Genomic DNA, 57,671 nt, shown 5'->3' on the forward strand with positions numbered 1-57,671 from the left:
CCCTCACCCCAGCCGCCTAGCCTTGTGCCACATCACCCAAGACCCACCAGCGACAAACCAACCGAGACACGACAACCGGGTTACCCGGTCGAAGGTGCCCTTCACTCCTCACCTGAATGGGGTCGTGAGTGCGTGGCCGGGTTGGAGCCCGGTTGTGCACTCACGACTTAGCGGAGTAGGGGTGGGAGGACTCGGTGGGTCCAGTCGGTGGCGCGTTCGTAGGCGTGGGCCAGTTGCAGCAGGGGCCATTCGGCGTGGTTCCGGCCGATCAGCTGGACGCCCATCGGCAGCCCCGCGTCGTTGAAACCGACCGGTAGGTTGACGATCGGCAGTCCGGACAGCGTCCACGGGGCGACCGTCTCCATCCACCGGTGGTAGGTGTCCATCGACCGGCCGTCGATCTGCCGCGGCCAGCGCTGATCCGCGTCGAACGGGAACACCTGCGCGCTTGGCGCGAGCAGGAAGTCGTAGTCGTCGAACAGCTGGTACGCCGCGGCGTACCACTCGTCGCGGCCGTCGAGGGCGCGCGAGATGTCCGCCGCGGTGAGCCGCTGGTAGCCCTCGATCTCGAAGATCAGCTCGGGTTTGAGCAGTTCGCGGGCGGCCGGGTCGGCGTACTGGTCGACGTGGTTGCGCCCGACCATCCAGGACCGCCACAGCAGGAAGGTCTCCCACGCCTGCTCGATGGGCAGCCGCTGGGACACCGGCTCGACCGTGCAGCCGATGTCGGCGAAGGCGCCGAAGGAGTCGGCGCACTGGTCCAGCACGCCCGCTTCGGTGGCCAGGTATCCGTCGAAGTCGCCGATCCAACCGATTCGGGTGCCTTCGAAGTTGCGTTCCAGGCGACCGGTGAACAGCTCCGGGTCCTGCTCGATGCTCAGCGGCGCGCCCGCATCCGGACCGGCCATGGTGGACAGCAGCATCGCCACGTCGCGCACCGTCCGCCCCATCGGGCCGACCACGGAAGGCTTGCTCACGAAACCTTCGGACGGGACGCGCCCGAAACTCGGCCGCAGCGAGACGAGATTGCCCCAGGCGGCCGGATTGCGCAGCGACCCCATGAAGTCGCTGCCATCGGCGACCGGAAGCATCCGCAAGGCCAGCGCGGATCCGGCGCCGCCGCTGCTGCCGCCCGCGCTGCGGGTGGTGTCGTAGGCGTTGAGCGTGGTGCCGAACACCGAGTTGAAGGTGTGCGAGCCCAGGCCGAACTCGGGGACGTTGGTCTTGCCGATGACGATCGCACCGGCCGCCCGCATCCGCCGCACGTGCAGTTCGTCGGTCGTCGCGATCGATTCGGCGTGGATCGGCGAGCCCTTGGTGGTGGGGAATCCGCAGACGTCGGAGAGGTCCTTGACCGCGATCGGGAATCCGTGCATCCACCCGGCGTGGTCGCCGCGGTCGAGCTCCCGGTCGCGCTGCCGGGCCTGGTCGATGAGCGCGGCCTCGTCGGCGCGGGAGATGATCGCGTTCACCGCCGGGTTGAACCGGTCGATGTGCCCGAGATAGGTCTCCAGCACCTCGACGCAGGAGATCTCCCGGCGGCGGATCAGCCAGGACAGCTCCACCGCGTCCAGCAGCACCAGGTCGGGGATCTGCGATGCGGGAAGTCCGGCACCCGGTGCCACGGCCACGCTGTCCTCCTGTTGTCGATCAACTTCTGTTGACCATTGCTCCTCCGTGGGCCCGACGTCAACCCGCAGTACGACAGCGGGTGGAGTTGTGCGGAGCGGGCAGAGGCGTACGTCACGTTAGCGTTGCTAAAAACTATCCGGCTTCCCACGCTGGTAAGACCACCACACCGATAGGAGGGGCGGATGCCCGCAGTGGCAGTTGCCGGGCAACGTCCGCGGACCATCGGGGTTCCGCGGGTGCTGTCGTCGGTTGCTGCGGTTGTCACGGTCGGGGTGTTCCCGGTCTTCCTCGTCGGTGGCCTCGGCGTGCAGTTGCAGCAGGACCTCGGCTTCGGTGCTGCGCTGCTGGGCGTGGCGGCGGCTGGTTTCTTCGGCGTCGCGTCCGCCTCGTCCCGGACGATGGGCTGGCTGGTCGAGCGGATCGGCGCGCGGGCGGGTATGCGGATCGGCGTGCTGGGCAGTTCGCTTTGCCTTTTCGGTCTGGCCGTCGCGCCGAACGCTGCCTGGTTGCTGGGTCTGCTGTGGGTGGCCGGACTGCCCAACTCGCTGGCTCAGCCCGCATCGAATCTGCTCATCGCGCAAGGCATTCCGGCGGACCGCCGGGGCATGGGCTTCGGTGTCAAGCAGTCCTCGATCCCGGCCGCGACCCTGCTGGCGGGGGTCGCGGTGCCCGCTGTGGCGCTGACCGTCGGCTGGCGCTGGGTGTTCGTGATCGCCGGGGCGCTGGGCCTGGTTGCCGCCTTCTCGGTGCCGCGACTGCCCGCGGCCGAGCGGTCCGCGACCAGCCGCACCGAGACGAGCGGTCGGAACGCGGGTCGGGGTGCGCTGTTGCTGTTGGCGATCTCCGGCGGCTTGGGCTCGGCCGCGGCCAACGCGTTGGGCGCTTTCGTCACCACCACCGCTGTCGAGGTCGGGTTCAGCCCGTCGGCGGCCGGGTTGGTGCTGTCGCTGGGTTCGGCGACGGGGCTGGTGATCCGGTTGTGCGCGGGTGTGCTGGCCGATCGCAAGAACCCGAACCTGGTGCGGATGATCACCGCGATGCTGCTGATCGGTTCGATCGGCTTCGGGCTGATGGCAGTGGACTCACCGGCGGTGTTCCTGATCGGGGTGTCCGTCGGGTTCGGTGCGGGCTGGGCCTGGCCGGGACTGCTGAACTTCGCGGTCGCCAAGCTCGCGCCCGACCGGGTCGCGAGCGCCACTTCGTTCACGCAGACCGGTATCTACCTGGGCGGCAGCCTCGGGCCGCTGCTGTTCGGCGTCTTCGCCGAGCACGCGGGCCTGGCGGGTGCCTGGCTGGCCGCCGGAATCGCGGCGATCATCGCGGGCATCCTCCTGCTGTTCATCCGCCGCTGAGTCCCGTCGCCGCCACGCCGAGCGCCGTGGCGGCGTCCCAAATTTCTAAGAGTCATACGTAAGTCGGGGATCCCGGAGTCGAGAAAGCCTCTGGGGTTCCGCTACCCGCACCGCCACGCAACCCAATCCGCGCGCTCTTAAATTTGGGAACCGGAATCCGGCGAGGTCAGTGCTTGCGGGCCACCCCGCCGTAGAGCAGGTGGTAGTCGCGGTCCGTGCCGACTTGGCCGGGTTCGGGGCGCCAGTCCGCCAGGTAGGCCGCGCCCGGTGGCAGGATCTCGAAGTCGCCGAACAGTTCCTCGATCCAACCGGTCTCCCGCGGATGGATCGGGTCGGAGGTCTCGGCGTAGCGCTGCGCGAGGATGCGCATCGCGCCCGGATCATGGCTGCCGGTCAGGTGCGAGACCACCAGGTGGCTACCCGGCACCACCGCGTCCCGATAGGTCTCGACCAGCGCGAGCGGTTCGTCGGAGTCGGGGACGAAGTGCAGCACCGCTGCCAGCAGCGTGTCGACCATCCTCGTCCTCCCCCGTCGTACCGGAATCGTACAGTAGTCATTTGGTAACTCTCCGTGCTTGTGAAATGATCGGCGCTGCTCTTGCTGATGGTCATGCGCGCATATGACGATGGTGTCCTCAACTAACAATCTGCTGGAGGTGCTCGTGGCCGACGTTCGCGCGGTGGTGGCGACCGGGAAGGGAAAACCGGTCGAGGTGGTGACCATCAACGTCCCGGATCCGGGACCAGGTGAGGCCGTGGTGCAGGTGCAGGCGTGCGGGGTGTGCCACACGGATCTGCACTACCGCGAGGGCGGCATCAGCGATGAGTACCCGTTCCTGCTCGGCCACGAGGCCGCCGGGGTGGTCGAAGCGGTCGGTGAGGGCGTGCAGGACGTGCAGCCCGGCGACTTCGTGATCCTCAACTGGCGCGCGGTGTGCGGGGTGTGCCGGGCCTGCAAACGAGGTCGGCCGCAGTACTGCTTCAACACGCACAACGCGAAGCAGCCGATGACGCTCGAAGGCACGCCGCTGTCGCCCGCCCTGGGCATCGGCGCGTTCGCGGAGAAGACGCTGGTGCACGCGGGGCAGTGCACCAAGGTGGACCCCTCGGCGAGCCCGGCGGTCGCCGGGTTGCTGGGTTGCGGTGTGATGGCCGGGATCGGTGCCGCGGTCAACACGGGCAACGCCGGGCCGGGCGACACCGTCGCGGTGCTCGGCTGCGGTGGCGTCGGCGACGGCGCGATCGCCGGGGCGAGCATGGCCGGTGCGCGCCGGATCATCGCGGTCGACACCGACCCGAAGAAGCTGCAGTGGGCCCGGCAGTTCGGCGCCACGCACACCGTCAATGCCAGCGAGACCGACAGCGTCGAGGCGATCCGCGAGCTCACCGGCGGCTTCGGCGCCGATCTGGTGGTGGACGCGGTCGGTCGGCCCGAGACGTTCAAGCAGGCGTTCTACGCGCGTGATCTCGCGGGCACCGTGGTGCTGGTCGGGGTCCCCACCCCGGAGATGAAGCTGGAACTGCCGCTGCTGGACGTCTTCGGTCGCGGTGGCGCGGTGAAGTCCAGCTGGTACGGCGACTGCCTGCCGGAACGCGACTTCCCGATGCTGATCGAGCTCTACCAGCAGGGCCGCCTGCCGTTGGAGAAGTTCGTCAGCGAGGAGATCGCGCTGGACCAGGTGGAGCAGGCGTTCGAGAAGATGCACCGCGGCGAGGTGCTGCGTTCGGTGGTGATCTTCGGATGACGCTGCGCATCGACCACGCGACCACGTCGGGCACGTTCTCGCTGGACGGCCAGACCTTCGACGTGGACAACAACGCGTGGGTGGTCGGCGACGACCAGGAGTGCGTGGTCATCGACGCGCCGCACGACGTCGACGCGATCCGCGGGTTGGTCGGGGACCGCCGGGTGCTGGCGGTGCTGTGCACCCACGCCCACGACGACCACGTGCGCAAAGCGCCGGAATTGGCCGATGCCGTCGGGGCGCCGCTGTTCCTGCACCCCGACGACATGGTGCTGTGGAACCTGACCCACCCGGACCGCAAGCCCGACCGGGAACTTGCCGACGGCCAAGTGGTCGAGGTCGGCGGCACCGGCCTGCGGGTGCTGCACACCCCCGGCCACGCGCCGGGTGCCGTCTGCTTCTACTCGCCGGAGCTGGGCGTGGTGTTCACCGGGGACACGTTGTTCGCCGGCGGGCCGGGTGCCACCGGCCGGTCCTATTCGGACTTCGACGTGATCGTGGCGTCGATCCGGGACCGGCTGCTGCCGCTGCCGGAGGCCACCGAAGTCCGGCCCGGACACGGCGAGAGCACCACGATCGGCGCGGTCCGCCCGCAGTTCGACGAGTGGGTCGCCCGCGGATATTGACCGTTCCCGGCCCGGCGTCGGTGGTGGACAGGTAGGTTCGCCGCTACGACTTTCGCCGGATGAAGTGCGTCGGCGGCGGGTACATGATCTCCGCTGCCCGTCGTCGACGACGCGCCGGTGACGGGTGGTTGGCGCGCTGCGGACATCGGTCACCCCGAAACCGGTGTCCGCGGCGCCGGTTCGCGGGTGGTGCTCCTGGGCGACCCGCGCAAGCCCGTTGGGACACGCTCTAGGCAGGTTCGATGGTCGATCACGCACTTGGTCGTGCCGCTGTCCCGCAGTCGCGGACGGGCTTGCTGGCTCGGGTCACCATGCACCGCGCCGTGCTCGGCGATCTCACCTTCGTAGTGGTGCTTTCGGTGCTGCACGGCTTCGCCCTGTCCATCGGCGAGCATCCGCCGTGGATCGACTGGTGGTGGCCGTTGCTGGTGAGCGTGCCAGCCACCGCGCTGTTGATGCTGCGGCGGTGGGCCCCGTGGCTGGTGCTGTTCGCACAGCTGGCGGTCACCGTCGGTCTCACCGTGTTCAAACTGGACATCGGTGGGCTCAACCTGGTGATCCTGGTCGCGATCTACTCGGTCTGCGTGCGCGGCTCGCTGAAGGCGGCGGTGGTCGCCGCGACGATCGCGATGGTTTACCCGGTCAGCGAGATGATCGTTTACGACATGTCGCCGGTGGAGGGCCTGCTGCGGATCTCCGGCGCGGTGGTGAACCTGGTGATGGTGGTCGGCTGGGCGCGCGCGATGCAGATCGGCCGCCGACGCGCCGCGCAGCTGGAACAGACCATGACCATGCTCGACGAGGCGCGCGATCAACTCGCCGCGGACGCGGCGGCCATCGAACGAGCCCGCATCGCTCGCGAGTTCCACGACATCGTGTCGCACAACTTGTCCGTGGTGGCGTTGCGCGCGGGCGTTGCGCGGGCGCTGATCGACCGCGATCAGGACCACGCCCGGCAGACCTTGCAGGAGCTCGAACAGAGTTCCAGGAGCGCGCTGGGGGAGATGCGCAACCTGCTCAACGCGCTGCGCGATCACAGCACGGCGGGCCGGGACCCGATGGACTGGCAACCGACGCCCAGCCTGGACGGGGTGGATGCGCTGGTCGCTTCGGTGCGCGGTCCGCACGTGGAGTGGAAGCTCGACCGGCGGGGTCAGGTCCGCGAGCTCAGTTCCGGGGTCGAGATGACGGCGTACCGGATCGTGCAGGAGGCCATGACCAACGTGCTCAAGCACGCGGGCGCGGGGCGGGCGCGGGTGCTGCTGGACTACGGACCTGCCGCGCTGCGGATCGAGGTGACCAATCGGATCAGCGGGGTGGACGCGGTGGGAGGCCGAGCGGTCTCCCAACCGTCGGGACATGGGCTGATCGGGCTGCGGGAACGCGTTGCGCTGCTAGGCGGAACCTTGACGGCACACCCAATCATGAACGGTTTTCATCTTGAAGCCGTGCTACCGTGCGCGGAAAATTCGGACCTGGCCTGAATCGAAATTCGGGCCACCCGGATCGAGGAGGCCCGGCCGCGTGGAAACTGCTGACACGACCGTCCTGGTAGCCGACGACCAAGCGATGATCCGCGCGGGACTGGTGGCCCTGCTGTCCAACGAACCGGGGCTGCGGGTGCTGGCCGAAGCCGCCGATGGCGACGCGGCAGTGGCCGCGGTGCGCCGCCGTCGTCCCGACGTGGTCCTGATGGACGTGCGGATGCCGGGCAAGGACGGCATCGCGGCGGCCCGCGAGATCGTCGCGGAGACCGACGGCGAGACCGCGGTGATCATGCTTACCGTGCACGACCTCGACGAGTACGTCTACGCCGCGTTGCGCGCCGGTGCCAGCGGTTTCCTGCTCAAGGACGCCACCCCGGAAGACCTGGTCAAGGCCGTGCACACGGTCGCCGACGGGGATGCCCTGATCGCGCCGCGGGTCACCAAGCGGCTGTTGCAGCGCTTCGCCGCGCTCGGCGTCCGGGATGCGCGCAGCGAGCTCAGCGCCCTGACCGAGCGGGAGTTGGACGTGCTGCTGGAAGTCGCCCGCGGCGGTTCGAACGCCGAGATCGCCCGCAACCTCGGGTTGGCGGAGCTGACCGTCAAGTCGCACCTCTACCACGTGATGCAGAAGCTGCACCTCAACTCGCGCACCCAGTTGGTGATCACCGCCTACGAGACCGGGCTGGTCTCGCCGGGCCAAACCGGCAGGCGACCGCGCCGCGCCTCGGCGTAGTGGGCGATTTCGCGCGAAATCGCCCCGGTACCGGTGACGCCAAGGCGGGTGCCGGTCGTCGGACGAGCTCTAATGGGGACATGAGTTCTGCACTGCGAGTCGGACTTGTCGGCTATGGCGTTGGTGGCGCCTTCTTCCACGCACCGCTGATCGCTGCCCACCCATCGCTGCGGTTGGCTGCGGTCGTCACCGCGAATCCCGAGCGGCAGCAGCAGGTGCGCGCCGCCCATCCCGAGACCGCGGTGCTCGACGACGTGGACGCCCTGCTGGACCGCGAGCTCGATCTCGCGGTGATCGCCAGCCCGAACCGCACCCACGTCGAGTTGGCGACCGCCGCACTGGACGCTGGCCTGCCGGTCGTGGTGGACAAGCCGTTCACGCCCACGGCGGTGGAGGGTCGGCGGCTGATCGAGCACGCCGCGGCCAAGGATCTGATGCTGACGGTGTTCCAGAACCGGCGGTGGGACAGCGACATGCGCACGGTGCGCAGTCTGCTGGACGCCGGTGAACTGGGCCGGGTGCACCGCTTCGAATCGCGGTTCGAGCGGTGGTCGCCGACGCCGAAGCCGACCTGGCGGGATTCCGGCGGCGCCGAGGACGTCGCGGGAGTGCTCTACGACCTGGGCAGCCACTTGATCGACCAGGCTCTGCAGCTGTTCGGGCCGGTTGCGGCGGTCTACGCCGAGATCGACTGCCGACGACCGGAGGTGCGGGCCGACGACGATTCGTTCGTCGCGCTCACCCACGCCAACGGAGTGCGCTCGCACCTGTGGATGAGCAAGCTCGCCGCGCAGCAGGGACCGCGCTTCCGCGTGCTCGGGGATGCCGCCACGTTCACCAAGTACGGCCTCGACCCGCAGGAAGCAGAGTTGCGCGCCGGTCGCCGACCTACCGACGACACCTGGGGCCGGGAGCCGGAGGAGTCGTGGGGAGTCCTGGGCGTCGGCGACGAACTCCGCCGGGTGCCCAGCGAAGCGGGCAACTACCTGGCGTTCTACGACGGAGTCGTCGCAGCGCTGCGCGACGGCGCTCCGCCCCCGGTCGACCCCGCGGACGCCGTGGCAGCGCTGGACGTGATCTCGGCGGCCAGCCGCTCCGCCGCCGAGATCACGGTGGACCGCCTGCTGTAGGCAGCACCGATCTGGACATACATAAGTCGGGGATCCCGCAGTCGAGAAAGCCTCTGAGGTTCCGCTACCCGCACCGCCACGCAAGCCAATCCGCGCACCCTCTTACTCGGTCAAAGGTGCCCTTCACTCCTGGATCCCGTGCCGAGTTGCGAAGCGGCTGTTGCCGCCCACGCTGAAGGGCGAGGTGACGAGGTTGGGGAGCCGGGATGACCAGTGAGACGAGTGCGACCACCGGGGTTAGGTGGACCACTACACCAGCGGTGTCCGAGCACTTGGGCGCGCGGGAACTGGACAGCCTGCAACTGTGGTGGCGGGCCGCGAACTACCTGTCGGTCGGGCAGATCTACCTGATGGACAACCCGTTGCTGCGCGAGCCGCTGCGCCCCGAGCACGTCAAGCCCCGGCTGCTCGGGCACTGGGGCACCACACCGGGGCTGAACTTCATCTACGCGCACCTGAACCGGGCGATCCGGGTGCGGGATCTGGACATGATGTACGTGATCGGACCGGGGCACGGCGGGCCGGGCCTGGTCGCGGCGGCCTGGCTGGAAGGCACCTACAGCGAGATCTACCCGGACGTGGCGCAGGATTACGACGGGCTGCGCCGCCTGGTCACCCAGTTCTCCTTCCCGGGCGGGATTCCCAGCCACGTGGCGCCGGAGACACCGGGTTCGATCCACGAAGGCGGGGAGCTCGGGTACTCGCTGTCGCACGCCTTCGGCGCCGCCTTCGACAATCCGGACCTGATCGTGTCCTGCGTCGTCGGTGACGGCGAGGCCGAGACCGGGCCGCTGGCCACCAGTTGGCACTCCAACAAGTTCCTGGATCCGGCCACCGACGGCGCGGTGCTGCCGATCCTGCACCTCAACGGCTACAAGATCGCCAATCCCACGGTCTTGGCCCGCATCCCGGAAGAGGAACTGCTGGGCATGCTGCGCGGGTTCGGCTACGAGCCGTACCTGGTGTCCGGCTCGGATCCGGGGCCGATGCACCACCTCTTCGCCGCGACGCTGGACCGCTGCCTGGACGAGATCTCCGCGATTCAGCGTCGGGCCCGTCGCGACGGCTGGGTGCAGCGACCGCGGTGGCCGATGATCGTGCTGCGCACCCCGAAGGGCTGGACCGGGCCGGTCGAGGTCGACGGCAAGCAGGTGGAGGGCTCCTGGCGGTCGCACCAGGTGCCGATCTCCGATCCCCGCAACGACCCGGCGCACCTGCGCCAACTGGAGTCCTGGCTGGCCAGCTACGCACCCGGCGAGTTGTTCGAGGCCGACGGCGCGCCGGTGCGGCAGATCAAGGAGCACAACCCCGCGGGCACCCGGCGGATGAGCGACAACCCGCATGCCAACGGCGGGCATCTGCTGCGCGCGTTGCGGTTGCCGGATTTCCGGGACTACGCGGTACGGGTGGACGAGCCGGGTGCCTCGCTCGGCGAGGCCACCAAGGTGCTCGGCGGTTTCCTGCGCGATGCGATGCGCCGCAACGCCGACGAGCGCAACTTCCGGGTCTTCGCGCCGGATGAGAACAACTCCAACCGGCTCAACGCGGTCCTGGAGGCGACGTCGCGGACGTGGGACGCCGAGATCCAACCGGGCGACGACTCGCTGGCCCCGGACGGCCGGGTGATGGAGATCCTCTCCGAGCACACCTGCCAGGGCTGGCTGGAGGGCTACCTGCTCACCGGTCGTCACGGGTTCTTCTCCTGCTACGAGGCGTTCGCGCACATCGTGGACTCGATGGTCAACCAGCACGCCAAGTGGTTGAAGGTCAGCACCCAGCTGGCTTGGCGGCAGCCGATCGCGTCGCTGAACTACCTGTTGACCTCGCACGTCTGGCGGCAGGACCACAACGGTTTCTCGCACCAGGATCCGGGGTTCATCGACCACGTGATGAACAAGAAGGCCGAGGTCGTGCGGATCTACTTGCCGCCCGACGCGAACACGCTGCTCTCGGTGGTCGACCACTGCCTGCGCAGCCGCGACTACATCAACGTGGTGGTGGCCGGTAAGCAGCCCGCGCCGCAGTACCTGGACATGGACTCCGCGATCGTGCACTGCACCAAGGGCATCGGGATCTGGGACTGGGCCAGCAGCGATCAGGACGGCGAGCCGGACGTGGTGATGGCCTGCGCCGGGGACGTGCCGACGATGGAGACGCTGGCCGCGGTCGACCTGCTCCGCCAGCAGTTCCCCGACCTGCGCATCAGGGTGATCAACGTGGTGGACCTGATGCGGTTGCAGGACGAGCGCGAGCACCCGCACGGGCTGTCCGACGCCGAGTTCGACAGCCTCTTCACCCGCGACCGGCCGGTGATCTTCAACTACCACGGCTATCCCTGGCTGATCCACCGGCTGACCTACCGGCGGCACAACCACGACAACATCCACGCCCGCGGCTACAAGGAGGAGGGCACCACGACCACTCCGTTCGACATGTGCGTGCTCAACCAGATCGACCGGTTCAACCTGGCGATCGACGTGATCGACCGGGTGCCGCGGCTGGGCCCGCGCGCGGCCTACGCGCGGGAGGCGTTGAAGTCCAAGCTGATCGAGCACCGGCACTACGTGTCGACGCACGGCGAGGACATGCCGGAGATCCGGGACTGGACCTGGTCGGGGCAATGAGGGTGCTGACGGTGAACGCGGGCTCCAGCAGCCTGAAGCTCGGCCTGCTGGACGACGACGGGGCAGTCGCCGAGCAAACCCTGGAGCGCTGGGAGGGCGGGGCGGAGCCGATCCGCGGGTTCCTCGACGAGCACGGGGCGGACGCCATCGGGCACCGGGTGGTGCACGGCGGCATCCGGATCGTCGCGGCGACAGTGGTCGACGACGAGGTGCTGGCCTACCTCTCGTCGTTGACCGAGCTCGCCCCGCTGCACCAACCGCGCGCCATCGCCGGACTGCGCGCAGCGCGCGACGCCGCGCCGGACACTCCGTCGGTGGCATGCGTGGACACCGCCTTCCACGCTGGGCTTCCGATCGCGGCGGCCACCTACGCGCTGCCTCGGGAGTGGAACCGGAAATGGTCGTTGCGCCGCTACGGGTTCCACGGCCTGTCGCATTCATACGCGGTGGTTCGCGGCGCCGAGCTGGCGGGTGTGCCGCCCCGGCAGGGGCGCGTGCTGTGCTGCCACCTCGGCGCCGGGGCGTCGATGGCGGCGGTGCGCGATGGGCGGTGCGTGGACACGACGATGGGGTTCACCCCGGAAGAGGGCCTGGTGATGAACACCCGCAGCGGCTCGGTCGATCCAGGCCTGCTCGGCTGGTTGCAGACCACGAAAGGCGTTGCGCCACAAGAGTTGTTCGAGGTGTTGGCGAAGCGCTCTGGCCTGGCCGGGCTGTCCGGTACCGGCGGTGACCTGCGCGATGTGCTGGCGGCGCGGGAGAGCGGTGACGTGGACGCGGCGGTGGCCTACGACGTGTACCGGCACAGCCTGGTGCGGCACGCCGGAGCGATGGTCGCGGTGCTCGGTGGCCTGGACCTGCTGGTGTTCACCGGCGGAATCGGGGAACACCAGCCGCTGGTGCGAGCGGCGGTCTGCGGAGCCCTGCGGTTCGCCGGAGCGGCGGTGGATCCGACGCGGAATGCGGAGGCGTCGCAGGACGCCGACATCAGCGCGGTGGGCGCGGCGGTGCGCACGGTGGTGGTGCAGGCCCGCGAAGACCTGGAGATCGCCCACCAAACCCGCGCAGTCCTGGCACCAACCTCCTAGCCCCGCCTCACCTGGGTAGGCCGCTTCCGCGCAGGACTGTGCACTGTGGACGGCCCGCTTAGAGAGGTTGGTCGAGCCGGGTGCGGACGGTGGATTTCGCCGGATCGGAGCTAGGCGGGTTGGGGGGCTGCGGTGTGCCGCTTGGTGCGTTTGCGCTGGTGGTTCGGCAGCTTGCGGGTTTTCGTACCGCTGGGTGGGCCAATCTGGGAGTTACACATTGTCAACAATCTTTGCATTGACAGGCTCAACCGGGCGACCTACCGTCTCTCCCCAATGCATCACTCGAATGGGCGATGCGCGCTAGGGAGGCTTGAACCGATGCGCAGGACCGAAATCTCCCGACGACAGCTGCTCCGCGGCGGCGGTGCGGCCGCGGTGGCCTTACCGGTGGCGGGTTTCCTCGCTGGATGCAGCTTCACCCAGCCCGGTGGCGGACAACCCGCCGGATCCACTTTGGACCAGATCAAGAAGCAGGGCTTCGCCCGCATCGCCATCGCCAACGAACCGCCGTACACGCAGATCAAGCCGGATGGCACGGTGACCGGCGCGGAGCCGGACGTGGTCGCCGCGGTGCTGAAGCGGATGGGAATTCCGGAGATCCAGGGCGTGGTCACGCCGTACGAGTCGATGATCCCCGGTCTCAACGCGAACCGGTGGGACATCATCGCCGCCGGACTGTTCATGAAGCAGTCCCGGTGCAGCCAAATCCTCTACTCCGAACCGGAAATCGTCTCGACGGAGTCGTTCGCGGTACCCGCGGGCAACCCGAAGAACCTGACCAGCGTCGCCGCCGTCAAGGCCGATCCGGCGGTGAAAGTCGCAGTGCTGCCAGGCGGTTTCGAGGACGGCGCGTTGAAGACGCAGAACGTACCGGCCGCCCAGATCGTCAACATCCCCGACGGCCGCAGCGGAATCGAGGCGGTGCAGGCGGGCCGGGCCGACGCGTTCTTCCTGCCGACGCTGTCGCTGAACTCGCTGAAGACCGACGGCATCGACATCACCCCGCCGATCCAGGACGTCCAGCAGACCGGTTCCGGCGCCGGTTTCCGCAAGGCCGACACCGATCTGGTCAACGCCTACGACGAGCAGTTGCGCGCCCTGAAGGCGAGCCCCGAATTCGACCAGATCCTTTCGAAGTGGGGCTTCTCCGCGGACGCGGCCAGGGGAGTGACCCGCGACCAGCTCTGCGCCGTGGCTGGCTGAGCCGGGCGGACGGAGTCCTCACGCATGTCCGAAATCCTGCCGTTCCTGCCGCTGCTGCTCAACGGTCTGCTGATCACCCTCGCGCTCACCGCGGTCGGCATCGTGGTCACCGTCGTGGTGGCCTTCACCGCCGGTCTGTGCCGGATGTCGCGGCACCGCTGGCTGCGTTGGCCAGCCGGGGTGTTCATCGAGGTCTTCCGCGGTACGTCGATGCTGGTCCAGCTGTTCTGGCTGTTCTTCGCGCTGCCGTTCTTCGGTGTGCAACTGGTGCCGTTCGCCGCCGCGGTGCTGGCGCTCGGGCTCAACGAAGGCGCTTACGGCGCGGAGATCGTGCGCGGCGCGATCACCGCTTTGCCGCGCGGTCAGCGGGAAGGCGCGATCGCGCTGAGCCTGACCCCGTACCAGCGGATGCGGTACGTGATCCTGCCGCAGGCGATTCCGGCGATGATCCCGCCGTTCGGCAACGTCTTCGTCGACCTGCTGAAGAACACCTCGCTGGTGTCCCTGGTGACCGTCGCGGATCTGACCTTCCGCGCGCAGATGGTGCGCGCGACCACCGGCGCCACCGCGGCGGTGTTCGGCACCATCCTGGTGCTCTACTTCGTTGCGGCGTACGTGCTTTCGCTGGGATCCAACTGGCTTGAACGGCGGATGGATCCGGTGCGGCCCGAGCTGCGCGAAACCCTGTTGCAGCGGATGTTCCGGTCGGGGCGGGTGGCTGGCTCATGATCTGGGACTGGTCCTTCGCGATCAGCATCATCCCGTCCCTTTTGGACGGACTGTGGGTGACGGTCCAAGTCACGCTCATCGGCATGGCGATCGCGCTGGTGCTCGGCCTGGTGCTGGCCGTGGTGCGGTTCTCCGACGTGCCGGTGCTGAGTCGGCTCTTCGGCTTCTTCATCCTGTTCGTCCGGGGCACGCCGTTGCTCGTGCAGGCGTACTTCGCCTTCTACGTGCTGCCCAACTTCGGCGTGCAGTTCTCGCCGCTGGTCACCGGGATCATCGTCATCGGCATCAACTACAGCACCTACACCGCCGAGGTCTACCGCGCGGGCATCCAGAGCGTGCCCGCGGGGCAGTGGGAGGCATCCACCGCGCTGAGCCTTTCCAGTTGGCAGCGCTGGCGATTCGTGGTGCTGCCGCAGGCGGTCCGCGACGTCATCCCGGCGCTGGGCAACTACGTGGTGCAGATGTTCAAGGACTCCGCGATCCTGTCCGCGATCACGGTCTTCGAACTGCTCAGCCACGCGACCGCGATCGGCTCCAGCAGCTACCGCTACCTGGAGCCGCTGACCATCGCCGGGCTGCTGTTCCTGGCGGTCAGCTTGCCCGCCGCGAAGCTGATCAAACGATTGGAGCTGCGCCTTGCGCACCCGAGATGACGACCAGCCGATGATCTCGTTCTCCGGCGTGGGGAAGTCCTTCGGCAGCAACCACGTGCTGCGCGAACTCGATCTCAGCGTCGCCGCCGGGGAGAAGGTCTCCATCATCGGCCCCAGCGGCTCCGGGAAGACCACCATCCTGCGGCTGCTCATGACGCTGGAGCAGCCGGACAGCGGACTCGTCGAGGTCGACGGCGAGCCGCTGTGGGACTGCCGGGCTGGCACGCCCGCGGCCGACACCAGGCAGCAGGCGGCGGTGCGTCGCAAGATCGGCATGGTCTTCCAGCACTTCAACCTGTTCCCGCACATGACCGTGCTGAACAACGTGACGCTGTCGCCGATCCAGGTGCTGGGGATGAACCGGCAGGAGGCGGAGCAACGCGCCGTGGACCTGCTGCAGATGGTGGGGCTCGACAAGCACCTCGGGCACAAACCGGGGCAGCTCTCCGGCGGCCAGCAGCAGCGCGTGGCGATCGCCCGCGCCCTGGCGATGCGGCCGAAGGTGATGCTCTTCGACGAGGTCACCTCGGCTCTCGACCCCGAGCTGATCGGCGAGGTGCTCAGCGTCATCCGCGACCTGGCGCACACCACGGCCATGACGATGCTGCTGGTTACCCACGAAATGCGCTTCGCCGAGGAGATCTCCGACCGGGTCCTGATGTTCGACTCCGGTGCCGTGGTCGAATCGGGACCTCCGTCGACGATCTTCCAGGACCCGCAGCACGAACGAACCCAACGCTTCCTGAAGGCAGTCCTGGAACGCAAGTAGCGGCCCCCGGCCACAGCACCCGGTCGGGTGGTGCCGCGCAATTTCTCGCGAAATCGCGCCGGGTCGCCTCGGGCCGCGGGCCGGGCGATGATCTCGGGTGTGACCGCGGAAAGCCGCCTAGCCTGGGGTTATGGCTTCCGCGGTGGAGGTGTTCAAGCGGTTGGTGCTGGGGCGTCCGGTCCGCAGCGACCGGCTGGGGGAGACGCTGCTGCCGAAGCGGCTCGCACTGCCGATCTTCGCCAGTGACCCGCTGTCCTCGGTCACCTATGCGACCCAGGAGATCCTGCTGATCCTGTCGCTCGGCGGGCTGGCGGTGCTGCACCTGACGCCGTGGGTGGCGCTGGCCGTCGTGGTGCTGCTCGCCGTGGTGGTGGCGTCGTACTGGCAGGTCGTGCACGCCTATCCCAGCGGCGGCGGTTCCTACGAGGTGGTGGCGCGCAACCTGGGCCGCGACCCGAGCTTGGTGGTGGCCGCCGCGCTGATGGTGGACTACGTGATGACGGTGTCGGTGTCGGTCGCGGCAGGTGTCGACAACCTCGTGTCCGCGGTGCCGCAGCTGTACCCGGAACGGGTGTGGATCGGCATCGCCGTCGTGGTGCTGCTGATGGCGATGAACCTGCGCGGCACGCGCGAGTCCGGCCGGGCGTTCGCGGTACCGACCTACCTGTTCGTCGCAGCGATCGGGCTGACCACCGTGGTCGGGCTGGCGCAGACCGCCGCCGGGAATCCGCCGATCGCGGAGAGCGCGGGCTGGGGCATCCGACCCGAGGAGGTCGACCTGACCGGACTGGCCCTGGTCTTCCTGCTGCTGCGCGCGTTCTCCTCCGGCTGCACGGCGTTGACCGGCGTCGAGGCGATCTCCAACGGGGTGCCCGCGTTCCGGCGGCCGAAGGACGTCAACGCCGGTCGCACCATGATCATCATGGGCGCGCTGGCGATCTTCCTGTTCAGCGGGGTGACCGCGCTGGCGTTGATCTCCGGGGTGCACGTCGCCAACAGCCCCTGCGATCTGATCGGCTTCCCGGCGGACTGCCACAGCACCGGGCAGCGCACCGTCATCGCGCAGGTCGCGGGCGCGGTGTTCGGCACGAACAGCGTGCTGTTCTTCGTCGTGCAGGCCGGTGCGGCGCTGATCCTGCTGCTGGCCGCGAACACCGCCTTCAACGGTTTCCCGATGCTCGGGTCGCTGCTCGCGCAGCGCCGGTACCTGCCGCGCCAGCTGCACACCCGCGGCGACCGGCTGGCGCACTCGAACGGCATCGTGTTGCTCGGGTTGGTCGCGATCGTGCTCATCGCGGCCTTCCGCGGCTCGGTGAACGGGCTGATCCAGCTCTACATCGTCGGGGTGTTCACGTCGTTCACGCTGAGCCAGATCGGCATGGTTCGGCACTGGAACCGAGAACTCGTCGACGCCAGCGAGCGGCGTCGCATCCAGCGGTCCAGGTTGATCAACGCGGTCGGCGCTGTCCTGACGGCGACGGTGCTGGTCGTCGTGCTCGCGACCAAGTTCACCCACGGCGCCTACCTGGTGGTGATCGCGATTCCCGCGCTGTTCTTCCTGATGCGGGCCATCCACCGGCACTACGGCGAGGTCCGGCGGGAGCTCGAACCGGAGTTGGGCGGACTCACGCTGCCCAGCAGGGTGCACGCGGTGGTGCTGGTGTCCACATTGCACAAACCGACGTTGCGGGCGCTGGCGTTCGCCAAGGCCAACCGCCCGGACACCCTGACCGCGCTGACGGTGAACGTCGACGACACCGACACGCACGTGCTGCGCAGCGAATGGGAGCGGCACGACATCGACGTCCCGCTGAAGGTCGTCGAGTCGCCGTATCGGGAGGTCACCCGCCCGGTCGTCGACTACATCAAGCGGATCCGCCGCGAGGGCCCGCGCGATCTGGTGTCGGTGTACATCCCGGAATACGTCGTCGGCCGCTGGTGGGAGAACCTGCTGCACAACCAGAGTTCGCTGCGGCTGTCCTGGCGGCTGCGCTTCGAACCCGGTGTCATGGTGGTGAGCGTCCCGTGGCAACTCGACTCCAGCCGCCGCCGCGACGTCGACCGAGCCCAGCACACCCCCGGCCGCATCCGCCGAGGCATCGCCCCACCGACCTGAGCTCTGCCCAGCTGCCAAGTGCCGACCCGGAGTCGCCGGTCATGTCTGGTCTTCGCGCCCGGTCCTGGCAGGTTGATCTGGTTCCACGCCGATGTGGATGGCGGAACTGGCGTGGCCCGCGGCCGCGTCGAAGCGGACTACGCCGAGTTCCGTAATGCGGGAAGTTCTCGGGCGGTGTCAGGGGAGGGGTAGGGCCGCGAGGCGCCGATAGGAGTCGAGGCGGTCCGCTGGGTCGAAGGCCGTGGTGGTCACCAGGATCTCGTCGGCTCCGGTGCGGGCGGTGAGCTCCTTCAGCTCGACTGCGACTTCGTCCGAGGTGCCGAACACGTGGCCTCGCAGCGCGCGCTCGAACTGCGAGCGCTCGCGGTCGGACATCTCCCGCGCCAACACCTGCTCCGGCGGTTCCAGCGGCGGGAACTCGCCGCGCGTGCGGGAGTAGGTGGTCGCCCACGCCTCGGGGATGAGCAGCCGCCGGGCCTGCTCCGCGGTGTCGGCGACCGCGACGGAGCGGGCGACGACCACGTACGGCTGCGCCGCCCACGCCGAGGGCCGGAAGTGTTCGCGGTAGTGCTCGATGGTGCTGAGCATCCGATCGTCACCGTGGGCCGCCGCGATGACCAGCGGCAGTCCGAACTCCGCGGCGGTGTCGGCTCCGGTGCCGGTGGTGAGCAGGAACACCGGAAGCCGCAATCCCTCGGCCGCCACTGCGTGCACCCCGGGGAACTTGTCGGGTCGCCCGGACAGATAGCCGAGCAACTCGGCCAGCTGTTCCCCGAAGTGCTCGGCCGCGTCCTTGTCGCGACCGAGTGCGCGACGGATTCCGCTGGTGAACCCCAGCGAGCGTCCCAGCCCGACGTCGATTCGATCCGGGTACAGCGACCCGAGCACGCCGAACTGCTCGGCGACCACGAGCGGCTGGTGGTTGGGCAGCATGACGCCGCCGGTGCCGACCCGGAGGCGGGTCGTCGCGGCGGCGATGGCGCTGGCGAGCACGGTCGGTGCCGCACCGGCCACGCCGGGCACGCTGTGGTGCTCGGCCACCCAGAACCGGTGGTAACCGAGGGCCTCGACCTGCTGCGCGAAGCGAACGGTCTCCCGCAGAGCCCGCTGCGGACTCTGCCCCTGCCGGGTGTGCGAGCGGTCCAGCACGGAAAGGCGCAAGGTCACACCGATGTCAACGCCCACCCGGCCCCGAGATTCCACGACCAGCCCCGATGAGGCGGAACACACTGGATTTCACGATGCGGAACATCACGTTCGGTCAAGTCAGTCGCCTACAACTGCCAGGCGTTCCACCCAGCTCCAGCTGGTCAGCTCCGGTGCCCAGCACTGAACGTGTTGTGCATCGGCACGGGTCGTTCTCCGTTCGGGTGAGGAGTGAGGGGCACCCGTGACCAAGTAACTGGGTCACAGGTGCCCCTCACCTCGTTCTCATCGGTGTGAACCCGCAGCGATGCCGGTTGCGCGTGACCTCGGCGGCCTGCGGCGTTCGGCCGCATCGCGCACGCGGAGCCGACGTGGCACGTTGATCCGGTGGAGTTGCAGGACGTGGCCCGCGAGCTGTACACCGCCGACCCGGCCGAATTCATCCCGGCCCGCGACCGGCACGCGGCGGCGGCCAGGCAGCGCGGCGACGAACAACTCGCCAACCAGCTCAAGAAACTGCGCAAACCAACGACCGCGGCCTGGGCGGTGAACCTGCTCGCCGCCCGAGAACACCTCGACGCCCTCGTGGAACTCGGCGAACAGCTGCGCTCGGCACAGCGCGAACTGCGCGGCGACGACCTCCGAACCCTGGCCGCCGAACGAACCCGCCTCCTGCGCGAGCTCACCGACCGAGCGGCCGAACTAGCCGCGCAACACGGCCACCCCCTGACCGAACCAACCCGCCAACAGGTTGAACAAACCCTCACCGCGGCGCTCTCGGACCCCGAAGCGGGCCACGCCGCCCAAGCCGGAACCCTCGCCAAACCCCTGGAATACAGCGGTTTCGGCCTCGACGAACTGGCCGCGGCAGCCATCCGCCGCACCGCGACCCGCCCCAAACCCAGCGATCGGCTGCGCGAGCTCCGCGAGCAACTGCGGCACGCCGACGAGCAACTCGGCGAAGCCGACGACTCGGCCGAGCTCGCCGAGCGCTCGCAGCGCGAGGCGGAGCAGCGATGCGAGGAGCTGCGCGACGAGCTTTCGCGCGCGGAGGGCGAGCTGCGCGAGCTCCGCCGCGAGGCGCAAACGGCGCGGCAGCGCCGAACGCGCGCCGAGCGCGAACGCGACGCGCTATCGGAGCGGCTGCGCCGCGCGGAAGCGCGGGAGCGCTGAGCACCGACATCCGCGTAGCGGATGGGTGTTATGTGAAAAGTGGGCTTCACCTGGGTAAAACGCCTACTTATGGTCTACGCCAGGAACCGCTGGACGATCTCGCTCGCGGATGATTCCGGTCCGGTTCCGGTCGTCCGCACCCTTGGCTTGTGGACAACGTCGTCAACGCGCGAGCCCACTGAGGAACCGATATGAGTCCACCACGCAGCATCCGCACGATGCGGATCGTGCTGCTCGTTCTGCTGCTGCTCATCGGCATCGTCAACTACATCGACCGCAGCACGCTCGCCATCGCCAACCACAGCGTCCAGGACGAGTTCGGCATCGGGCCCACCGAGATGGGTTTGCTGCTGTCGGTTTTCTCCTGGGCGTACGCCTTCGCCCAGCTGCCCGCCGGTGGCCTGCTCGACCGCTTCGGGCCGCGCAAGGTGCTCGGCGGCGGCCTGCTGCTCTGGTCCATCGCGCAGGCGTTCTGCGGGATCGTCGCGAATTTCAAGCAGATGCTCTTCGGCCGGTTGTTCCTCGGCTTGGGTGAGGCACCCGCTTTCCCCGGCGGCGCCAAGGTGGTGTCCAACTGGTTCCCGCGCGAATCACGGGGCGCGCCGGTCGGACTGTTCAACGCCGCCTCCACGCTCGCCCCGGCCATCGCTCCACCGCTGTTGACCTGGCTGATGCTCAGCTACGGCTGGCGCGCGATGTTCATCGTCGCCGGGGTCGCCGGGATCGTGCTCGCGCTGGTCTGGTTCGTCGTCTACCGCGACCGGCAGCAGGTTTCCGACGAGCCCGCACCCACCGCGCAGCCGGTGTCGTTGCGGGAGTGGCTCGGCCTGCTGCGGCACGGCACCACCTGGGGCATGATCCTCGGCTTCTCCGGGGTCATCTACTCGATCTACCTCTACCTGACCTGGCTGCCCGCCTACCTGGAGAGCGAACGCGGGCTGAGCGTGGCCGACACCGGGATCGCGTTGATCGTGCCCTACCTCGCTGGCACTCTCGGCATGCTGGCCGGTGGCGCGGTCGGCGACGTCTTGGTGCGCCGCGGTGTTCCCACCATGCTCGCGCGGAAGGTGCCGATCTGCGCCGGACTGCTGGTCGGCGGGCTGTGCACCATCCCGGTGGCGCTCACCCCGAGCACCACGTTGGCGCTGGTGTCCATCTCCGCGTCGCAGTTCTTCATGAACTCGGCGAGTTCCGGTGCCTGGTCGTTGGCGACCACGGTGGGCAGCGAGCGCATCACCGCATCGTTGGGCAGCCTGCAGAACTTCGGCGGCTACTTCGGTGGCGCGTTCGCGCCGCTGATCACCGGGATCATCGTGGACGAGACGGGATCCTTCGTGATCGCCCTGCTCGCCGCCAGCGGGATCGCCATCGTCGCCGCGCTCTGCTACGCGTTCCTGGTTCGCAAGCCGGTCGGATTTTCCGAATCCACAGCGGAAATCGCCGTCGCGCACTCCGGAAAGGACTGATCGCAGTTGTCCAGCCTGCGCGCTGACGTCTTCGTCGGCAAGTCGGTGCTCGTCGTCGGCGGCACCAGCGGAATCGGTGCCGCGGTCGCCAACGCCTTCACCCAGCACGGCGGCGAAGTCCGCGTCACCGGAGTGGGCGCGGTGGCGGCGGAGCTCGACGAAGCGATCGAGGTGTTCGAGTCCGACGTGACCCGCCCCGGCAGCCTGAAGTCCATTGTGGATGAAATGGATCGACTGGATGTGCTGGTGAACTGCGCGGGCATCATCCGCCGGGGCGAGGAATTGGAGCCGGAGGCGTTCGCGCGGGTCGTGGACGTCAACCTCACCGGCACCATGCGGGCCTGCGCGGCGGCCCGCGAACTGCTCGCCCGATCCGGTGGCTGCATCGTCAACACTGCCTCGATGCTCAGCTACTTCGGCGGCGCGCTGGTGCCCGGCTACTCCGCCAGCAAGGGTGGGGTCGTGCAGTTGACCAAGTCGCTCGCGGCGGGTTACGCGGCCGACCGCATCCGGGTCAACGCGGTCGCGCCGGGCTGGATCCGCACCCCGCTGACGGAGGAACTGCAGTCCGATCCGGAGGTCACCGCGCGCATCCTCGGCCGCACCCCGCTGGGCCGGTGGGGAACGCCGCGGGACGTGGCGCGCGCAGTGCTGTTCCTGGCCTCCGAGGAGGCGGAATTCATCACCGGGACGGTCCTCCCGGTAGACGGCGGCTACCTCGCCGTCTGAAAGCGTGTTGTCGAACTCGTTTTGCGTGGCGGTGCGGGTGGCGGAACCTCAGAAGCCTTCTCGACTCCGGGATCCCCGACATCATGTATGTCCAACGCCACGTCGGGGCTGTCCTCCCGAGATAGCTCGGGGTGCGGGGTGTCCCCGCATGGCACCGCTGAGAACCCGCGGCGGTGCAAGTGGCGTACGTGGGCCAAGCGGCTTCGCCGCTTCAAAAACAAGATCAAAGACAGTTTTGACCAACACCGAACGCAGTTAGGGGAGTGAGCGCATGTCGTCCGACAACCAGGTGCGGGTGCTGCCGTCGGCATCGATCCCGCCGGAGATGGCCGTCGCGGCGGTGCCCGAGGACGACCGGGTGTGGGTGCCGCAGGCGCCGGACGTGTGGTTCCGGCCGCTGATGTTCAACACCGTGGTCGGCCAGTGGTGCAACCTGCTGTGGGTGACCAAGTCCGGCATCGTGTCGCGGCACCGCCATCCGGGCGCGGTGCACGGCTACGTGATCAAGGGCAAGTGGCACTACTACGAACACCCGTGGGTCGCCGAGACCGGGCACTACGTCTACGAGCCGCCGGGGGAGATCCACACCCTCGCGGTTCCCGACGATTGCGACGAAATGATCACGTTCTTCAACATCTCCGGTGCGATGATCTACCTTGACGAGGCCGGTCACCAGGTGGGCTACGAAGACGTGTTCACCAAGATCGATATGTGCCGCGCGCACTACGAGAAGGTCGGACTCGGCGGCGATTTCGTCGACCAGTTCGTGCGTTGAGCCGCCGCCGGGCCACCTGGCGGCGGGCGGCCCGGCACCTCGGTGATCGGCTAGCCGTCCTGAACGGGCTGGTGAGCCACGAACGAAGGTGTCCTGATGGCTGAGCGCGATGAAGCGATCCCGACCGATCCGGCGAGGGCTTTTCCGGACAAGAACATTCCGCAGCCGCAGGTGCGCGACCTGCCGGAGCCGCCGGGGAACCAGTGGCGCCTGATCGGTCCGGGTGTGGTCGCCGCCGGGGTCGGCCTGGCCAGCGGCGAGTTCATCCTGTTCCCGTACATCACCTCGCAGGTCGGCCTGACGTTCGTTTGGGCGGCGCTGCTCGGCTTGTTCACGCAGTACTTCCTGAACATGGAGATCGAGCGGTACACGCTGGCCACCGGGGAAACCGCGGTCACCGGCTTCAGCAGGCTGTGGAAGCACTGGGGCCTGGTGTTCGCGATCATGGCGTACTTCGCGAACCTCTGGCCCGCTTGGGCGACCAGCTCGGCGACCTTGGTGACCTACGTCGTCGGCGGCAACGTCGCGGTGATCTCCGTGGTGATCCTGGTGATCGTGGCGCTGATCCTGACCCTGGCACCGGCCGTCTACACGGCGCTGGAACGCGCGCAGATGGTCAAGGTCGCGGCGATCCTGCTGCTCATCGTGATCGGCTCGCTGTTCGTCCTCGGCGCCAACACCTGGGCTGCGCTGCCCACCATCGTCACCCAGCCGCGGTTCCCCGCCGCCGAACTCGGCTTCGCGGTGCTGATGGGCGCGCTGGCCTTCGCCGGGGCCGGTGGTGGGCAGAACCTGGTGCAGAGCAACTGGATCCGGGACAAGGGATTCGGCATGGGCCGTTATGTCCCGAAGATCGTTTCACCGCTGACCGGTGAAGTGGAGGCGCGTGGCCAGGCCGGGTTCATCTTCCCGGCGACCGAGGAGAACCTGACCCGCTGGCGGGCGTGGTGGCGGTTCGCCAACAAGGAGCAGGCGCTCACCTTCGTCGCCATCACCTTCCTGTCCATCATGTTCATGTCCCTGCTGGCCTACGCCACGGTCTTCGGCGGGAACGTGTCCAACGACGTGTCGTTCCTGCAGGTCGAGGGCGAGCGGATGATGGACCTGGCCGGGGGTTGGTTCGGCTACTTCTTCTGGGTCGTCGGCGCGTTCTCGTTGTTCGCGGCGGCCCTGGGCATCGTCGACTACACCAGCCGGTTGGCCGCCGACGTCTTGAAGACGACGTACTTCCCGAACGTCTCCGAGAGCAAGATCTACGCCGCGCTGGTGTGGGGCCTGGTGCTGATCGGTGCCGTGGTCGTCGCCGCTGGCCTGGGTCAGCCGCTGCTGCTCGCCACCATCGCGGCCTGCGTCGGCGGGGTGATGATGTTCATCTACTCCGGCCTGCTGATCGCCATCAACCGCAAGATGCTGCCCAGCGCGATCCGGGTGCGCGGCTACCGGTTGGCCGCGCTGGTCTGGTCGATCCTGCTGTTCGGGGTGCTCGCGGTGTTGACCGTCCAGCAGCAGTTGGACAAGTTGTTCGGCTGAGAGCCTGTCTTCCAAACTCGTTTTGCATTGCGGTGCGGGTGGCGGAACCTCAGAGGCTTTCTCGGCTCCGGGATCCCCGACATCATGTATGTGACCACGTCGGGGCTGTCTTCGCGAGAAAGCCTCTTCTGAGAACCCACGGCGGTGCCAGCTGCGGGAGTGGGAGGAAGCGGCTCACGCCGCTTGCCTGACGACCGCCTGCGGTCACGCCCATTCCGCGCGAGTTCTGACCCGCAGCTGGTGCCATCATCTATCCGGCGAGCGACGATCGGACGGATGGCGGACATGGGAGCACCGAACGGGCGGATGGTCACGAGGTGGTGGCGGTGAAGGCCAACGAGGTCTACCGCTACCGCCTCGACTGGTTCGTCAGCTTCGTCTCCGTGGTGGAGCACGGCGGCTTCTCGGCTGCGGCGCACGCCTTGTACCGGTCGCAGTCGCGGATCAGCACCCATGTCGCGGAGTTGGAGAAAGCGCTGGGTGTGCGGCTGTTCGACCGCTCGCAGCACCCGGTGGCGCTGACCGCCGACGGCCGCGCGTTGCTGTCGCACGCACGCGGCATCCTGCGGCACCTGCAGGCTGCCACCGAGGAGGCCGGGCGCGCCGCGCAGCGGGTGCGCGGCCGGGTGCGGCTGGGTGCCTACCCGAGCGCGGCGGCGCACCTGTTCCCGTTCCTGTTCGAAAGCGGCGCGCAACGGTTTCCGGGCATCGAGCTGGCGCCGTGGGAGGGCGCGACGCTTGAGCTGGAGGCGGCGCTGATCTCCGGCGACGTCGACCTCGCGATCCGCCCGGTGCTGCCGGTGACGGCCAGCGAAACGCTCACCTTCCAACCGCTGTGGCGGGAGCCGTTGGTGGCGGTGGTACCGGCCGACGACCGGCCGGTGAGCGCGCTGCGGCTGGCGGAGCTGGCGGCGAAGCCGCTGATCACGATCGGGGAGAACACCGAACGCGCGAACGACCACTTCGAGGCGAACCTGGTGTTCGAGCAAGCGGGCCTGGTGCCCAACGTCATCTTCCGCAGCAACCAACCGCAAACCCTGGTGGCCTTGGTGCGCAAGGGGATCGCGGTGGGCGTGACCAACGCCCTGGCGATGATCATGGCGAACACCGCGGGAGTCCGCCTGGTCCCGATCAGCGACGTGACCCACGGCCGCGAGGTGGCCCTGTGGTGGCGAAAGGACCGAACCCCGACGAAAGCCCAAGAAGCGATCCAAGCCCTGGTAACAGAAGCCCCACCCCCAGACTTCACCCACCTCAACCCCTGAGTCGTGAGTGCGAAAGTGGGCTCCAGCCCGATTTGGCACTCACGACCGGTATGGGGAAGCCTCCGGCCGCTGGGGTCGGAGGCTCCGCCTGGCCGGGGGTTCGGAGGCTCCACGTGCCAGCGCGGAGCGCCCGGTCGGCACCTCCAGGTTAACGCTCAGCGCCGGTTGTCGGGACCTCCCCAGCCGCCGCCACCTGGAGTTTCGATGCGGACTCGGTCTCCTCGGCGCAGCGGCCAGGTGCCCTTGGCGGGGAGCCCCTGCTCCGTGCCGTCCGCCCGGATCAGGGTGTTGCGGCCCACCGCGCCCGGTTGGCCGCCGCTGGCGCCCCACGGCGGGTGGTCGCGGCGTTCGGACTGGATGGTGAGCGTGCAGTCCGCCAGCGCCTCGATTTCCCGCACCAGGCCGTCGCCGCCGGGGTGGCGGCCGTCGCCGCCGGAGGACGGGCGGAGTTCGTAGCGCCACACCCGCAGCGGGTAGTCGAGTTCCACCGCTTCCGCCGGGGTGTTCTGGGTGTTGGTCATGCCGGTGTGCACGCCGGACATGCCGCGGCGGGTGGGGGTGCCGCCTTCGCCGCCGCCGAGCGTCTCGTAGTAGCTGAAGGCCGGGTCGCTGTCGCCGATGAGCAGGTTGTTCATCGTGCCCTGGCTGGCCGCCGGAACGCGGTCCGGGATCGCCTGGGCGAACGCGCCGAGCAGCACGTCCACGATGCGCTGGCTGGTCTCGACGTTGCCCGCCGCGGTCGGGGCCGGGAACGTCGGGTTCACCACCGTGCCCTCCGGCGCTTCGACGCGCAGCGACCGGTAGCACCCGGCGTTGGGCGGGGCGTCCGGATCGGTGAGCATCCGGAAGACGAACATCGACGCCGAAAGGGTCACCGCGAACACCGCGTTGCAGTTCACCGGGATCTGCCGGGCGCTGCCGTCGAAGTCCACCAGCACCTCGTCGCCGGACACCGTCACCGCCGCCCGGATCGGCACCCCGTCACCGATCTCCAGCACGTCCTCGTTGCGGTAGCAGCCGTCCGGGATCTCGCGGATCGCCGCGCGCACCCGGCGGTCGGAGTAGTCGCACACCGCGGCCATCGCCGCACGCAGCCGCTGCGAGCCCATCCGACCGGCCAGCTCGCGCATCCGCACCGCCCCGACGTGGTTCGCGGCGAACTGGGCCCGCAGGTCGCCGCGGCGTTCCGCGGGGGTCCGCGAGTTGGCTGCGATCAGCCGGACCACGTCTTCGCGCTCGCCGCTGGCATCGGCGATTCGGATCGGCGGGATCCGGACGCCCTCCATCGCGATCTCGGTGGCGGACGCGGGCATCGAGCCGGGTGCCGCACCAGCGACGTCGGCGTGGTGGGCGCGGTTGGCGACGTAGCCGAGCAGTCGGTCGCCGTAGCCGACAGCGGCGACGATCGTCAGGTCCGGCAGATGGGTGCCGCCCAGGTACGGGTCGTTGACGCAGACCTGGTCGCCCGGTTCGAGCTGCCCGCAGGTGTCCAGCACCGCGCGGACGCTGGCTGGCATCGCGCCGAGGTGCACCGGGATGTGCTCGGCCTGCGCGACCATCTCTCCGTCGGCGTCGAACACCGCGGCCGAGCAGTCGGCGCGTTCCTTGATGTTGGGGGAGTAGGCGGCGCGGCGCAGAGCCACGCCCATCTCGTCGGCGACCCCGGCCAGCGCGTGCCGGAAGACTTCGAGTTCGACGGCGGAAAGCTCGGTCATGTCAATCGCACCACCAGGTTCCCGACATCGTCCACTGCGGCCACTTCGTCGTCGGCGAGCAGAGTTGTGGTGTCGGGTTGTTCGATCAGCGCCGGACCGCTGACCTCGTCGCCCGGCCGCAGCGCCGCTCGCGAGATGATCTGCGCCCGCACCATCCGGTCGCCGATGCCGATCTCGCGGTCCGGCTTGCGTTCCGGCCGACCCTGGTCCCAGTCCTGCGGCGGTTCGGCGAGGATTGGTTCTCCTTGGGCGATGACCCGCAGCGTGACCACCTCGACCTTCTCGTCCCGCATGGCATATCCGTACGACTCGCGGTGCGCGGTGTGCAGCAACTCGGCGATGTCGTCCTGTTCCACGACGTTGATCCGCAGTTCGTGGGACTGGCCCGCGTAGCGCATGTCGGCCACTTTGGACAGTGATATATCCGTTGTCACACCTTGTTTTTCCAACTCGCGATGAGCCTCGGTGGCCAGTTCGGCCCAGGCTGGCGACAGATCTTGGTCGGCATCCACCAGCACCGTTCGGGATGCCTCGAAGCGCGGCGGCGCCAGCAGCAGGCCGAGCGCGCTGAGCACGCCTGGTGCGGGCGGCACCACCACCGCCGGGCAGCCGAGCTCGCGCGCCAGCGCGGTCGCGTGCAGCGGACCCGCGCCGCCGTAGGCGACCAGGGCCAGCCCAGCGGGGTCGACACCGCGTTCGGTGCTCACCCGGCGCAACGCCCGAGCCATCGTCGCCCGGACCACGGAGAGCACCCCGGCGGCGGATTCCGGCAACGCGGCCAGCGCGCGCCGCGCGGCGTCGGCGTCCAGCCGCAGGCCGCCACCGAGCTCGCGGGCCGGGTCCAGATGTCCCAGCGCGCAGTGCGCGTCGGTCACCGTGGGCTGCTCGCCGCCGAGGCTGTAGCAGGCGGGGCCGGGATCGGCACCGGCCGAATGCGGTCCGACGCGCAGGGCGCCGCCGGTGTCCACCCACGCGATCGACCCGCCACCAGCGCCCACCGTGTGGATCCCGACGGCCGGGGTGCGAAACGGCAGTCCGGCGATCTCTGACGACGTCGACACCTCGGGGCGGCCCTCGCGGACCAGGCACACATCGGTGGACGTGCCGCCCATGTCGAAGGCGATCGCGTCGTCGAAACCGGCCGAACGCGCGACCACCCCGGCCGCCACCACCCCGGCGGCCGGACCGGAGAGCAGCGTGTGCACCGGTGCCGTGGCGGCGAAGTCCACGCCCGCGGTCCCGCCGCTGGAGGTCATCACGGTGATCGTCGGTTCGGGCAGCCGGGCGGTCAGGTTGGACAGGTAGCGGCGCATCACCGGCTCGATCGCCGCGTTGAGCACGCAGGTCGACGCGCGCTCGAACTCGCGGAACTCCGGCAGCAGCGCGCTGGACCGGGTGATCGGCACGCCGAGGTCGGCCAGGGCGGCGCACAGCCGACGTTCGTGGTCGTCGCAGACGTACGAGAACAGCAGGCTCACCGCGATCGACTCGGGCTCCAGACGTCGGACCTCGGTCACCACCCGTTCGACCTCGGCGTCGGTGAGCGCGATGATCGCCTCGCCCTGCGGGCTCATCCGTTCCGCGACGGTGACCACCTGCTCGTGCGGCACCAGCGGATCCGGCTTGGTCGCGGTCAGGTCGTACAGCGCGGGCCGGTTCTGCCGGGCGATCTGCAAGACGTCGGTGAACCCGTCGGTGGTGACGAACGCGGTGCGGGCGATCTTGCGCTCCAGCACGGCATTGGTGGCAGTGGTGCTGCCGTGCGGCAGCAGGCGGAGGGTGCCGCCGGGCAAGCTCTCGACGACCCCGCGCTGCACGCCTTCGGCCTGGTTCGCCGGGGTGGTCGGCACCTTCACGGCCTTCGGCCGGTGCCCGGGAGCGTGCACGACTACGTCGGTGAACGTGCCTCCGACGTCCACCCCGGCACACGCTTCGGCCTGCCCCGACATCACAGTCACCCCGCACCCATCATCGCGCAGCCCCGCAACCTCGGCAGCGGCTCGACCGAGCCGATTGCCGCTCGTGACGCCTCCGTTCCGGGTCTACTGCATTCGGCTGATCTGGACCGATCGCCTTCCCGCGGCAGTGCTGATGCTCTAGTTTGCAGATGTTGATCTTTGGCGAGGGGGAAGATTGGCCTGGCAGCCCCGCGTTGCGGTGCGAATCGTGTCGTCCCAGGTGCGGGTTACCGCATCCGACGCCGATGACGACGGATGCGACCTCCGCAGGGCGTTGAAGTCCCGTCTCGGTGCACGGGTGGAAGCGCGGAACTGGCGGCTGCGGAAGGGGCCGTTCGGACTCGATCCCTTCGTGCGCGCACTTGAGTTCGTGCACAAGGAGCTCCGCCGCGGTCTCCAGCTGGAGGCGGCCTTGGCGGCCGCGACCGGGGCTCTGGGGGACGTGCACGGCGGCCTGCGCCGTTTCGTCGAGTGCGCCTTGGCGCAGTACTTCGACTACCACGAGTCGCGTGAACAGGAATTGGGACCGCTGAACTTCCTCGGCGTGTGGACGGTCGTCCCGCTCAAGCAGAACGCGCGCCTCGGCGCGTGGGGCCCGCTGTACGAGTCGGCCGCCGGTGATCGCGAGATTCGGCGGCTGCGAATGGGGAAAGCCCGCGACGAGCTGACGCCGTGGGCGAGCATCGCCGCCAAGGTCGCCGGGCAGGCGGTCGGTGCGGTCGAACCGCGCCGGATCCACGTCGTCGAGCTGGGACTCGCCGACGGGATCGAGGAACCACTGCTGACCGGGCTGACCCCGGAACAGGTCGAGACCCGGTACGACGACACCGGTCGCGACGCCGCCAATGACGTGGTGCTCGGATCGCAGGCCACCCCCGGAGTCGGTTGCGGGGATTGCCAAGCCGCTGCGGTCTGCCCGGAACTCGTTCCGGTTCCCGAAGTCCTCCAGCAGGACCACGCGGGTCGGTGGACCCGTTCGATCGCCATGCACGAGCTGCTCAGCTACGAGCAGTGCCCTGCCCAGTGGTACCTGCGGTCGGTCGCGAAACTGCCCGGTGTCGACGACGGCACCCCGGCGATTCATCGCGGAAATGTCGTGCACGAGTGGCTGAAGCTCGCCCATCAGCGCGAAACGCCCTGCACCGCGGCAGATCTACCCGAGCCCGACACCGGACACCTCGGCTTGGCCGAGGGAGTGCTGAGCCAGGACGACTGCGCCATCGCGCTGCCGTTCCTCAAGGCGCACATACCGGTTTGCCCGCTGGCAGATGCGGGCACGACGGTCGTCGAGATCGAACGGAACGTGCACGGATTCGACGCGATCAGCGACGTCGTCGCGGTGGCGAAGCCCGACATGGTGCTGCGCCGCGGCGACGCGCTGGTCTTCCACGAGGTCAAGACGACCGAAGCGCGGCTGCCTGAATCCGACGACGACGCACGCGAAAAATACCCGGTGGTGGCGATGAATCTGCTGATGCTCGAACACGGCGTGACGCAGTGGTTCGGTGCGGCGCACGGCGAGGTGCAGCTGGAGGTCGTGACCCCGCGAGGTGCGCGGGTCTTCCGGTACGGCACGGACGACGAACTGGTCATGACGCTGTCCCGCTCGCGAATCCGGAACCTGACCGGGGAGTGGTTGGACGACCGGGAATGGGAGACGCGCCCTGGAGCGCATTGCAGGCGCTGCTCCGTGCGCCGCTGGTGTCCGGACAGCGTCGCCGCGGACGCGCCGGTCGACGGCGATTCCTGCTGATCGGCATCGGGACTGACCATGGCAGCGCAAGGTGAACCCGTTGCACCGTCCAGGCCGCGCCAGCGGAAAGTGCCGCCAGCGCGACCTCGACGTCGGCGGGATCCTCGGTTCAGCACGGAAGTTCCGCGACGTGGTTGGGAAGACGCCGTCTACCACCTGGACACCGGTGTGCTGTTCGCCGCCTCGGTGGACGCGGTGTGCGGCAGTCGCATGGTTCGGCATTACCGAGGTCGGCTGCACACCACCGACGTGATCGTCGCCGAGGTGCGGCACCGGGCGACGAATCCCACGAACAAGCCGGGGGTGCAGGAGGCCGCCGAGGAAGCCGTCCGGATGTTCATCGACGGCGCAGCGGTGGCGATCGACGAACTGGGACCAGGGGATGTCTGGATGTTCGAGTCGGTCTTGCAACAACTGCGCCAGCTGGAAGCCGCTCAGGCCGACGGGCCCGCGTCACCGCAGGTGCGGGCGAAGCACGGCGGCGAAGCCTCGGCCATCGTGTGCTGCCTGCGGGAAATGGACAGCGGCGCTCGCGTGGTCTTCGCCACCAACGACGGCGGCGCGAGTCGCGTCGCGCACAGCCGTCAGGTCCACACCAGACATTTCGGCCATCTGCTGAACGAACTCGTGTGCGCCGCGACGTATCGCAACGAGGAAGCGTTCGCGCTGTTCGAGCGGGCGAATCGAATCACCGGCGTACCGGCTGTCGCTCGTCCGCAGGGGGAACAAGACCTCTCCTGCCAGGCAGCGGCCGATGGTTGCACGGCCTGCGTCGGCTGAACCAGCTCAAGCAGGCGGAGCCCAGCCCTGTTCGACCAGGTCGCGTTCCACCGCCGTGACGTCGGGGTCGCCGAGCACATCCGCGACCACCTCGGCCGAAACGAGCCGGTCTCGATAGGCGTCCAGCGACATGGACAGCAGCCAGGGCGACGCCGCGGGTTCGGACTCGTCGGCTCCGGCCGCGCGCCATTGCTCGCCGAGTCCGGCCAGCTCCATCAAGTCGGCGACCCGTCGCGGATCGCGCGTGAGATGTGTGAAGTCGCGGTTGGGGAACGAGCCCCGAAGCGTCCGGACGGCCGCCAACCGGCTCAGGCCGAAGTGCAGCATGAAGCGCGCCAGCGCATCGCGTTCCTCGACGTCCTGACGCGCCGCGTTCCACCAGTTGCGCACTGCGGCTTCGGGCGCGAGGAACCGCCCGGCGAAGCATTCGGCCCGCCATTCCTGCACATCGGATTCATCGATCTCGTCGCCCCGCTCGATGATGAACGTTCGCCGGTCCCGGAAGAGCACGTGCGCCAACTCGTGCGCGAGGGTGTAGCGCTGGCGGGTCCACGGGTCGTGCGAGCTGACGAAGACCACCGACCGCCAGTCGTCGCCGCATTCGTCGTGCACCGTCATGCCGTGCACGTTCGGCGGAAGCGGCAGCACGACGACCGGGACGCCGATCGATTCGACGATCTCCGTCAGATCGCCGATCGGAGCGTCGTCGGCGATGCCGAGGATCGATCGCAGGTTCTGCGCCGTCCGCCGCGCTGCTTCCGGCGCGTAGGGGGTGTGGTTGCAGGCCCGGCGCGCAAGTTCGGCCCGTGCCGACCGGTCCGCGGCTTCCGCGCCGTACCAGGAAGTCAACAGGCGCAGATGTTCGAGCAGGTGTTGTGCGCGGCGCAAATCCGCTCGCTCGTCAACATCGGACTCGACGAGTCCGGACCGCAGTGCCACGCCGAGGTTGGCCCGCGGATCCGTTGCTCCGACCAACACTGCCAACGGGATCTCGGTGTGCACCGACAGTCGGGCCAGCTCCGACATGGTCGGGTCCCGACGATCGGCCAGCACCTCGGCAAGCCAACCGGTGTGTGGGGTCAGTTCGAGGCTGCGGTACGCCTCGACGAGGGCCGTACCGTCAGCCGTCAGCAGCTGCCGCAAGCGTTCCCCGCGCATCGGGGAGCTGTCCGCGCTCGACATGTTTCCCCCTACATCGCACGCTGCCGACAGGCTAGCGCCCCGGCTTGCCGCCCACCCCAGTTCCAGGCACATCCGCACCGCTAGCAGCCAGTTTAGAACACGTGTTCGGTCGAGGTGAAGGAGTGTCACCCGTTCGGATCGAGCACGTGTCGGCGGGCTCGATGGTCGGCCGCCTGTCGGCAGTCGTGGTTATGGTCCCGGCACGAATCGCGGTCCCGCGGAATACGGAGGCGACATGAGCATCGTGACCAGCAATCAACCCACCGGCACGCCTACCTGGATCGACCTCGGGATCCCCGACCTGGACCGGGCGATGGAGTTCTACGGATCATTGTTCGGCTGGGACTTCCAGGTGGGTCCGAAGGAAGCCGGGTACTACACGAACTGCCTGGTGGGCGGTCGGCCGGTCGCGGCGATCATGCCCAATCCCGATCCGAACGCCACCGAGTTCTGGTGGAATGTCTACTTCGCCACCGATGACTGCGACGCCACCGCCAAGCGGATCACCGACGCCGGTGGCAGCCTGCCGATGCCGCCGATGGATGTGATGGACCAGGGCCGGATGGCGATCGCCTTCGACCCCACCGGTGGCCAGTTCGGGCTGTGGCAGGGCCGCGCGCACGTCGGTTCTCAGGTGGTCAACGAGCCGAACTCGTTGGTCCGCAACGACCTGGTCACCCCGGATCCGGCACCGGCCAGGGAGTTCTACGCGGCGGTCTTCGACTTCACGCTGGACGGCAACGAACAGCTGCCCGAGCTCGACTTCACCTTCCTGCGCCGCCCGGACGGGCACGAGATCGGTGGCATCATCGGCGACCCGAACGCGGCGCGGTCCAGCTGGGACACCACCTTCGAGGTCGCCGACACCGACGCCGTGGTGGCCAGGGCGACCGCTGGCGGCGGCACGGCGACCGAGCCCGACGACATGATCTACGGCCGGTTCGCCACCATCTCCGACCCGTTCGGCGCGGAGTTCTCCGTCATCGCCCGGCCGCCGGTCTGACCGTCCACTGAGGACATTCCAGGTCGCCGCGCGGCGCTTCGGTCACTGGAGGTAGCCGCCGACTTCGTCGGGCGGGCGCGGGGCCGGTGATCCCGAGCTGTCCCGGAACTCCGCCCGTGCGCGCCGCTGTCGCAGCAGATCCCAGCACTGGTCGAGGTTCACTTCCAGTTCGCGCAGCCGGGCGCGCTGTTCGGCGCTGAGCCCCTGCCCGCTGGCGGCGGCGCGCAGCCGGTGTTCCTCGTCGATCAGCTCGTCGATCAGGCCCAGGATGTCCTCGTCGGCCATGTCGATCCCCCTCGCACGTGGTCGGCTACCCATCTCCAGGGAAGCACAGCGGCAACATCCTCGCAGGTCACCGGCGCGCAGCCGGGACCGGGCCGATCCGGCCGTGGCGCTCCAGCTTCTGCCACGGCAACCGCGCCCCGGCCAACGCGGTGATCACCGACTGCACCACGATCATGTACATCAACTGCCGGTACACGATCTGCTGCAACGGCAACGTCAGCAGCGGCCGCAACCGCTCGCCATCCAGCCGGAAGGCGATCACGCCGGGCACCGCCTGCAACACCAGGAATCCCAGCCAGGTCGCGGCGACCGTCGCAGCGTCCTCGGTGAACAGCGCGAAGAACGCGGTCACGTCGACCACCGGTGCGATCACCTGCAACAGCACCTGGAAGACCAGCAGGTAGGGCAGGCCGAGCCGACCGAGCCGACCGGCCGCGCCGCGCTCGACGACCGAATGCCGGTGCTTCCAGGCGGCCTGCAACGTGCCGTAGCACCACCGGTAGCGCTGCTTCCACAGCTGGCCGTAGGTGGTGGGCGCCTCGGTCCACGAGATCGCCTGCTCCTCGTAGACCACCCGCCAGCCGTCCCGTTCCAGCGCCATGGTCAGGTCGGTGTCCTCGGCGAGCGTGTCATCGCTGACCCCACCGATCCGTTCGATCGCCGACCGCCGGAAAGCACCGAGCGCACCGGGCACGGTCGGCGTGCAGTGCAGCAGGTCGTAGATGCGGCGATCCAGGTTGAACCCGATCACGTACTCGATGTGCTGCCAGCGGGCGAGCAGGCTGCGGCGGTTGCCGACCTTGACGTTGCCGGACACCGCGCCGATCAGCGGATCGGTGAAGTGCGCGACGAGGTGCCCTACCGCATCGGGTTCGAGCACCGTGTCACCGTCCACCATGACCAGCAGCTCCGAGTTCGCCGCCGCCATGCCGGTGTTGAGCGCTGCCGCCTTGCCCGCGTTCGGCTGCCGGATCAGGCGAACGTGCGCGAACCGCTGCTGCAACCGTTCGACGATCTCGGCGGTCCGATCCGTGGAGCCGTCGTCGACCACGATCACTTCCACCGGGTGTTCGGAGGTGAGGATCGACCGCACCGTGCTCGCGATACCGGCTTCCTCGTTGTAGGCCGGGACGATCACGCCGACGCGCTGGCTGATCTGCCACGGCGCCTGCCACCTGCGCGTCCGCCGCACGTGCAGCGGCGCGACCAGCAGCACGAACACGAGGCGCAGCGTGGCGAGTGCGGTCGCCACCCAGAGCAGCACCCGCAGTGCGTCGCTCAGCCAGGCCGACAGTTGGACGGCGGCGACGAACAGCGTGCCGCCGACGCGGTCGATGATCCGAGCCTCGTTCATCGTCGCGGGCAGCTGGAACGTGCTGCCGACCGAGCCGACCCGCCACCCGCCGCGCTGCAAGTCGGGCAACAGCCGGTCCAGTGCCTCGACGGTGCCCGGACCTGCGGTGTCGTGCATCAGCAGCACCGCGCCCCGGCCGTCGCGCGGTGTCGAGTTCGCCAGCACGGCGTCGACACCGGGCTGCCGCCAGTCCTGCGAGTCCAGGTCGGCCAGCACCACCTGGCGACCGTGGTTGCCGATCCGCAGCACCGCCTTCCACGCCGCGTAGTCCAGCGATCCGGTGGTCGTCTCCGGCGGCTGGACGAGGTTGGTGGTGATCCCGGCGGCTCCGGCCAGCGCGAGATCGGTCGCCTGCAGTTCCAACCGCACCCGCAGGTCGCCAGCCTGTCGCAGATCGGCTCGGGTCAAGGTGCGGTTGCCGATCTCGTGCCCGGCCTCGACGATCCGGCGGATGAGTTCCGGGTGCTTGGCGGCCTGCGCGCCGGTGACGAAGAACGTGGCGCGCACCCCGTGCCTGGCCAGCGCGTCCAGCACCGCAGGTGTCCATTGTGGATCCGGTCCGTCGGCGAAGGTCAGCGCCAGGCTGCGGGGTGGTGGGTGCTGCACCGTCGGTTCGCGCGGATCGATCACCGATCCGCCGGAGAACGCGGACTGCGGGACGAACTGCCTGGTCCCGCTCGGCGTGCTGGGCACGTCCGCGCGCAGCAGCGCGTCCAGCGAGAGCAGGCTGCACAGCGCGAGCAGCACCAAGCCGAGCAGCAACCAGTGCGCTCGGGGAGTTCGGGGAATCGGAGAGCGGCGTGGCAAAGCGTTCCTGCCTGGTCAGGGATTCGGGCTCGCATTCGGGGTGGCGGGCAGCGGTGGGGCCGGGGCGCGGGAGTTGAGCATCGCGGCGGCGAGGAACAGCCCGAGGCAGGCGAGCACGATGCTGGCGGCCAGGGCGAACCGCCGGAAAACGCGGCGGCGACGCCCGCTGCGGTCGACGAAGATCGGATCCGCGGGGTAGCGCATCCGCCGAAGCCGCCGATCAGGAGTGACGCTGAGGGCGACCGCCCCGCGCCGCCCGGTTCGTCCGCCGCGTCCGGTGTGGACGACCAGTCCGGAGCCGGCGCGGCGTCGGTGTCTGGCGTGGACTTCTTTCGAGCCGCTACGGGGTCGCTGGCGGTCTCGACTAGACATCACTACTCCGGTTGTCGTCGGTCACTCGAACAGTTGGGGTCGAGGCACAGTACGATAACGTTACGGTCACTTCGGTCCAAGGCGCGCTGGTGTCGGGGGTGCGTGCGAGTCACCTGATCGCAGGGAGTGAACACAGCCAGTGAGAACTTTCTGGCGGCGTACCACCCGGCTGCTGGCGCTGCTCCTCGCCACTGTGCTCGTGCTGGTCGTGGGTACGGCGCTGTACCTGGACTTCGCGTTGGGCAGAGTGCCCGCGTTCACCGACTACGGCGGTCGGGTCGAGGCGGCCCGCGGCACGAACTGGCTGCTGGTCGGCTCGGACAGCCGAGCAGGGCTTTCCGCGCAGCAGGAACAGGAATTGGTCACCGGCGACGCCGCGGACGCGGCCGGAGCGCGCACGGATACCGTGATGCTGCTGCACATCCCGGCCGGTCCGGGCGCTCCGACGCTGGTCAGCATGCCGCGCGACTCGCTGGTGCCGATCTACGGCTATGGCCGCAACAAGCTCAACGCGTCCTACTCCTTCGGCGGTCCGACGCTGCTGTCCCGCACGGTCGAGGAGGCGACCGGCTTGCACATCGACCACTACCTGGAGATCGGACTCGGCGGTTTCGCCGGGGTGGTCGACGCGGTCGGCGGCGTGCGGATGTGCCTGCCGCAGGCGATCCACGACCCGAAGATCAACCTCACCCTGCCGCCCGGCTGCCAGCAGTTGACCGGCGCGCAGGCGCTCGGCTTCGTGCGCACCCGCGCCTTCGAGCGCGGTGATCTCGAACGCGCGGAACACCAGCGGGAGTTCCTGACCGCACTCGTGCACAAGGCGGCCAGCCGGGAGGTGCTGTTCAACCCGCTGCGCTCGGTGCCCATGACGTGGCGATTCGCCGCCGCCGTAACGGTTTCCGACCAAGACCACCTCGACGACCTCGGGAGGCTCGGCCTCCAGGCGAGCAGCGTGGGGGAGGGATTGGTCACGGCCACGGTGCCGACCAGCGGTGGCACCGACGTGCCCGGTGTGGGCGAGGCCCTGCTGTGGGACGAGGCGAAGGCGGCGGAACTGTTCACCGCCCTCAAGCAGGACCGGCCGATCCCCAGGGAAGCGATCACCAACACTCCGTGATCGGTCCGAAGTGGACTCCCGCGCTCACCGTGCGCAACACCAGTGGTGCTCCGCCGTCCGGGACGGCCGAAATTTCGCGAGAAATCGCGAAGTCCTGGGGAGATGAATTTCTCGTGAAACTGCGTCACGGGTGGGAAACGTGCTCGGCGATGTCGCCGCGGTCCGGTCGTGCCCGGTTATGCACTGCACGGTGTAGTTGAGTTGTTGCACTGATCGGTGTAGTTTTCGGGTCGCGAACCACCGAGGGCCAAGGAGGCTGTCATGTCCTATCCGCCCGACCGGTACCACGGCGAGACTGGCGAGATCAGCGCGTCCTTCCGGGCGGCCGACGCCGCCCCCGAGCTGGTGAACCCGTCCGGCACCAAGACCTACTACCTGGCCACCGGGCAGCCCACCGGGCGGGAGCACGACATCGCCACCGACGGCGAGTTCGGGCTCTACCACGTGGTGGACCTGGCACCGGGAGCCGGGACGGGAACCCACTTCCACCGGTCGATGTCCGAGTCGTTCTTCGTCACCGACGGATCGCTGCGGGTGTACGACGGAATGCGGTGGCGCGACGCGACCAAGGGTGACTTCCTGCACGTCCCGGCGGGCGGGCTGCACTCGTTCTACAACGAGTCCGGCGCGCCGACGTCGTTCCTGATGCTGTTCGCCCCCGGCGCGCCGCGCGAGGAGTACTTCGAGGGTGTCGGGCGCATCGCGGCGATGGGAGAAGCGGCGCGCGAGGAGTTCTTCATCGCGCACGACAGCTACTTCACCGACCTCCACGTCGGCCCCAAGGCGGGTGACTAGAAGTTCGCGCGAGACCGCTACGCAAACCACTCCGCGCATCCTCCAAGCAGTGCGGGCCTGGGAAGGAGGCTTTGGTGTCACCGACCGGTCGGCCGGAGAAGCGCCGAGCCATCGAACGCGCCGCGCGCAAGGTGTTCGGGCGCGACGGGTACACCCGCGCCAGCGTGGACGCGATCGCCGCCGAAGCGCAGGTGTCCAAGCGCACCATCTACAACCACTTCACCGACAAGGAGCAGTTGTTCCTGTCGGTGGCGCTGGACGGCGCGCAGGAGGTCACCGACGCCATCGCGCGACAGATGGAGCTGCACCTGCGCAAGATCGTGGACCTGGAGGAGGACCTGGTCGCCTTCAGCCGGGACCGGGTCGCCACCGTCACCCAGTTCCCCGACCACTTCGCGCTGGTCCGCGCGCTGGAGGCGGAGGTGACCCGGATTCCACCGCCGGTGCTGGAGAAATGGCTGGCGGCGGGCCCGCAGTCGGCGCACCTGCGGCTCGCTCCTTACCTCCGTGGCCTGGCTGATCGCGGCCTGCTCGCCATCGATGACGCCGAGCAGGCCGCGCAGCACCTGAACCTGCTCACCGTGACCTCGGTGCTCCAGCGGACCTTCTACGGTTCGATCCCGATGCCCGCCGAAGAAGCGGACGAGATCATCACCAGCGGAGTGCGGGCTTTCCTGCGGCTTTACGCGCCGACCGGGCAGCGTTCAGGTCTCGTCGACCGGCAGTGAGCCGACCTGGCAGTCCGCGACGCCGATGGTGTCGCGGGTGATCTCCTCGACGTTCTTCCGCGCGCGCTCGGGATCGGTCACCCACATCCGGTAGAAGTCGAACGGGCAGTCCGCAACGCCCTTGTCGCCGTCCCCCGCGGCGTGCACGCCGGAATATCCGCGATGCAGCAGCTTGAAGAGGTGGTTCTGGGACTGGTCGTGGCGGCGCGCGTCGCGGATCGCCGACAGCGACAGCTGCGCGTACTGGATGCCGTACTCCTCCTCGCCGGTCTCGCCGAGCGTGCGGCCGTCGAAGCCGATGATCGAGGAGTGGCCGAAGTACGAGTAGACGCCGTCGAAACCAGCGGCGTTGGCGACCGCGACGTAGCAGTTGTTCGCCCAGGCCATCGCCTTGGCCATCAGCACCTGCTGGTCCTTCGCCGGGTACATGTAGCCCTGGCAGCGCACCACGAGCTCGGCGCCCTTCATCGTGCAGTCCCGCCAGATCTCCGGGTAGTTGCCGTCATCGCAGATGATCAGGGAGATCTTCATGCCCTTGGGGCCGTCGGTGACGTAGGTGGTATCGCCCGGGTACCAGCCCTCGATCGGGCACCACGGCAGGATCTTGCGGTACTTCTGCACGATCTCGCCCTGGTCGTTGATCAGCACCAGCGTGTTGTACGGCGGCTTGTTCGGGTGGTCCTCGTGTCGTTCGCCGGTGATGGAGAACACGCCCCAGGTCCGGGCCTGTCGACAGGCGGCGGCGAAGATCTCGGTTTCCTCGCCGGGAATCGTCGCCGCGGTAGCGAACATCTCGTCCGGGTCGTACATGATGCCCTGCGTCGAGTACTCCGGGAACACGACCAGGTCCATGCCGGGCAGACCGGTCTTCATGCCGACCACCATGTCGGCGATCTGCCGCGCGTTGGCGAGGACTTCGGCCTTGGTGTGCAGGCGCGGCATCTTGTAGTTGACCACCGCGACGCCGACGGTATCCGGACTGGCGGAGATGTCCCCGTGTCGCATTGGTTTGCCTCCTCGATCGACCTGGTCCCGCTGGGTGACCAGATGATTCCTGATGGAATTATTTCGAATGAAAATAAGTGCGGGTGCCGAGGACGTCAACCCGTGGTCCGGCGTCCACGAGGCGTCGCGGCCGTGCGGTCAGCCGTCAGGTCTCCCACCCAAACCGGCCCACCGGTCAAAGCCGGGTGATGACGTCGAAGTCGTAGCCGTCGGCCACGGCCAGGTGGACGTGTTGGGTCGCTTGGTGGCCGTGGAATTCGACGGTGCCGCGTGGTCCTCGGTACGCGGTGCCGTCGATCGCGGCGTTGAACTCCGCCAGTCCCGGCGTACCCGCCCGGCGGGCGAGTTTCGCCAACGTGCGCAGGCCCTCGTAGCAGGACTCAGCCGCATTGTTCAGCGGCGGTGCGCTCGGCCCGTGCAGCCGGACGTACGAGCCGAGCAGGTCCATCGCGTCCGCGGTGGCCAGCGATCGGAAATACCCCGCCGCGACGAACAGGTTCCGCGTGGCTTCCGCGCCGCTGGCGAGGAGCATGCTTTCTTCCATCAGCGGGCTGAAGCGCACCAGCCGGTCGTGCAAGCCCTGCGCGGCGAAGGCGCGGTTGAACCGCACCGCGTCCTGGCCGACGAGCAGCATCAGCACCCCGTCGCACGGCGCCGCTGCCACCTGCCGGGTCACCCGCCGCATGTCGCCGGAGCCCAGTCCGACGAACGTCTCGCCGACGATCCGCAGGTCCAGTTCACGGGCGAAGTCGCGGACGGCCGCGGTCGAACCGTGCGGCCACACGTAGTCGTCACCGACCACGAACCAGCGTCGGACACCGACGTGGTCGCGCAGCCATCGCAGGGCTGGGGCGATCTGGAAACGCGGTGTCTCGCCGGAGCAGAAGATGCCGGGGCGCCGCTCGCCGCCTTCGTACAGCGAGGTGTAGACGTACGGCACGCGGTCGGCGACCACCGGGGCGATCGCGTGCCGCACCGAGGAGATGTGCCAGCCGCTGACCGCGTCGATCGAGCCGTCGGCGACTAGCCGCCGGACCTCGTCGGCGACCTCGTGCGGCGGCGCGCCGCCGTCGACGACCTGCACGGTCACCTCGCGCCCGAGGACGCCGCCGCGCTCGTTGATCTCGTGCACCGCGAGTTCGGTGATCGCTTCGCAGGACGGGCCGAACAGCCCGGCCGGTCCCCGCAGCGGAATCACCATGGCCACGCGCCACCGCGCGGCGCGTTCGCGGACCGCTGAGCCGAATGCCATGCGGTCTCCGAAACACCAAGAACGCCCGATTGCTTCCAATCGGAAAATTTTTGAAACGGACCCGGTTGTGTTGCGTTGGCCACGAAGCGGCTGCTCCGCTTAGCGGACCAGGATTTACGATTCGGGCAGGGTTGCGCAAGCGTGAGGATCGAAGAGCATGGCAGCAGGCAACGTCGCCGCAGGTCCGGCGCTGACCCGCACGCTGGCTCGGGCGGCCCGCGCGGTGACCGCGAGCGTCGAGCAGGTGCTCAAGCCGGAGGGACTGACCTTCGAACAGTGGCTGGTGGTGGAAACCCTGGCTGCGGAGGGAAGTCTGGCGATGGCCGACCTCGCGGAGCGCACCATGACGACCGGACCGACGCTGACCCGCCTGGTGGACCGGCTGGTCACAACCGCGCTGCTGTACCGCGAGGTGGACCCGGCGGACCGCCGCAAGATCCTGGTCTACCTGAGCCGCCGAGGCCAAACGACGCACCGCCGGATCGCCCCGAAGGTCACCGAAGTCGAACGAAGCCTCCTAGTCGACCTCAAACGCTCCGGAGACATCCTCGAAGCCCTGGAGAACCTGGCCGAACGCTGACCCGACCTGCCCGCAGCGCCCCTCCAATCCCACCGCCACCACCGGGGGAACGGCGGGCACGCACCGGGTCGGGGGGGGGGGGGGGGGGGGGGGGGGGGGGGGGGGGGGGCCCCCCCCCCCCCCGCCCCCCCGCCCCCCCCCCCGCAAAAAACCCCCCCCCCCCCCCCGGGGGGGGGGGGGGGCCCGCCCGGGGGGTGGGGCCCCCCCGGGGGGGTCCCCCCCCCCCCCCCCCCCCCCGACCCAGCAGCGGCCGGGTCCACGTCGAAGAGGTTGGGCAGGCCGAGCCGGTATTGGAGCTCGTCCTCCGTTTTGAGGAGTTCGAACTCGGGCGCTCGGTACAGGTCGTGGACAACTGCCCGGGGCGCGTCGGATCCGGCCGCGTCCAGCAGCGCGTTCGCCGCCATGCGTCCCGCCGTGTTCGCGCCTTCCATGGAGGCCGCGTTGATCGGCACCGCGACGTAGTCACCAGCCAGGAAGAAGTTCGGGATGGCCGTTCGCGCGGTGGGGCGCCGTTGCCAGGACCCGACCGGATGCACCACCAGTTCGTCGGCGTTGCGCGGCTGGGGGCCGCCGAGCCCGGTCACGCCGGGGTCCAGGAACCAGGACCTCAGCGAGCCGTCGTCGAGCACGGTCTGGCCGGAGTCGTTGAGATGCTGCTTGAGCTGCGCCCACGCTTCCTGGGCGATCTGCTCCGCTGTCAGTTCTTTCGCCGGTTTGCCGAACAAGATTCCCGGCGTGTCCCAATCCGAGATGATCACTGACAGGCATTCCGCGACGCGGCCGTCGCCGTAGTCGGCGGGAATGTCGCGGCCGGGCCAGAAATCGGCCTGGCTGATCGAGGTCAGCGCCCACGGCGAGTCGACGTAGAACGCGTGGCCGTGCGCGATCGGCGTGCGGCGGTCCAGGTAGAACTGCAGACCCACCATCCACTCCGTGTCCAGCGTCGCGGCCGCGCGCAGCTGCGGGTCAGCGGCGCGCAGGTTTTCGTTCCACACCTTCCTGGCGTGCTCGACCGGCAGCGCGCACACGAAGAAGTCCGCGCCGACCCGCTGGCTACGACCGCGCGGGTCGCGGACCTGCGCTGCCGAGATCCGACCGTCGTCGAGCACCAGGTCGTCGACCGACCACCCGATGCGGAAATCCACCCCGAGATCGCGCAGGTGACGTTCCCACGGGTCGATGAGGGCTTCGTTGGTGGGGGCGCCCAGCACCCGATCCGGCGCACCGTCGTTGCCGCGTCCGAGGACGTTGAACAGCAGGGACTCGAATACCACGCCCACCGTGTGCGCGCTGGCATCCGCGGTCTTGGTCGAGCTGAGCACCCGGGTCGGCCCGGAGACGAGGATGCGCTGGTAGTCGTGGGATTTTCCGGCCGCGCGGAGGAAGTCGGGCCACGCCGTGTGCTCCCACTGCCCGAGCCGCCGCTGTTCGCAGCTGGTCAGGTAGACCAGCATCCGCTGGGCGAAGACCAACGCCTCGTTGGGCGGCAGGTGGAAGGTGGACTCGACGAGCGCCCGCAGCTGGTCCAGCAGGACGTTCGGCGAGAGCTGCCCCAGCAAGCCCGCGGCCGCTCCGCCCAACGTCCACGGAACGTGCAGATCCGCGCGTCCGCCGGGGTGGGCGAGCAGCATTTCGCTGGCGTCGACCAGGTTGTCGTGCACTCCGTTGGCATTGCCGGGGAACGGGATGCGCCGCAGGGTGTCCGGGAGGTCGCGGTAGAAGCCGAAGAAGATCCGGAATCCGTGCTCGCCCGGCAGGTCCCGCCGACCAGCCTGACCGGTACCGGGCACCGGGATGCTGCGGGCCTTGCCGCCGAGCGCGCGGCGCTCGTAGACGGTGACCGAGAATCCGCGCTCGGCGAGTTCGTGGGCGGCGGTCAACCCGGCGATCCCGGCACCGAGCACGGCGACCGTCGGACCGCTGGCCCGTCCAGCTGCCGATGCTGCCGTCGGCAGTCCCAGTCCGGCCATGCCTGCTGCGGCGCCCACCAGGAACGCACGACGGCTGGGCTTGTGCGCGCCCATCACCCACCACCTCGATCAGCGACCAACGACCGCTGGAATCTAACCCAGTTCCGAATCCGGCCGACGATCGCCCGATCTGTTGACTACCAGCACTTTCGCGGTCTTCGGTAGATATCGACTGCAACTGTCCACAGTGAACCCGACTGGATGGGCGATCCGAAATCACCCCATCGTGGCCGAAGAACCGGGTGCGGAGCGACCGCCGAAAGTGTTCATCGTGCTGACCCGAGCCCGTAATGCTCTCTTGTTTGCCGCGCCACTGTTCCGTAGGGTTCCATACCAACTGGTCGGTCCCGGACGCCCGATGACGGAGGCGACATGGGCTTCAACCTGGCAACGGTGCTGCGGGAGTCGACAATCGCGCACCCCGGAAGACCGCTGATGCACTTCGGCGAGCACACTTTCGACTACCGGCTGGTCGATGAGATCAGCGGTCGGGTCGCGGCCGGGCTGCAGGACCTCGGGTTGCGCCGCGGGGACAAGGTCGTCGTGCAGTTGCCGAACGTGCCGCAGTTCCTGTTCGCCTACTTCGGCATCCTCAAGGCTGGCCTGGTGATGGTGCCGGTCAACCCGCTGCTGCGCGCCGGGGAGTTGGCGTACCACCTCACCGACAGCGACGCCGTGCTGCTGGTGACGTTCGAGTCGTTCGCGGATGAAGCGGCGAAGGCGACGGCCGAAGTCGATGTGCCGACCTATGTGGTGAACCTGCCCGGCAGCGTTGCCCGGCCCGAGGGTATGAGGTCCTTCGACGAACTGTGCGCGGCCGAGAACACCGGTGAGATCACCGCCGTGGACGCGGAGGATACCGCAGTGGTGCTCTACACCAGTGGAACCACGGGCAAGCCGAAAGGCGCGGAGCTGACACACTTCGAGCTGTTCATGGCGTGCACGGTCGGCGCCGAGCGGTTCGGTTTCAACAAGGACGACGTCGGTGTCGGCGTGTTGCCGCTGTTCCACGTGTTCGGACTGTCCACAGTGCTCAACTCGACGATCAGGTTCGGCGGTTCGCTGGTGCTGATCCCCAGGTTCGAAGCCGGTCCCGTCCTGGACGCGATCGAGCGGCACCGTTGCACGGTCTTCTCCGGCGTACCAACGATGTACTTCGCACTGCTCGGTGCGAACCTCGCTGAGCGCGACCTGTCGTCGCTGCGCGCGGGGATTTCCGGCGGCGCGGCGATGCCCGAAGAGGTCCTGCGGGGTTTCGAGCAGCAGGTGCCCAACATCGTCGTGCTGGAAGGCTACGGTCTTTCCGAGACGGCTGCGGTCGCGACGTTCAACGTCAGCGCTGCGGAACGCAAGATCGGGTCGATCGGAAAGCCGCTGTGGGGTATTGAGCTGAAGATCTTCGACGAGGACGACAACGAACTCCCGCCCGGTCCCGAGCACATCGGCGAGATCGTGATCCGCGGCCACAATGTCATGAAGGGCTACTACAAGCGGCCGGAGACGACCGAGGCCGCGCTGCGCGGTGGCTGGTTCCGCACCGGTGATCTGGGTTACCGCGATGAGGATGGATTCTTCTTCGTGGTGGATCGCAAGAAGGATCTGATCATCCGAGGTGGCTTCAACGTCTATCCCCGCGAAGTCGAGGAAGTGCTCTACGCGCACCCGGCCGTCCGCGAGGCAGCCGTGATCGGCAAGCCGGATGCTCGCCTCGGCGAAGAAATCGTTGCGGTAGTTGCATTTCAGCCCGACATCCGACCCGACGCGGCGGAGCTGATCGCGTTCACGCGGGAACGACTCGCCCCGTACAAGTGCCCGCGTGAGATCCGCGTCCTCGACGAACTGCCCAAGGGGCCCAGCGGTAAGATCCTGAAGAAGGTCCTCCGCGAGGCGTAGCGGTCACATGTTCCGCGCACCGTCCTTGATCGCTTCGCGAATGCGGAAGTAAGTGCCGCAGCGGCAGATGTTGCGGATCTCGTCGATGTCGGCGTCGGTGATCTCGCGGCCTTGCTCGGCGGCCTGCCGGACCTTCGCGACAGCCGCCATGATCTGACCCGGCTGGCAGTAGCCGCACTGCGCCACGTCGTGGTCCAGCCAGGCCCGCTGCATCGGGTGCAGGTCCTCACCGACGGTGGCGGGCAGCCCTTCGATGGTGGTGATCTCGTCGGTGGACTCGATGTCCTTGACCTGCACCGAACAAGGGTTGAAGGCCCTGCCGTTGTGGTGGCTGGTGCAGGCTTTGCAGACGTTGATCCCGCAGCCGTACTTCGGCCCGGTGACACCGAGCAGGTCGCGCAGCACCCACAGCAGCCGCACGTCGTCGGCGACGTCCACGGTGACCTGCTTGCCGTTGAGTCGAAAGGTGTGCTCGGACACGGGGTTCTCCTCAGTAGGCGTGGTCCAGGCCGTCGGTTGGCGATTCCGGGATCGGCGGCACGGTCGGTTTCGGTTCGAAGGAGAGCGTGCCGTGGTTGATCGGGAAGCTGGTCGGCATGCTGCCGGTCGCGCGCCCGTACGCGCACGCGACGGCGGACATCGACGCGGCGACGCCGAGTTCTCCGGCGCCACCGGGTTCGCCGGTGGTCGGCGGCATGACGATCACCCGCACGTCCAGCGGCGTGTTCCACTGCCGGGTGTAGAAGTAGTTGTCCCAGCTGGCTTCGAGGAAGTGCCCTTCCGCCAAGTGCAGGCTGGAGGTGAGCACCTGGGCGATGCCGTCCATGATGCCGCCCATCATCTGCGCTTCCACCCCACGCGGATTGACCGCCAGCCCGACGTCCACGGCGAAGACGGCTTTGGTGACGCGCGGCCCGCTGACCGCGTCCCGGATCGGTCGGTTGACGGTCTCCGGTCGGCAGTCGATCTCGACGAGTGCGGCGGTCACGCCGTGGTACTCGGCGTGGAAAGCGATGCCCTGCGCCATGTTCGCGGGCATCGTGCGGCCCCATCCGCCGACCTCGGCGACCTTGTCCAGCACCGCGCGCGACCGGTCGTCCTGGAGGAAGGCGCGGCGGAACTGGTACGGGTCCTGGCCCATGACGGCCGCCAGCCGGTCGACGATCAGCTCCCGAGCGCAGGTGACGTCGGGGGAGTAGATGTTGCGCATGCTGCTGGTGTTGAAGCCCTTGTCGACCTCGTTGAGCAGCTGCGCGGCGGCGCCGAAGTCGTAGGGCATCGACTGGGTGAGTTGGAAGATCGTCTCGGAGAACCCGAGATCACCCACCGGCAGCTGTGCCGCCATAGCGGTGAGGACCTCGCCGACGCCGTGCCCGAAGTCGGTGGACACGCTCGTGTGCCGCTGGTCGTAGCTGAGCACGGTATCGGCCGCGTAGCCGACTCGGATCCGCGACGTGCTCATCGGATGGGTGCGCCCTTGGCGGCAGTCGTCGGCGCGGTGCCACATCAGCTTCACGGGTTTGCCGAGCTGTTGCGAGATCTCGGCGGCCTCCAGCGCGGCGTCGGAGAAGAGCTTGCGGCCGAACGAACCGCCGCCTTCGACGACGTGCACCGCGACCGCGTTCGGCGGCAGGCCGAGTTTCGTCGCGATCGTCTCCTGGGCCACGATCGGCGATTTCAGCGAGCCCCAGATCTCGGCCCGGTCGGCTCGGACGTCGGCGATGGCGCAGTTCGGCTCCAGCGCGCTGTTGCCCCGGAAGTAGAAGGTGAACTCGCCTTCGACGGTTTTGCCGACCGGCGGCGCGAGCGGCAGTTCGGCCGATTTGAGTTCCTGCAAAACGGATTCGTCGGACTTGCCAGCAGCGGTGCCCGCATTCCAGGTGACCCGCAGCGCCCGGACCCCGTCGATGCACTGGCCGAAGGTCTGGGCCCGAACCGCTACTCCGGTGGAGATGACGGCGACATCGGTGACGCCTGGCATCTGCCGGACTTCGGCGAGGTTCGCGACGGATTCGACGGTGCCGTTGATGGTCGGTGCACGGCACACCATGGTGGGCAGCGCGTCCGGCACATCGAGGTCCATCGCGAACGTCTTGCGCCCGGTCACGGCTGCCAGCGCGTCGATCCGGTTGCGCGGGGTGCCGATGATCTTGAAGTCCGAGCGCGGCTTGAGGTCCACGGACACCTGCTCGGTCCGTGCGCTCGCGGCTTTCTCCGCCAGGGAACCGTAATCGATCTGTCCACCTAGGACGGAAGTGATCACACCCGCCCGCGCGGTCAGATCGGTGACGGCGGAATCGAGCTGGATGGCCGCAGCCTGGAGCAACCGGCCCTTGGCGATCGCGGCGGCAACCCGGATGGGGGTGTAGGTCGAGATGGTCGTGTTCGATCCGCCGGTGAGCTGGTTGAACATCAGCTCCGGTCGAGCATCGGCCAACGTGACGCGGACCTTCTCCAGCGGCAGGTCCATTTCCTCGGCGATGAGCATGGCTGTCGAGGTGGTGATGCCCTGCCCGACCTCGGCACGCGGCAACTCGAACGACACGGTGCCGTCGGTGTGCACCGCGACGGTGATCAGGTTGGCGGTCGGCTGCGCCGCTGCGGTCAACAAGTCGTTGAGATCCATCAGCTCCGCCACACCAGGTGACGGCACCGCCGCCTCGGCACCCGGCTGCACGGCGAACTCGGCGGCGGCCACCAGCGTGGGAGCGGCCAGCACGTAACCGAGAAATCGCCGCCGTCCAACGACATGCGTACCGGACTCCGGCTGGGTCGAAGGATCAAGGGCGGTCATGGACGCTCCCCTCCGCTGGACACCCCGATGTGCCCGGCAACCGAAAGCTGGGCTGCGGTCCGCACCCGCGGCTGGCGTTCGATCAGCGGAACTGTAACGACGATCAATGTCGAGGTCAACGTCCGCACATCCCGGCGCAACCACGCGCGAGCCACGAGTGAAGGGCACCTTTTACCGAGAAAGTTGGTAGAAGGTGCCTTTCGCTCAGGGTTGGTTGGCGTGGTGGGAGTGGTTGTGGTTTGATCCGAGCAGCGTCGCGTGTCGGTGGCGGACAGCGCCAGGCATGGAGGCGTGGGTTCGAAGGGTCGTCATGACCGTTCTGTTCAATCACACGATCGTCGCAGCGCGCGACAAGCAAGAATCAGCATCGTTCTTCACGAAGATGTTTGACCTCCCACCGGCGGACCCAGGCGGCTTCTTCCTGACGGTCCACCTCGACGGCGGAGTGACGCTCCAGTTCGCGGAGCCGGGCATCGAGTTCCCGCCGCAGCACTACGCATTCCTCGTAACGGAAGGCGATTTCGACGGCATCTACGCGCGAATTCGGGCCGAGGGCCTCGACCACTGGGCGGACCCCCGAGGAGAGCGTCCCGGTGAGTTCAACACGAACCACGGAGGCAGAGGCGTCTACTTCTGCGACCCGTCGGGCCACTACCTGGAAGCAATAACCCAACCCTACGGGGCAGACCAGCAGATCTGACCAAAGTGGACGGTCGTGGCCAGTGCCCGTCCGGTACTTCGAGCCGGGCGGGCACTGGGTGGGTCGAACGTCGATATCAATCCGATGGCCGGTTCGGCGAGCCCTACTTTCGGACTTGCCACAGGCTCACGGTGCCGCCGTAGCCAGCGGTGGCGAACAGCTGGCCGTCCGGGCTAAAGGCCACGTCGTTCACCGAATAATCATAGGAATAATCCGTATTCTGGCCGCTGGGTTCGGGGCTGGTTTCGCTGGTGTCCTTCAGGCCGTTGGTCACATTCCACAGCTCCACCTTGCCGTCGTCGCCGACGGTGACGAGGAGCTCGCTGTCGGGGCTGAAGGCCATACCATTGACATCTCCGTGGCGTTCGGCGGTGTCGTCGGCGAGGGTGGTGCGTTGTTCGCGGGTGGCCACATCCCACAGGGCCACCTTGCCGTACTGGTCGGCGGCGGCGAGGAGTTTGCCGTCGGGGCTGAAGGCGACACGAACTACTGGGACGCGGAATTTGCCGGTGAGGGTGGCGCGTTGTTCGCGGGTGGCCACGTCCCACAGTCGCACCGTGCCATCTTCGCTGGCAGTGGCGAGAAGCTGGCCGTCGGGGCTGAACGCCACACCATTCACCGCTTCGGTGTGGCCGGTGAGCATGGCAAGTTCTTGACTGCTGGCCACGTCCCACAGCCGCACCCTGCTGTCCGCTCCGGCGGAGGCTACGGTGCGGCCGTCGGGGCTGAACGCTAGGTCGTTGAGCGCCTCGGTGTGACCGGTGAGGGTGGCGCGTTGCTCGCGGCCGGGCACGTCCCACAGTTCCACCTTGCCGTCCACCCTCGCGGCGGCGAGAGTCTGGCCGTCCGGGCTGAAGGCCACGTGATTGGCTGTTCTGCTGTCTTCGTTGGTGAGGGTGACGCGCTGTTCGCGGCCGGGCACGTCCCACAGTTCCAGGTTGCCTCCCCTGGCGCTGGCGAGAATCTCGCCGTCCGGGCTGAACGCCACGCTGGAAATCGCCTCGGTCGAACTCTCACCGGGCGTACTGGCGTAGAGGGTGTCGGCGAGGTAGAACGACGGACCGGTGGTGAGGAGGGCGAAAATGCCGAGCAGAATTCCGATGGACGCTGCGGCGGCCGCTCCGATGATCAGCAGCAGGCGCCCGAGGCGCCAGGGCCGGGCGGTGGTCTGAAGGTGTGGCGTGTGGGTGTACTGCCGGGTGTGCGGGAGCTGGGTGTACTGCCGGGTGCCTGGGGGCGTTGCGGCGGCAGGAGCGGTGGTCTCGTCTGCCGTGTCGCGCTGTGTTGGGGTCGCCGGTCGTGAGCCAGCACCGGGCACGTCCGAAATGGTCGCGGGTTGACGGCACAGGTCGATGACCTCGGAAGGCGCGGGACGCTGCTGGGGGTCCTTGGTCAAGCACGCCGCGGCGATACCGCGGACGGGCTCAGGGCACCCGTCCAGGTTGGGGTCTTGTTCCAGAATCCGGTGGACAACCGCGTGTCCGGAGCCGCCGCCGAAGGCCAACTCGCCGGTGGCGGCGAAGTTCGCCACGACACCCAGCGCGAAGACGTCGACTGCTGGGGTGAGTGTCTGCCCCAGGATGTACTCCGGTGCCATGTAGGCCGGGGTGCCGGGCCGGACGTCGGTGCCGGTGACGGAGCTGGCTTCGGCAGCGCGGGCGATGCCGAAGTCGATGACCTTGGGTCCCTCGGCGGTGAGGATCACGTTGGAGGGTTTGAGGTCGCGGTGGATCACCCCGGCGGCGTGGATGGATTCCAACGCCTCTGCCACCCTGGCGAGCAGTGCCAGCGTCGCGTCGACGGGCAGGGGGCCGTATTCGGCGACCGCGTACTGCAGCGAGGGTCCGGGAATGTATGCGGTGGCCAACCACGGCTCGTCCGCCTGGACATCGGCGTCGACAACAGGAACGGTGTAGAGCCCGTGGACGAGCTTGGCCGCGGCCACTTCCTGCTCGAAACGTCGACGAAAAGACCAGTCCGCGGCGTATTCGCGGTGCACCACCTTGATCGCTACCGAGCTTCCGGCTGGCGTGTGCCCCAAGTAGACGCGGCCCATCCCGCCCTCGCCGAGAACCGCTTCCAGCTGGTAACGACCGATCGTGGCCGGATCAGTGGGTTTCAGCGGACGACGGGGTGGCGGCACGGTCCACAACTCCTGCGGACCGGCGGCGGTGGTGGTCGGAGGCACCGCAGGTGGACCTGCGCCCGGCTCGGACATCCAGGCTGTCACCCCTTCAAGATCTGCTCACACCGCGCCTCACCTGAGACACCGATCGATCACCGAGGTTCCAGCCGTACCCCGCCCAAGCTGACCCATCCAGGCGTGCGATTCGGTCCGAAGCCTAGACTACCGAGACCGGGAGTTCAGCCCTTCCAGCACATGTTGCCGCGTCCACGCACCCCGCCACTGACCAGAGGTGCTCCGTTGGGGCATGCGTCCTTGCCCTATAACAATCTCACCAGTGCGCGGAAGCTTGTGCGGAGGACAAGCTCCCCAACGTCGATACACTGACCCTTCGACGAGGAGGCGCGTGTGGGCGTGATGTTCAGGCGGGGACAATCCACAATGGACGACGTGGATACCGTGCTAGGTTGCCACCTGCTGCTCGCTGGATTCCGCCCGTGACCCGCGCAAGAGGCCCAAGATGGGCGCTGGTCGTCATCGTCGCCTCGCTGCTCGCCGGGTGCAGCCCACTACCACCCGAGTCGTCGGACGGCAGGCCCAGCCAGGTCGCGCCCCCGGAATTCGGCCCGATGCAGGACCTGTGCGTCCTGGTGCCGCAGTCGACGCTGTCGACGATGAGCTACGCCGACATCACGCACACCAGGCGGCACGAGGACGACCCTCAAAACAACGGGAGCGAGACGCTCTTCTGCCGCTGGGGGCCGGACGACGTCGAACCTCCTTCGGACGGCACCGACACTCCCGAGCTCCAGATCCGGTTCCACCGCTGGTTCCGCACTCCCGAGTGGGACCGCAGGCAGATCACCGCGACTCCCGCGCAGATGAATGCCGACTCCTTCGACCGGTGGTACGGGCGGTGGCCGCGAACCGAGATTCCGGGCTCCGACCGGGCTGCACTGCTGCTGTACAGGTCGAACGACACGGCGGTGCTCGCCGTCATGATCCGCAACATCGACGTGGAGATGAGACTCATCGACAAGACGGCGTCGCGCGAGATCCTTGAACAACGCCTGAGAGACGTCGCCACCCAAGTCGCCGACCAACTGTCCAAGATGACCTTCTAACAGTTCGTCCAGAACGATCGGCGCACCTGACGGCAACGTGGCACCGGGCCGGGAGGTGCTCAGGTCTTCAAGCACCTCCCGGCCACCCCCAGTGATTCGGGTGCTAGCGCAACGAGCGCGGTGCATCGAACTTCTGGCGGACTTCGTCGGCGACCCGCTGGTTTCCCGCCGCTTCGATCAGCTTGGCGAACCGGTGGGCGGTCAGGTCGCGAACCGGGTTGTCCGCGTACAGGCCGATCTTGTCCAGGACGACGCCGACGTGGTCGCTGGGGGTTCTCGTGCCGTGCATGAGCTTCTGGTAGATGCCGAAGAGCACCGCCGCGAACAGCGGCACCGTGACCCAGGCGGGCCAGTCCAGGACCAAACCGAGGACGAGCGGGACCGCGAGGGCGAGCGCCAGACCGCCATACAGGATCCGGTTTTCCTTGCTCATCGAACGGCCTCCTCGGATGCGTGGGGGAAGACGTAGTCCGCGGGCTGAAGGCCCTGCGCCATGTCGATCAGCTGGGACATCCGCATCGCGACTTCGGGCCGTCCGTGCTCGGTGTGGCTCCAGTCGCGTGCTGTGACGTGCAGAGCGGCTAGCAGGTCGATCGACGGGCGCGCGGCTTCGGCCAGGATTCGGAGCAGCAAGTCGTACGACGCGGTCTGACCGGCTGCTGCCAACCAGTGGTGCAGCCGGGAGAGTATGAGGTCGGGGCGGGCGAGCATCGCCGCGCGCCAGCAGGTCACCAGTTGGGACCGCACCGTCTGGTCAGCGGCGAGTGGCTGCGAGCGCGTGCTCGCGTCCGACAACCGCCACGGGTCGGCGATGTCCAGGAACAGCAGGAAGTCCGCGGGCCATTGCGCTGTTCTGAGGAGGTCCGTTGCGAGTCTGTCCAACAGCAGGCGCAGCAGGATTGGATCCTGCTGCGTGAGCGACACGAGCGCTTGCCGTGCTGTCGGGTTGCCCGTGCCGTCCTCGCGGCGGGCTCGGTGTTGCAGGCGAACTACTGCCTGGTCTGGGAAGTTCGGGGCGATCACCTCCGTGCTCACGTCCACGACGATCTGTCCCATTTCGCCGGGGAGGTCGTCATGGCGCGACCACCTGTACACCAGCTGTCGGAAGGAGCGACCGTGCCGCACGTCCTTGAGACCGGCCACCAGTGCCCGCACGCCGTAATCCCGCAGGTTCGGCCCCCGCTGGGTGGGGGAAACCCATCGTCCGATCAGCCATTCCACGTGCCCCGGCGAACTCGTGCGCAAAGCTTGTGAAGCGAAGCGGTCCACCACGTTCTGCCGGTCCGCTGTGGTGAACTGCTCCTGGCGGATGATCCGGTCCACCCACCGGCAGAACGTTTCCCGGAGGTCCGGGTAGTTGTCCCAGAAGTGCTCCAGCAGTGCTCGGTCGTAGGCGATCCTGCTGAACTCGATGCGGTTGTTCGGCGTGACATCGATGTCGAGGTCGTCGAGTTGGATGCGGTAACCGTCCTGGCCCAGCCTCGGCCCCTCACCCTGGTCCAAGCCCGACATCTTGACCAGGAGGTGAGAAGCGAAGAAAACCGCATCGCTGGATGCGCCTCGGCACATCGCCGCGGCGAGCAGCACTGTCCGCCGCCTTCCAGTGGAATGGTTCTTCAGCTGCGCAGTCACTTCCCCGCTGCGGTCGGTGTGCGCGGCGATGGCTTCGCCCAGCCAGGTGGGCACATCACCGTCCGGCGCCTTGTCACGGGCCCGGGTCACCCAATCGACCAGATTCGCGATATCCGACATCGGCGCGGCCAAGTGCTTGGCGAGCTCGTCTGCGGCCAGTTCTGGATAGGAGGGGAAGATCTCCACTGCTTCCAGGTGCCGTCGTAGTACGAGATCGCCGCGTGGTCGGTCGATCCGAACGACGAGTTGCCGCAGATCCGCACCTATCAAGTGCCTGTAGGGGTCTGGCACGACAATCGCCAAGTACGCGTCCTGCTTCTGGAGGGAGGTGCGGAACACGGGCAGTTCCCGGTGCCGAGCGCGGAACACGTCCTCGCCGCTGTCCGTGAGGTCCAGCACGAAGCGATGTCCGAAGTGGACCTTCGATTCCGTCAACCTTTCGTCGTGCGTTGTTGCTTCGTCGTCGAGGACGCTGAACGGAGTGTTCTCATCGGTGATCTCGTCGAGCAGCATCTTCGCGGCGGTGTTGCGACCACTGCCCGGTGGCCCGGTCAGCAGAACAGTCCGGGTCTCCAGCAACCGCGCCCTCGCGGCACCCATGTTCGGCGGTGCCACGAATCGCTGCTTGAGCCAACGCAGGTCGTCCTTCAGCGTCAGCCGTGGCCCGCGGGCTTGGCGTCGGACGCTCTCGTAGATGCTCAGGTAGACCGGATTGACGTTCAGATCCCCGGAACCCGTGTGGATCGGGCCGTCCTGGGCGTCGTGGAACTCGCTGTGGAATTCGGTCATCTCTTCTCGTCCCGTTCGCGCTTCGCCTCGAAGTTCTGGTGGATTCCGCCGGAATTCCGGCCTGCGACGTAGTTGTTGCCATCGCCGTAGAAGACCTGCTGGTCGCCCGGCCCGGTGCTCACCGGTCCGGTCGAGCCGTGAAAGGTCGTCATGTTGAGCGGTCCGTGCAGTTCGCCGACCTGGTTCAGGTTGCCGCCGACTGTGCCGGTGTTGGAGTTCACCACGGTTCCGCGATCCGAGATCGGCTTCGCCGTGCGGTCGACCAGTCCCGGTACCAGGTCTGCGAGTTCGGCCGCTATCCGGTTCAGGTCGGCCTCCGCATTGCCGGTGTCGTAGGTCAGGGATTGGAGGTCCGCCAGTGGCGCCAAGTCCGCTGGCAGGCTCGCTGCCGACAGGCGCGGCATCTTCCGTCCACAGAGGATCGGGATGATCCGCGCTCCGGTTCGCATGGCGTTCAGGATCTCCTTGCGGGTCCAGTCGTTCTCGTTTGTCAGCGCCAGGTTCCCGTTGTGGTCCCTCGCGTTGAGCCAGTTCGGGCCGATCAGGGCGAGGAGCACGCGAGTACCGGTGGACGCCGCAGACAGCCCGTCGCGGTAGTTGTCGCCGGGCCGGATCGACTTGCTCGCGCGGAAGACCCGTTGCCTGCCGAACCTTCGGGAAAGGTCGTGTTCGATGGTCACCGCGGTTTGCTCGCAGTCCCCGGTCCGGTAGTTGATGAAGATTTCGGGCACGGCACTACCTCACTTTCGGGCAGGATGCGGATTTCTCAGGCGATTTTGTTGTGCAGCGAGGCGATCAGCCGCGGTTGCAGCTTGCGCACCGAGGAAGCGGTGTGGAACCGACCGAGTGTGCGGGCCAATCGCCGCAGGTCCGTGGTGATGGTGGCCGAGCTGACGCTGTCCACTGCTCCGAGCACCTGCTCAATGAGGGCGCAGGCGTGGTCGACATCGCCTGCCGCAGCGTGCGCGAGCGCTCTGCGCACCCCGTAGCGCGCTTGGGAACGCAACGCTCGCGGTGGCACCCGTCGGATTTCCCGGTCCAGGATGGCGGCCGCCTCCCGAGGGCGGCCGAGGTCGTGCAGGCACCAACCGGTGACCATCGCGACGGGGTCTGGCAGGTTCGCCGTGCCGAGCACCGGCCCACCGTCGGGTCTGACGACGCTGAGCAGTTCCCGCGCCCAATCCAAGCTCCGCATGCAGGAGTCGTAGTCTCCGGCGAGCGCGTGACCCTGAGCTTCGCGCTGTGCGGCCAACCCGCGGACCCGGACCGAGGTTTTGGTGTGCTGGGCTTGGCGGGCCAGTTCGATGGTCTGCTGCGCGTCGTCCAGGTACATGGCCACCAGTGCGCGTCGGACCAGTGAATACGCGGCGAGCGTTCGATCGTCGCCCGCTTCGGCCATTTCCACCGCGCGGTCGGTCCACCACAGCGCGGCGCGGTCGTCTCCCGATTCCTGGGCCATCCATCCGGCGAATTCGGCGTACCGCGAGTTCAACGCCAGGATTTCGCCGCGCAACCGGGGCCGGGACTGGGCGGCGAGCTCGCGCAGCGTGTGCGTCTGCGCTGTGAGTGCGGGCAGCACCACGGAAGGACTGGCAGTCTGCCCCAGTCGGCGGAACTGGTCGAACATCGTGCGGAACGTCGAGACCACGTCGGCTTGCGAAGCGGCGGTGTGACCGCCGCCCATTCCGAAAGCCAGCACCGAGGCTGCTCCCGCCGCCAGCGCCTGTCGTCGATCCATCGGCTGGAACCAACTTTTCCCGTCGGATGCGAGATTCATCAACCACACCTCACCGTCGCCGTGCGTTTCGGGCAGAGGTGCATCCGAGGACTGCGCGGGAACCAGAACCGCCAGCTTTCCGCCGGTTTCCAGGAGGGCATCGCAGCGCCGCGCGAATTCCGGTGTCGGTTGTTTGCTCCCGGTTTCGATTTTGCTGAGGTGTCCCTTGCTGTAATGCAGCAGCGCGGCCAACCGGGTGAGGGAGAGGCC

47 protein-coding genes and 1 pseudogene (1 of these 48 running past the window's edge) are annotated in these 57,671 nt (G+C 68.3%); 29 read left to right on the forward strand and 19 right to left on the reverse strand.

The features are described 5' to 3' along the window. Positions 1 to 167 precede the first annotated feature (167 nt). Positions 168 to 1,631 carry an amidase gene (locus MOQ72_RS12765; protein WP_242183429.1) on the reverse strand — a complete coding sequence of 488 codons (1,464 nt, stop codon included), beginning with the start codon at positions 1,629 to 1,631 and terminating at the stop codon, positions 168 to 170. Between the two features lie 183 nt (positions 1,632 to 1,814). Here MOQ72_RS12765 and MOQ72_RS12770 point away from each other — a divergent pair, with 183 nt between their 5' ends. Beyond that, positions 1,815 to 2,984 carry an MFS transporter gene (locus MOQ72_RS12770; RefSeq protein ID WP_242183431.1) on the forward strand — a complete coding sequence of 390 codons (1,170 nt, stop codon included), beginning with the start codon at positions 1,815 to 1,817 and terminating at the stop codon, positions 2,982 to 2,984. A gap of 166 nt (positions 2,985 to 3,150) precedes the next feature. Here MOQ72_RS12770 and MOQ72_RS12775 read toward each other — a convergent pair whose 3' ends face one another. Further along, complete coding sequence (locus tag MOQ72_RS12775) at positions 3,151 to 3,501, reverse strand: SAM-dependent methyltransferase (RefSeq protein ID WP_242183433.1); 351 nt, start codon at positions 3,499 to 3,501, stop codon at positions 3,151 to 3,153. Between the two features lie 145 nt (positions 3,502 to 3,646). On the opposite strand from MOQ72_RS12775, the gene MOQ72_RS12780 reads away from it, so the two are divergent. The 12 genes from MOQ72_RS12780 to MOQ72_RS12835 all read left to right on the forward strand — a co-directional run bounded on the left by MOQ72_RS12780 (position 3,647) and on the right by MOQ72_RS12835 (position 17,887). Further along, positions 3,647 to 4,729 carry an S-(hydroxymethyl)mycothiol dehydrogenase gene (locus MOQ72_RS12780; protein ID WP_372495352.1) on the forward strand — a complete coding sequence of 361 codons (1,083 nt, stop codon included), beginning with the start codon at positions 3,647 to 3,649 and terminating at the stop codon, positions 4,727 to 4,729. Next, a complete protein-coding gene (locus MOQ72_RS12785) occupies positions 4,726 to 5,355 on the forward strand; it encodes an MBL fold metallo-hydrolase (protein WP_242183437.1) in 630 nt (209 codons plus the stop codon). The genes MOQ72_RS12780 and MOQ72_RS12785 overlap by 4 nt, the downstream gene beginning before the upstream one ends. A 242-nt stretch (positions 5,356 to 5,597) precedes the next feature. Beyond that, positions 5,598 to 6,839 (forward strand): sensor histidine kinase, encoded by a 1,242-nt coding sequence (locus MOQ72_RS12790; protein WP_242183439.1) that lies wholly within the window; start codon positions 5,598 to 5,600, stop codon positions 6,837 to 6,839. Between the two features lie 40 nt (positions 6,840 to 6,879). Then, on the forward strand, positions 6,880 to 7,575 hold the full coding sequence (locus tag MOQ72_RS12795) for a response regulator (protein WP_242183441.1): 696 nt from the start codon (positions 6,880 to 6,882) through the stop codon (positions 7,573 to 7,575). Between the two features lie 80 nt (positions 7,576 to 7,655). Continuing rightward, a complete protein-coding gene (locus MOQ72_RS12800) occupies positions 7,656 to 8,705 on the forward strand; it encodes a Gfo/Idh/MocA family protein (RefSeq protein WP_242183444.1) in 1,050 nt (349 codons plus the stop codon). Between the two features lie 206 nt (positions 8,706 to 8,911). Continuing rightward, complete coding sequence (locus tag MOQ72_RS12805) at positions 8,912 to 11,329, forward strand: phosphoketolase family protein (protein WP_242183446.1); 2,418 nt, start codon at positions 8,912 to 8,914, stop codon at positions 11,327 to 11,329. Next, a complete protein-coding gene (locus tag MOQ72_RS12810) occupies positions 11,326 to 12,417 on the forward strand; it encodes an acetate/propionate family kinase (protein WP_242183448.1) in 1,092 nt (363 codons plus the stop codon). The genes MOQ72_RS12805 and MOQ72_RS12810 overlap by 4 nt, the downstream gene beginning before the upstream one ends. A gap of 318 nt (positions 12,418 to 12,735) precedes the next feature. Continuing rightward, positions 12,736 to 13,620 (forward strand): ectoine/hydroxyectoine ABC transporter substrate-binding protein EhuB, encoded by an 885-nt coding sequence (ehuB, locus tag MOQ72_RS12815; RefSeq protein ID WP_242183451.1) that lies wholly within the window; start codon positions 12,736 to 12,738, stop codon positions 13,618 to 13,620. Positions 13,621 to 13,644: 24 nt separating this feature from the next. Next, positions 13,645 to 14,349: an ectoine/hydroxyectoine ABC transporter permease subunit EhuC gene (ehuC, locus tag MOQ72_RS12820; RefSeq protein ID WP_242183454.1), complete on the forward strand. Its 705-nt coding sequence runs from the start codon at positions 13,645 to 13,647 to the stop codon at positions 14,347 to 14,349. After that, positions 14,346 to 15,002, forward strand: a complete 657-nt coding sequence (gene ehuD, locus MOQ72_RS12825) for an ectoine/hydroxyectoine ABC transporter permease subunit EhuD (RefSeq protein WP_242183456.1) — start codon at positions 14,346 to 14,348, stop codon at positions 15,000 to 15,002. Before ehuC ends, ehuD begins: the two co-directional genes overlap by 4 nt. Before the next feature lie 10 nt (positions 15,003 to 15,012). Next, positions 15,013 to 15,771, forward strand: coding sequence for an ectoine/hydroxyectoine ABC transporter ATP-binding protein EhuA (gene ehuA, locus MOQ72_RS12830; RefSeq protein ID WP_242183715.1), 759 nt, complete (start codon positions 15,013 to 15,015; stop codon positions 15,769 to 15,771). 130 nt (positions 15,772 to 15,901) lie between these two features. After that, positions 15,902 to 17,887, forward strand: coding sequence for an APC family permease (locus tag MOQ72_RS12835; protein WP_242183461.1), 1,986 nt, complete (start codon positions 15,902 to 15,904; stop codon positions 17,885 to 17,887). 177 nt (positions 17,888 to 18,064) lie between these two features. Here the strand turns inward: MOQ72_RS12835 and MOQ72_RS12840 are convergent, their stop codons facing one another. Then, a complete protein-coding gene (locus MOQ72_RS12840; protein WP_242183463.1) occupies positions 18,065 to 19,072 on the reverse strand; it encodes an LLM class flavin-dependent oxidoreductase in 1,008 nt (335 codons plus the stop codon). Positions 19,073 to 19,420: 348 nt separating this feature from the next. Here MOQ72_RS12840 and MOQ72_RS12845 point away from each other — a divergent pair, with 348 nt between their 5' ends. From MOQ72_RS12845 to MOQ72_RS12870, 6 genes are all read left to right on the forward strand, one after another. Continuing rightward, on the forward strand, positions 19,421 to 20,206 hold the full coding sequence (locus MOQ72_RS12845) for a hypothetical protein (RefSeq protein WP_242183465.1): 786 nt from the start codon (positions 19,421 to 19,423) through the stop codon (positions 20,204 to 20,206). A 191-nt stretch (positions 20,207 to 20,397) separates the two neighbouring features. Then, positions 20,398 to 21,672, forward strand: a complete 1,275-nt coding sequence (locus MOQ72_RS12850) for an MFS transporter (protein WP_242183467.1) — start codon at positions 20,398 to 20,400, stop codon at positions 21,670 to 21,672. A gap of 6 nt (positions 21,673 to 21,678) precedes the next feature. Continuing rightward, positions 21,679 to 22,401 carry an SDR family NAD(P)-dependent oxidoreductase gene (locus MOQ72_RS12855; protein ID WP_242183469.1) on the forward strand — a complete coding sequence of 241 codons (723 nt, stop codon included), beginning with the start codon at positions 21,679 to 21,681 and terminating at the stop codon, positions 22,399 to 22,401. 271 nt (positions 22,402 to 22,672) lie between these two features. Beyond that, complete coding sequence (locus MOQ72_RS12860; protein WP_242183471.1) at positions 22,673 to 23,176, forward strand: 2,4'-dihydroxyacetophenone dioxygenase family protein; 504 nt, start codon at positions 22,673 to 22,675, stop codon at positions 23,174 to 23,176. Between the two features lie 96 nt (positions 23,177 to 23,272). Continuing rightward, complete coding sequence (locus MOQ72_RS12865; protein ID WP_242183473.1) at positions 23,273 to 24,706, forward strand: Nramp family divalent metal transporter; 1,434 nt, start codon at positions 23,273 to 23,275, stop codon at positions 24,704 to 24,706. Positions 24,707 to 25,032: 326 nt separating this feature from the next. Then, entirely contained in the window at positions 25,033 to 25,971 is a 939-nt protein-coding gene (locus tag MOQ72_RS12870; protein WP_242183476.1) for a LysR family transcriptional regulator, read from the forward strand. Positions 25,972 to 26,126: 155 nt separating this feature from the next. Here the strand turns inward: MOQ72_RS12870 and MOQ72_RS12875 are convergent, their stop codons facing one another. Then, positions 26,127 to 27,686 carry a hydantoinase B/oxoprolinase family protein gene (locus tag MOQ72_RS12875; RefSeq protein ID WP_242183478.1) on the reverse strand — a complete coding sequence of 520 codons (1,560 nt, stop codon included), beginning with the start codon at positions 27,684 to 27,686 and terminating at the stop codon, positions 26,127 to 26,129. Next, complete coding sequence (locus MOQ72_RS12880; RefSeq protein WP_242183480.1) at positions 27,683 to 29,635, reverse strand: hydantoinase/oxoprolinase family protein; 1,953 nt, start codon at positions 29,633 to 29,635, stop codon at positions 27,683 to 27,685. Before MOQ72_RS12880 ends, MOQ72_RS12875 begins: the two co-directional genes overlap by 4 nt. A gap of 217 nt (positions 29,636 to 29,852) precedes the next feature. On the opposite strand from MOQ72_RS12880, the gene MOQ72_RS45165 reads away from it, so the two are divergent. Further along, positions 29,853 to 31,397, forward strand: a complete 1,545-nt coding sequence (locus MOQ72_RS45165) for a PD-(D/E)XK nuclease family protein (protein ID WP_242183482.1) — start codon at positions 29,853 to 29,855, stop codon at positions 31,395 to 31,397. A gap of 18 nt (positions 31,398 to 31,415) precedes the next feature. Next, a complete protein-coding gene (locus MOQ72_RS12890; protein ID WP_242183484.1) occupies positions 31,416 to 32,177 on the forward strand; it encodes a hypothetical protein in 762 nt (253 codons plus the stop codon). Between the two features lie 6 nt (positions 32,178 to 32,183). On the opposite strand, the gene MOQ72_RS12895 is transcribed toward MOQ72_RS12890, so the two are convergent. Beyond that, positions 32,184 to 33,359, reverse strand: a complete 1,176-nt coding sequence (locus MOQ72_RS12895) for an ImmA/IrrE family metallo-endopeptidase (protein ID WP_242183486.1) — start codon at positions 33,357 to 33,359, stop codon at positions 32,184 to 32,186. Positions 33,360 to 33,594: 235 nt separating this feature from the next. Between MOQ72_RS12895 and MOQ72_RS12900 the strand changes: the two genes are divergently transcribed. Next, positions 33,595 to 34,362 carry a VOC family protein gene (locus MOQ72_RS12900; RefSeq protein WP_242183489.1) on the forward strand — a complete coding sequence of 256 codons (768 nt, stop codon included), beginning with the start codon at positions 33,595 to 33,597 and terminating at the stop codon, positions 34,360 to 34,362. Between the two features lie 42 nt (positions 34,363 to 34,404). On the opposite strand, the gene MOQ72_RS12905 is transcribed toward MOQ72_RS12900, so the two are convergent. The 3 genes from MOQ72_RS12905 to MOQ72_RS12915 form a co-directional block, all read right to left on the reverse strand. Next, on the reverse strand, positions 34,405 to 34,647 hold the full coding sequence (locus tag MOQ72_RS12905) for a DUF2630 family protein (RefSeq protein ID WP_242183491.1): 243 nt from the start codon (positions 34,645 to 34,647) through the stop codon (positions 34,405 to 34,407). A gap of 67 nt (positions 34,648 to 34,714) precedes the next feature. Beyond that, positions 34,715 to 36,808 (reverse strand): bifunctional polysaccharide deacetylase/glycosyltransferase family 2 protein, encoded by a 2,094-nt coding sequence (locus MOQ72_RS12910; protein WP_242183493.1) that lies wholly within the window; start codon positions 36,806 to 36,808, stop codon positions 34,715 to 34,717. A 15-nt stretch (positions 36,809 to 36,823) separates the two neighbouring features. Next, positions 36,824 to 37,012, reverse strand: coding sequence for a hypothetical protein (locus MOQ72_RS12915; protein WP_242183495.1), 189 nt, complete (start codon positions 37,010 to 37,012; stop codon positions 36,824 to 36,826). A 307-nt stretch (positions 37,013 to 37,319) separates the two neighbouring features. Between MOQ72_RS12915 and MOQ72_RS12920 the strand changes: the two genes are divergently transcribed. From MOQ72_RS12920 to MOQ72_RS12930, 3 genes are all read left to right on the forward strand, one after another. After that, positions 37,320 to 38,297, forward strand: coding sequence for an LCP family protein (locus tag MOQ72_RS12920; RefSeq protein ID WP_242183497.1), 978 nt, complete (start codon positions 37,320 to 37,322; stop codon positions 38,295 to 38,297). 261 nt (positions 38,298 to 38,558) lie between these two features. Next, on the forward strand, positions 38,559 to 39,092 hold the full coding sequence (locus MOQ72_RS12925; protein ID WP_242183499.1) for a cupin domain-containing protein: 534 nt from the start codon (positions 38,559 to 38,561) through the stop codon (positions 39,090 to 39,092). Between the two features lie 74 nt (positions 39,093 to 39,166). Continuing rightward, positions 39,167 to 39,820 (forward strand): TetR/AcrR family transcriptional regulator, encoded by a 654-nt coding sequence (locus MOQ72_RS12930; protein WP_242183501.1) that lies wholly within the window; start codon positions 39,167 to 39,169, stop codon positions 39,818 to 39,820. Here MOQ72_RS12930 and MOQ72_RS12935 read toward each other — a convergent pair. Further along, positions 39,797 to 40,825 (reverse strand): aliphatic amidase, encoded by a 1,029-nt coding sequence (locus MOQ72_RS12935; RefSeq protein ID WP_242183503.1) that lies wholly within the window; start codon positions 40,823 to 40,825, stop codon positions 39,797 to 39,799. The genes MOQ72_RS12930 and MOQ72_RS12935 overlap by 24 nt on opposite strands. 175 nt (positions 40,826 to 41,000) lie before the next feature. Then, entirely contained in the window at positions 41,001 to 42,077 is a 1,077-nt protein-coding gene (locus MOQ72_RS12940; protein WP_242183573.1) for a substrate-binding domain-containing protein, read from the reverse strand. Positions 42,078 to 42,234: 157 nt separating this feature from the next. Here MOQ72_RS12940 and MOQ72_RS12945 point away from each other — a divergent pair, with 157 nt between their 5' ends. Beyond that, positions 42,235 to 42,657, forward strand: a complete 423-nt coding sequence (locus MOQ72_RS12945) for a MarR family winged helix-turn-helix transcriptional regulator (RefSeq protein ID WP_242183575.1) — start codon at positions 42,235 to 42,237, stop codon at positions 42,655 to 42,657. A 395-nt stretch (positions 42,658 to 43,052) separates the two neighbouring features. Here MOQ72_RS12945 and MOQ72_RS12950 read toward each other — a convergent pair. Next, positions 43,053 to 44,681 (reverse strand): annotated as a pseudogene (locus MOQ72_RS12950) (hydroxysqualene dehydroxylase); the annotation flags it as partial. Positions 44,682 to 44,999: 318 nt separating this feature from the next. On the opposite strand from MOQ72_RS12950, the gene MOQ72_RS12955 reads away from it, so the two are divergent. After that, complete coding sequence (locus MOQ72_RS12955) at positions 45,000 to 46,520, forward strand: long-chain-fatty-acid--CoA ligase (RefSeq protein ID WP_242183577.1); 1,521 nt, start codon at positions 45,000 to 45,002, stop codon at positions 46,518 to 46,520. A gap of 3 nt (positions 46,521 to 46,523) precedes the next feature. On the opposite strand, the gene MOQ72_RS12960 is transcribed toward MOQ72_RS12955, so the two are convergent. Continuing rightward, a complete protein-coding gene (locus MOQ72_RS12960; protein WP_242183579.1) occupies positions 46,524 to 47,000 on the reverse strand; it encodes a (2Fe-2S)-binding protein in 477 nt (158 codons plus the stop codon). Between the two features lie 10 nt (positions 47,001 to 47,010). Further along, positions 47,011 to 49,314 (reverse strand): molybdopterin cofactor-binding domain-containing protein, encoded by a 2,304-nt coding sequence (locus tag MOQ72_RS12965; RefSeq protein WP_242183581.1) that lies wholly within the window; start codon positions 49,312 to 49,314, stop codon positions 47,011 to 47,013. Positions 49,315 to 49,624: 310 nt separating this feature from the next. Here MOQ72_RS12965 and MOQ72_RS12970 point away from each other — a divergent pair, with 310 nt between their 5' ends. Further along, the gene (locus MOQ72_RS12970; protein WP_242183583.1) at positions 49,625 to 50,014 is read left to right on the forward strand and encodes a VOC family protein; all 390 of its coding nucleotides are present in this window, start codon (positions 49,625 to 49,627) and stop codon (positions 50,012 to 50,014) included. A 103-nt stretch (positions 50,015 to 50,117) separates the two neighbouring features. Here the strand turns inward: MOQ72_RS12970 and MOQ72_RS12980 are convergent, their stop codons facing one another. Continuing rightward, entirely contained in the window at positions 50,118 to 52,232 is a 2,115-nt protein-coding gene (locus MOQ72_RS12980) for a WD40 repeat domain-containing serine/threonine protein kinase (protein WP_277953996.1), read from the reverse strand. Positions 52,233 to 52,636: 404 nt separating this feature from the next. On the opposite strand from MOQ72_RS12980, the gene MOQ72_RS12985 reads away from it, so the two are divergent. Continuing rightward, on the forward strand, positions 52,637 to 53,263 hold the full coding sequence (locus MOQ72_RS12985) for a DUF3558 domain-containing protein (protein ID WP_242183585.1): 627 nt from the start codon (positions 52,637 to 52,639) through the stop codon (positions 53,261 to 53,263). A 103-nt stretch (positions 53,264 to 53,366) separates the two neighbouring features. Here the strand turns inward: MOQ72_RS12985 and MOQ72_RS12990 are convergent, their stop codons facing one another. The 4 genes in view from MOQ72_RS12990 to MOQ72_RS13005 are tightly spaced (at most 35 nt apart) and all read right to left on the reverse strand, a layout consistent with a single transcriptional unit that may run on beyond the window. Continuing rightward, positions 53,367 to 53,696 carry a hypothetical protein gene (locus MOQ72_RS12990; protein ID WP_242183587.1) on the reverse strand — a complete coding sequence of 110 codons (330 nt, stop codon included), beginning with the start codon at positions 53,694 to 53,696 and terminating at the stop codon, positions 53,367 to 53,369. Then, positions 53,693 to 55,684: an ATP-binding protein gene (locus MOQ72_RS12995; RefSeq protein ID WP_242183589.1), complete on the reverse strand. Its 1,992-nt coding sequence runs from the start codon at positions 55,682 to 55,684 to the stop codon at positions 53,693 to 53,695. Before MOQ72_RS12995 ends, MOQ72_RS12990 begins: the two co-directional genes overlap by 4 nt. Next, a complete protein-coding gene (locus MOQ72_RS13000) occupies positions 55,681 to 56,415 on the reverse strand; it encodes a toll/interleukin-1 receptor domain-containing protein (RefSeq protein ID WP_242183591.1) in 735 nt (244 codons plus the stop codon). Before MOQ72_RS13000 ends, MOQ72_RS12995 begins: the two co-directional genes overlap by 4 nt. A 35-nt stretch (positions 56,416 to 56,450) precedes the next feature. Beyond that, positions 56,451 to 57,671 carry the 3' portion of a helix-turn-helix domain-containing protein gene (locus MOQ72_RS13005; RefSeq protein WP_242183593.1) on the reverse strand. The gene runs 57 nt beyond the window's last position, so the window shows 1,221 of its 1,278 coding nt (coding positions 58-1,278); the start codon falls outside the window, past its right edge; its stop codon occupies positions 56,451 to 56,453.

The organism is Saccharopolyspora soli, from assembly GCF_022678645.1.
Classification (GTDB): Bacteria; Actinomycetota; Actinomycetes; order Mycobacteriales; family Pseudonocardiaceae; genus Saccharopolyspora; species Saccharopolyspora soli.

Coding starts and splice junctions, on each gene's coding strand:
- MOQ72_RS12880 (WP_242183480.1), bottom strand. CDS start 29,635: ATGTCGGGGCAGGCCGAAGCGTGTGCCGGGGTGGACGTCGGAGGCACG.
- MOQ72_RS12800 (WP_242183444.1), top strand. CDS start 7,656: ATGAGTTCTGCACTGCGAGTCGGACTTGTCGGCTATGGCGTTGGTGGC.
- MOQ72_RS12945 (WP_242183575.1), top strand. CDS start 42,235: ATGGCAGCAGGCAACGTCGCCGCAGGTCCGGCGCTGACCCGCACGCTG.
- MOQ72_RS12905 (WP_242183491.1), bottom strand. CDS start 34,647: ATGGCCGACGAGGACATCCTGGGCCTGATCGACGAGCTGATCGACGAG.
- ehuC (WP_242183454.1), top strand. CDS start 13,645: ATGTCCGAAATCCTGCCGTTCCTGCCGCTGCTGCTCAACGGTCTGCTG.
- MOQ72_RS12895 (WP_242183486.1), bottom strand. CDS start 33,359: ATGTCGAGCGCGGACAGCTCCCCGATGCGCGGGGAACGCTTGCGGCAG.
- MOQ72_RS12785 (WP_242183437.1), top strand. CDS start 4,726: ATGACGCTGCGCATCGACCACGCGACCACGTCGGGCACGTTCTCGCTG.
- ehuB (WP_242183451.1), top strand. CDS start 12,736: ATGCGCAGGACCGAAATCTCCCGACGACAGCTGCTCCGCGGCGGCGGT.
- MOQ72_RS12900 (WP_242183489.1), top strand. CDS start 33,595: ATGAGCATCGTGACCAGCAATCAACCCACCGGCACGCCTACCTGGATC.
- MOQ72_RS12770 (WP_242183431.1), top strand. CDS start 1,815: ATGCCCGCAGTGGCAGTTGCCGGGCAACGTCCGCGGACCATCGGGGTT.
- MOQ72_RS12875 (WP_242183478.1), bottom strand. CDS start 27,686: ATGACCGAGCTTTCCGCCGTCGAACTCGAAGTCTTCCGGCACGCGCTG.
- MOQ72_RS12955 (WP_242183577.1), top strand. CDS start 45,000: ATGGGCTTCAACCTGGCAACGGTGCTGCGGGAGTCGACAATCGCGCAC.
- MOQ72_RS12915 (WP_242183495.1), bottom strand. CDS start 37,012: ATGCGCTACCCCGCGGATCCGATCTTCGTCGACCGCAGCGGGCGTCGC.
- MOQ72_RS12970 (WP_242183583.1), top strand. CDS start 49,625: ATGACCGTTCTGTTCAATCACACGATCGTCGCAGCGCGCGACAAGCAA.
- MOQ72_RS12805 (WP_242183446.1), top strand. CDS start 8,912: ATGACCAGTGAGACGAGTGCGACCACCGGGGTTAGGTGGACCACTACA.
- MOQ72_RS12940 (WP_242183573.1), bottom strand. CDS start 42,077: ATGGCATTCGGCTCAGCGGTCCGCGAACGCGCCGCGCGGTGGCGCGTG.
- MOQ72_RS12810 (WP_242183448.1), top strand. CDS start 11,326: ATGAGGGTGCTGACGGTGAACGCGGGCTCCAGCAGCCTGAAGCTCGGC.
- MOQ72_RS12925 (WP_242183499.1), top strand. CDS start 38,559: ATGTCCTATCCGCCCGACCGGTACCACGGCGAGACTGGCGAGATCAGC.
- MOQ72_RS12980 (WP_277953996.1), bottom strand. CDS start 52,232: ATGTCCGAGCCGGGCGCAGGTCCACCTGCGGTGCCTCCGACCACCACC.
- MOQ72_RS12775 (WP_242183433.1), bottom strand. CDS start 3,501: ATGGTCGACACGCTGCTGGCAGCGGTGCTGCACTTCGTCCCCGACTCC.
- MOQ72_RS12850 (WP_242183467.1), top strand. CDS start 20,398: ATGAGTCCACCACGCAGCATCCGCACGATGCGGATCGTGCTGCTCGTT.
- MOQ72_RS12965 (WP_242183581.1), bottom strand. CDS start 49,314: ATGACCGCCCTTGATCCTTCGACCCAGCCGGAGTCCGGTACGCATGTC.
- MOQ72_RS12890 (WP_242183484.1), top strand. CDS start 31,416: ATGGCAGCGCAAGGTGAACCCGTTGCACCGTCCAGGCCGCGCCAGCGG.
- MOQ72_RS12835 (WP_242183461.1), top strand. CDS start 15,902: ATGGCTTCCGCGGTGGAGGTGTTCAAGCGGTTGGTGCTGGGGCGTCCG.
- ehuA (WP_242183715.1), top strand. CDS start 15,013: ATGATCTCGTTCTCCGGCGTGGGGAAGTCCTTCGGCAGCAACCACGTG.
- ehuD (WP_242183456.1), top strand. CDS start 14,346: ATGATCTGGGACTGGTCCTTCGCGATCAGCATCATCCCGTCCCTTTTG.
- MOQ72_RS12790 (WP_242183439.1), top strand. CDS start 5,598: ATGGTCGATCACGCACTTGGTCGTGCCGCTGTCCCGCAGTCGCGGACG.
- MOQ72_RS12865 (WP_242183473.1), top strand. CDS start 23,273: ATGGCTGAGCGCGATGAAGCGATCCCGACCGATCCGGCGAGGGCTTTT.
- MOQ72_RS12995 (WP_242183589.1), bottom strand. CDS start 55,684: ATGACCGAATTCCACAGCGAGTTCCACGACGCCCAGGACGGCCCGATC.
- MOQ72_RS12935 (WP_242183503.1), bottom strand. CDS start 40,825: ATGCGACACGGGGACATCTCCGCCAGTCCGGATACCGTCGGCGTCGCG.
- MOQ72_RS12860 (WP_242183471.1), top strand. CDS start 22,673: ATGTCGTCCGACAACCAGGTGCGGGTGCTGCCGTCGGCATCGATCCCG.
- MOQ72_RS12990 (WP_242183587.1), bottom strand. CDS start 53,696: ATGAGCAAGGAAAACCGGATCCTGTATGGCGGTCTGGCGCTCGCCCTC.